Source organism: Paenibacillus sp. 10L310 (assembly GCF_056395745.1).
Window position 1 is genome coordinate 461,371 of the sequence record NZ_JBFTKC010000002.1, and the last position, 57,671, is coordinate 519,041.

Consider the following 57,671-nt stretch of genomic DNA (forward strand, 5'->3'; position numbering starts at 1 on the left):
GTCCCTGCCTCAATCTCTCCGGTCCGAATACGATCTGCAATATCTTCATATATCCGGATAAATTTATTATTCATTATTCATCACCATTGTTCATTACCCTTTTTTTATCATATTGGCAACCATTATAGCATTAAAAACCAATCAAGCGGTAATGTCGTTACTGCCGATGATTGCAGTATCACATGTAAGAATCAATTCAATCTAGATATGACGATCAAACGCTGACGCTTTCTCCACTTGATCTGTACGGTTCTCATCCATAACTTGAATCAGCTTATTTAAACGGAAGATCAGCGCTGCAGCTTCGGATCTGCTTAAGTGCTGCATGGGACGGAAGCTGCCGTCTTCATATCCGGTAATCATGTACAAACCTGCAAGTTCCTGCACTTCTTCTTTGGCCCAATCAGATACATCAGTCTGGTCGGTAAACGCTCTTGGGGAAGTCAGCGGTTCCGGTCTGATTTTACGAACAACATTTGCTATAATCTTGGATGCCTGTTCCCGTGTCACCAGCGCATGTGGAGCGAATTTGCCGTTCCCCATGCCTTGAACCATCTCATGATGAACGGCTGCCTTAATCTCAGGAGCAAACCAATCCTCATCGTTCACATCCTGAAATCCATGTTGTTCATTAACCGTTGTGTCCACACCCATCAGACGCACGATTAATGCAGTGAACTCCGCACGGGTGATCGGACGGCGTGGCTCGAAGCGAGTTTCACTTACACCTTGAATGATATTTTGTTCCGCCAGCCAGGTGATCTGATCTTTATTGAATGTTTGGCTGATATCAATAAATTTGATAATTTTTTTCACAGGTACATCAGGCTGCTCAGACGGTTCTGGTTGTGAACTCACCTCATCGGCTTGTTCCGATGTACCGTTTGGACTCGGGGTTGCACCGCCACCGCTCCAGGAGGATGGTGGATACGGAAAAGTCATGGCTGTTGCCCGTTTTCTTTCACTTTTTTCACCTGCTGAATTCTCCGTCCATACTTCCACCTCATAATGCTGCTCGGCATTCAGTCCTGTCCATACATGACTGCGCTGCGTGCCACGGTAGATCTCACGATCTTTATGGGTGATCACAATCACCTCATTTATTGAATCCAGTTCCCAAGTTAGCTTAATCGCACTTGTGCCTTGCGCTACGGCTGCAACTGTCAGATCCTCGGAAGGCAACGTCTCGAATTCCGGAACCTGGAGCGCCTCACCCTCACCTGCCTCATTAAATGGAACGATTGCAAAGTCAGTATAACGCTCGGCACTGTTTAATTCAGACACATGTATGGATGTCTCCGTTGTTGTTCCCACAAGCTCTTCGTTTCGATAAACTCGATAACCCCCAGCACCAGGAATCAGTTCCCATACAATGTCTGCACCATACATGGAACGCCCCTCTACTACAGGAGATGAAGCAGCACTACCAGGCAAAGTCATTGCATGAAGGTAATAACCACCATCACTACTGCCGGAGGCATTCATGGCCTTCACTGTATAGATATAGTTCACGCCCGGTTCGAGTTCCTTGTCGTCATAGAACAGTTCGTCTGCAGGAACACGAGCAATCTCTACACCGTCACGCTCAATGATAAACTGCTCGGCACCTTCGACCCGGCTCTGTTCCAATAGAAGACGAATGTGGTCCTTCGCCGAATGATACTCCACTTTGACCGGAGCTGCTGGCTTGGTCAGGACAGAATACGCCAGCTTCTCCGATGCATCTCCTTGATCATTCTCTGTGTAGATTTCAATCGAGTACTGTTTGCCTGCATCCAGTTGATCAACAATAAACTCTTTTTGTTTGCCTCGGTATACTTCTGTACCATCCAGTAATATAACGAAAGTTTCGTTCCCATAAGGGAAGTCCCATTCCAGTTTGGCGTGATCTGTCTCCGGATATATCTTCATTTCCAGTGAATCCACATGAGGCAAGGTGTAAAAAGGAGTCACGATCATTGGACTTCCTGAACCAGCCGTATTATAAGGAATAATCTGTATCTGATCATATCGGGTTGCACTCTCCAGATGAGTTAATCTCACCTCTGTGATATCCCCTTCTTCAATCGTGGTGAACATCTGATCTCCGATACGTACGGTATATCCCTCCGCACCTTGTACCTTTGGCCAAGAGATCAATCCCTCTTTTTCCCCAATCTTGCTTGCATGTAAAGGTTCATGAATGATCGCAGGCAACGTTCGCAAGTGAACTTCGAAACCGGAATCACTCTCTCCCGTTGCATTGGATGTTTTGATGGTATACGTGTAATGCTCTCCTGGTGTCAGTCCAAGATCTTCAAATGAAGCTTGATCCGCTGGAACCTTAGCGACTTCAACACCATCCCGCATAATGATGAATTGCTCTGCTCCCCGTGTTGAGCTTCCAGTCAGGTCCAATACCGCAGTCTTATCTGTGATGTGTGTTATGCCTGCCGTCTGAGGTGATATGGGTTTCGTTAAAACTTGAATCTGAATAGACTCTGACCGATGCCCATCTTCATTAATCGTAACAAGTTCGAATTCATACGCCGTGCCATCCAGGATACTATTGAGATGTACAGACGGTTCAGACACGCTCTGCACATCTCCCGTTACCCGATTACGAATCTCATATGCTACTGCTCCCTGAACAACATCCCAAGCCAGATCCACCACATGTGTTCCGGCTTTCACTGTTATACTTTCTGCAACCAATGGCAACGTTTGAGTCATTACACTGAAAGTAAGCGGCGCACTCGTTCCACTCGTATTGACTGCCCGAATCACATAAGTGTATTTCGTTCCTGGCAACAGATCCTTGTCTACGAAATGGGTTTCACTTAAATCCATCTGAGTGATCTCTCTTCCATCCCTTTCAATGACATAATGATCTGCCCCTTGGACACCAGTGTTACTGAAATCCAGACCCAGGCTGTTTTTTGCCACATCATATAACGCAATCTTAACGGGTTTCTCAGGCAAAGTCAGCAGAGATACATCCGTCGCTTCAGAACGAGTTCCCTGTCTGTTGACCGCCCATAGTTGATAGCGATGCCATGTTCCATCCTTGAGTCCTGTAATCGTTGCTTCATTCTCCATTCCTCTATAGATCTCCTTACCATTCTGCTCAATCACGTATTCAGCGGCACCTTCCACGACAGACCAGGAAACTTTTGCATGATGTACTCCTGAATCAACAAGTACTTCGGCAGGCGACACAGGTTTGGACAATCGGATGAGCTGAGCTGTTTCACCTGATCCAGAAGCATTCACAGCCTGAACTTCCAAAGCGTACTCTGTACCTGGCAACAATCCCTCAAGCATGTAGGCCAGTTCTGATGTTCTGCCCATTTCTGTTCCATTGATTTTCACAATATAGAGATTCGCCGTATCTACAGCTTGCCATGCAAGTCCCATACTTGTCTCACCAGTCGATGTGACATTAAGTCCTTCCGGCCTGCTAGGTAGCGTAAGAATTGTACTACTAGTAGATACACCGTACCCGGCAGCATTGCCCGCCTGTACTTCATAGGTATACTCATGACTGCTTGACAGGTGGTGAACTGCGAGTTGTGTATCTGATATCTCATGGCTCTGTCCATCGATGACCACCCGATATTTCGTTGCCCCAGCTACAGGCTCCCAGCTCAAGATTGCTCCCTGTTCAGTTACTTGAACAACGTGAAGTCCCGACGGGTTCTCCGGTAGTGTTGTTCCTGATACCGAACTGCGTATCCCCTGTCCACTTCCGTTCACTGCTTGTACATCCAGTTGATAAGATGTTCCTGAACTCAGTCCCGCATAGACCCATTCTTGGGTTCCGGCAGAAACCGTTCCCGACATCTCTCCATTCAACCATAACTCATAACGATCGGCTCCTCGTACTGCTTCCCAATTCAGACGAAGGCTCGCTGTGGAAGCATCGGATACCTGTAAGCCGGACACTTGCCCAGGTAAAGTCTTGAGCAGAGGTAATCCTGCCAACGGTCCTGTTCCTGTCTCATTTCCGGCAATTAACGTATAGCTGTACTCCGTTCCGCTATCCAGACCCGAGTCCAGATACTCCGTCTGCTCTCCTTCATATATGGCTGCTCCATCACGTGAAAGACCATAATACGTTGCAGAAGTCACTGTCTGCCATTCTAATGAAATATCATGCTCCTGAATTTGAACGGCCATAAATTCTCCGGGCATTGCCGGCAGTGTGAGAAATCCGGTTCTACTGCTACCACCTGCTCCACTTTCATTCATTGCCGTTACCGAAATGTTATGAATGGTTCCTGGAACGAGGTTGCTAACATAGGGAAGGCTGCCAGGATCAGATACCGTCTGATCAAATACGGTGGCACCGTCCGAAGTAGTCGCGATGATGCGGTAAGCATCTGCTCCTCGTACTGAATCAAAATGAATTTCGGCCAAATTGGGCTGTGAATCTACTTTTCTAACGTGCAACGTTCCGGGAGCTGCCGGGGTAGTTAATACTTGAACACTTACTGCATCACTTACTCCGGTATGGTTTCTCACTCTAACTTCATATTCATAGACCTGACCACCGCTTAGGGAGTTATCGATTATACTGTGGTTAGGATAATCCAGTGTCCATGACTGTCCTGTCGTTTTATTCGTTATCTCATACTGATATCCATCGGTATACCTTTCCCCAGTTGGCAAATCCACTGTAAGTTCAGCTGAAGTCTCAGCGATCTGTGTCGTTTTCACATGAGTCGGTTGCTGGGGCTTGCGTTGAATAAGGTAAGGTGATGATGTTGTCTCATATGTATTCCCTGCTCTGTCCATGGTTTTCGCATGGATGTACCATATACCTTCCGATTCGATGGATATTTTATGCTGGTCAGAGCGAGCTTCAAGCCAATGCTCCGGTGATTCTGCACTGTTCGTAACTTGATAGAATCGTTCCCGTTCCTGAATGCCTGAGTGGTCATCGGCATACTGAATGGTAGTGGATATATCTATATCCGTCCAAGCATGTCCGTTCGGTGCAAATGTAATCGTTGGAGCCATCTGATCCACATAGGCGATTCGACTCACTTCCTTGCTTACATTGCCAACAGTATCCCTTGCTCTAGCCCGAATGGTGGTAGCGCCGTTTGTGCTTACTGTACCCGTATTGCCTGCAATATAAGGAGCATCGTTCATGCTGTATTCATAGGATATCGCTTGTTCATCCACACTTCCAGCGATAGTGAATTGCACATGTTCTTTACTCCATCCAGAAGGGCTTAAACTAATCACCGGCTCGGTTGGAGCTGTCGTGTCAATTCGAACTGTAGCCTGAGCGGACGTGCTTATATTGCCTACACGGTCAAGTGAGCGTGCATATACGATCGTTTCTCCCTCATCGGTAACCGTCACTTCGCCCGTGTAATCGATCCAGGGACCTTCTTTGTTAAGTCGATATTGGCTCTTGGCAAGCCCACTGCCCGCATCTTCACCACTGTTTATTGCAAAAGTTACATCCTCATTCGTCCAATCCTCTTCACTTAACGCAATCGTTGGTTGCTCAGGCCCAGTCTTGTCGATTCTGGCTGTTGCCGAAGTGGAAGCACTGACATTGGCGGCCCGATCAACACTTCGTGCGTAAATCTCAGTTATCCCTTCTTCACTTAGTGTAAGAGGAGCCTTATAGTCGATCCATTCTCCCTCACTTCCCAGCTTATATTGTGTCAGACCAATGCCACTCGCTTCGTCCGTACCCTCCGTTAATGTCACGATTACCGCCGCTTTTGTCCAATCGGGCGGATTCAGCGAGATGACAGGTGGCGTTGGTGCCGTCCGATCTACTCTGGCTGTCACAGCCGTTTCCTGTCCTGTATTACCAAACGCATCAATACTGCGTGCCATAACAGTTGTGTTGCCTTCACTGTTTACGGTAAACGGATCGCTATATTCACGCCATTCTCCTGCCGGACCAACTTTAACTTCAGTCTTCTGAGTTCCGCTCAAGGCATCCTTTCCTTCTTCAACCGTGATGAGAACATCTTCCTTGGTCCATGAGGATGGAGTGACTGTAACGGAAGGAGCAGTTGGACCCGTTGTATCTTTAATCATCTCTCCAGCGGATATAAACGGGGTCTGTATCCCTTCACCATTCAGTGCCGCCACAAGAACTTCATATTTACCATCCGCGAGTCCGGTCAGGGCAAATTCTGTACGTGTGGAAGTTGTTGTTCCCGTTGCGAGGACTTGCCCACCTGGACTGCGTATTTCCGTTTTGTAATGAGTGCCCGCAGGATTGCTATTATTATTCCAACTCGCTGTAACAGAGTTGCCTGATTGTGTCACAGCCGCAGCAGCGGGTGGATTCGCCAATGTATATTTGGTGGATGGACTGGAGTACCCCGTGAAGGAACCACTTGAATTTTTGGCACGTACAGCAAAAGAATAACTGGTATTCGGAGTGAGCCCTGTCACCTGCCGACTGTTTGACGCACCTGTATCCACGATCTGATTCGTGGTCATATTCTTCAGCTCATATGTAACAGAGGCGTCATTGGCCTTCTTATCCCAGTTGACCGTCAAGTTATTAGGGTTAACCAGTGTATAAGTCGGCGTTCCAGGCACAACAAAACTTCTAACCGTAAAGTTAACGGTTCCTGCTGAGGACACTCCACCTTTGTCATCCATGACCCATACTTGCAATGTGTGCGTACCATCTGGCAGGGTGTCAGGCAATGTGTAGTTAGTGTTGAAAGACTGATTTGAACCCGTCGCGGTCATCTGGGTCAAAATGTTCTCAGACCCACCATCAATGGACCATTTCACGGTCAATAGGTCTCCTACATCCGTATCTCGCGTTGTACCAGAGATCTGAAGTTGCTCGCCTTTGTAATACGTTTGCCCCGAAGAAGGAGCCGTTAGTGTAAATGAAGGCGGAACGTTCTGAGGGCCGATTCCCACGATCGTTGAAAATTTGCGTGAAGCCTGATTCGCTGTTGCTTTGGCATTCCACCAGAATTGCGCAGCTGTATCACTCGCCGTAACGGTCTGCCCTGTAGTGAATGACGAAGGTGAAGAACCCCCTGTTAGCTGCGCATTGTCCGGACCGCTGTACTGTCCCATGTATATGCGATCTGCATTCACAACATTGTACGTATTCGCATAAAAAGCCGTGACCTGAACGCCGCCGCTGTAATTGCGCCATCCATTCTCGATGACTTCAAACGGAGATGCATCATTGCCATTCACCATCGTATCCCAATAAAATGTTCCACCCAAATTCAGTGCCGATCCACTGCGGTTGATGGCTTCCAGTTCAACCTTCATGTATCCACCTTGTGAGGTAGCATTAACGATAGATACACGCAAAATATATTCGACATTGTCCTTTTGCCGGGACATTTCAATCACATTATTGTTAATTCGGTAATAATTAAGCGGCAATGTTTTGAAGTTCACGGGTGATCCATTATGGTCGATAATGGTGGATACATTCCCTGTATCACCACCGTAAAATACATTTGTGTTTGGTAGTAATACAATTCTGTATTTACCATCACTGTTCATCTCCACTTTCACCTTGGAGGACTGTACAGCCTTCATGCTGGACGTATCGGATACAATCCCGATCGTTTCAACCGTTTCAGCCATTACCGTCGTTGCGCCCCATTCAAGCAACAGGGCTTGAGGTGATAATAACGCAAATGCCAATACCACTTTGGTTAACTGTTCCGCTTGTTTCTTCACACGTTTTCCTGATTTCTTCAACGTCTACTCTCCTTTTTGGCACACAAAAAAAAGGAGGCACCCCAACAAAGGAACGATGTCCTAAGTTGGGGTGCCTCCCCTAACAAGTGTCATTTTTTCTTGATTATAACGATTAAGCGCATGAATGTAAACACTTGATCATGAACGCCTTACTTCTCATTTCTCATCTCTGATCTTTAATAACGCTTCGTCTAGTGCGCCAACGACCTTGTCACACCATACATCAAATTCCGGATCTTCGGTCTGTAATTCAGGATGCGCCAGAATGTGCTCAATCGTACGTCGAATGCCCTGATCAGCTCTTGTCGTTGCTACAAATTCCGGAACAAGCCGCTTCAGCTTGCTGTTATCAAAGACAACGGTATTGGCTTTGTCACCCAGCAATCCGCCGCGAAGATCCTGATCACTGCATGCGGCCAAGAACTCAGAGGGTACATGCACCGCATGAAGCTTAACGCCCAACACACCAGCTATAATCTCATGAATCTGATTCCAGGTGACGGATTCATCCGAGGTGATATGTACCGATTCACCAATGGCATGGATATTTCCCATAAGCCCAATAAACCCTTTGGCAAAATCAGTATTGTGCGTAATGGTCCACAGTGAGGTGCCATCTCCGTGGATGATAACGGGTTTTCCTTCACGGATACGCTTGAGAACCTGCCAGCTGCCTTGAGCACCATGAACACCGAGAGGTACCGATTTGTCGCCATACGTATGGCTCGGACGCACGATGGTAACAGGAAACCCATGCTCGCGGTATTGTTTCATCAGATAGTCTTCACAGGCAATCTTGTTGCGAGAATACTCCCAGTATGGATTCGATAAGGGCGTACCTTCCGTGATCCGGTAATCGGCCAGAGGAGTCTGATACGCTGATGCTGAACTTATAAATATAAACTGCTTGGTTTTATCCTTGAACAAACGGTAATCTCGCTCCAATTGAGACGGTACAAAAGCGATAAAGTCTGCCACAACATCAAATTCCAGATCAGCAATCAGTTCCGCTACACGTGCCTCGTCATTAATATCGGCTTGAAGTACGTTGACCTCACTAGGTAAGTCATCGTTATGATTGCCACGATTAATTAAATAATGTTCACAGCCTTGCTGTGCAAGCATCTCCGTAATGGCCGTACTGATGGTGCCTGTCCCTCCAATAAATAGCGCTTTCATTTCGCCACCTCCTGATCGATTTTACCCACTTTCTCATGATATCACGCACCAAAAAAAGGAGCAAAGCTCGGTGACCCGAAACCTTGCTCCTTCTGCTTATACGACCTTAATCGTTGCATATATCATGTACATGCCGCAATGGATCTCATATTCTCCCTTGGGCAGATCTTTGTCGACCGTATAATAATTAGGTCCCTTTTGCATGTATAGATCCATGCCAAGCTTTTGTGATCCCACTGATTTCACATGTGTCACCGACCGGGTCAGAATAAAGTTGATTTTGGTCGGTACGCCAGCTTTAACCTCGATAACGTCTGGTCCAAAACCATCGTTGCTCACGTCCACATCAATGACTTCATATCCCTTCAAATCCTCCGGAGTCTCAGCTTGTGCTGTTACCGCACTTCCCGATCCGGGGGATACGTCTTTGCCCATAAAATAAACCAAAAATGATCCAAGCAGTACAACAACGGTCAGACCCAGCGTTAACCAAGGCCATGTTTTTCCAAACCAGCTTTTCATATAAACACTCCTCATTCGATGTCCCATCAATATTCAATCAACAGACGGATGTATTCATTAAGCATACCTGATTCGCATGACAATGAAAATGACCCCTCTGGGCTATTGCGATTGAGCAAAAATATTTCAATAGAAAAAGCCTGATTTCTCAGGCTTATCTACGGGTATTCCCGTTCATGCTTCGCAATATCCCTTTTTGTATAACTCAGGAATAGATCGGTGTATTCCGACTTCGTCTCATGCGTAATTTATACAACTCTGGCAGGGCTACACCAATAAGTACAATAATAACTCCGAACCATTGCAATCCGCTGACATGCTCATGGAGCACGATTGAGGATAACAAAACTGCAATTGGAAGCTCCACTGCACCCAAGATTCCGGCCATGTCACCACCAATATGCGGAACGCCGATAGCGAACAGTACTGGTGGAATGAATGCCCCGAAGAATCCAAGCAGCAATCCAAATACAAGCAACTGGCTCCAGATCAATCCGTTAAAGAGGAATGTCGGCGGGAACAAAATGCACAGCAGGATCAATCCGCCCGTAACCATCCACGCACTGCGGAAGGCTGGATGCGCTGAAGGAACCGCTTTGCCGCTGAACAAGACAAACAGGGAATAACTTACGGCTGCCATTAGTCCAAGAGCAATACCCAGACCGTTGAACTCACCCAGTCCCTGTTCCAGGAAACCGGCTGCCAGCAAAGTTCCACCAAACAGAATGATCAACGTCAGGAATGTGACTTTGTCTGGACGTTGACGTTTGCTTATCGCCTGAATCAATACACTAATCCAAGTGAACTGGAACAACAGGATAATGGCAAGTGAAGCCGGAATGTAACGCAAAGACTGATAATACACGAGACCTGTAATTACCGTTGGTGTTCCAGCAGCCATCAATATCAGACGTTGTTTCCACGTCAACCGCTTGAATACCTGTGCCACGGCTCCTGATGCTTTGCCATTTGCCTGTGACTTACGTTTTGTTCTAAATTTTGTGTATAGCGCCAGCATCCAGGATAGAAGAAAACCCGTGATCAGCTGTGCTCCCACAACCTCTCCAAGTTTATATCCTTCGCCGTACGCCAGAACCACAATCGTGGATAATATGCCATAGCTCATCGCTCCCGCGAGAACGGACAGATAATATTTCATTGTGAATAAACCTCCTGATGATAAGAAAAATACGCCTGCATGTTGGTTCATGCCAAGGTCACAGACACCATCTAAATGCAAAAAATCCTAACTACGAGCAAGGAATACATTGATTCCTTGGCATCGTAGTTAGGAAGTATAGGCTTCCCGTAGAGACCCTCGCCCTGTGTACACTTTCGGCCTGCGAGGTTATACGAAATGATATATGCAATTTGATGTAATTCGTGTGTGACGACTTTTCATATATTACATGGGAGGTGAGATGGTGTCAACCCTATTCCGTATAAAAAGTTGAACTAAATTATTACACCGAGTCGCTTCGATCGCTGTACCATTCTTCGAGCACTCTAATTACGTAAAAACGTCATGTCCGATTGGAGCCTGAGGAGTCACACTCCAATGTTTGTTGTAAACCTGCCTTCAATCCATCCAGATCCAGCCCATCTACGGCAAAAGCCTCACGGATCAAAGGCGGCGCGACAAATTCATCATACTTGCCCAGATAAGGTGCTTCATCTGCAGCCAGTAACGCAGATGCGTCTTCAGCCGCCCGACACTCACTCATAATCTCGGCTAACAATGTTCGTTCATCGACCTTGCCCGACACTACAAAATAATATGGCTCCATGGGTACAACTGAACGCAAGGCAAGTTTCTTGGACAGATTATGCTTCATCAGGCGCTCCAATGTACGGAATGATTTACTTCCAACCCAAGGAAGAACATACATCGAATCTCCCCCTGCCGGAATCACGACTTGCTTCAACAGTCCACTTTCACGAGCTAGGCGGCGTGCCCGTTCAAGTCGATTGACGGCTTGCGGTGACAAGTAGGGATAGATGGTCGAGTCGGACAACACTTCACGCATTTTCTGTACTACCGACGTATGAATATCTCCTCCCGCTCCAAGCCATAACGTATCTACCTTACCTTTTGCAGACTTCACATATACAGCCTTGTGCTTGTGATCGACCTCTTCCACTTTCCACAGTTTGCCTGCGAGCGAGAAGCAATAGCCAGGTGGGGGCACGGTTGTAATCGAACCAATCTCTTCCGAGCCGTTCAGTACTTTATGTTCCTCATCGTCTTTAAACACGGCGTAGAAGCGATAATTATTCACAATTTTCTCACCTGTCAGACCGATGATCAATGTTCGATCCTCTGTCCATTGCAGATGATCCGTCTCAATGAGGTAATTCAGGAAAACCTGATATTGTTCAGGTCTAATCAACGCAAATGGGGCCAGCGAAAGGATGGCTTCTGCAAGATCTCTCGGCTCCGCCTCCCCCATACTTTTCAACATGCTCATCGTCTGATGGTAGAGCACACCTATGGGCATTTTGCGAGCTTCAAGAGGTTCGACCCACTTGGTTTTTACATAGAGCTCAATGACAGCAATCGCACGCATCAACGTCCACGGCATACGTGCTGGCAATTGCGCTTCCTCATCCTCTTCCTCCGGACATACAAAAAGCATCTCCGATGCCATGTCCTCTCGTCTCCCTGAACGTCCCAGACGCTGTACAAAGCTAGACGCACTATACGGTGCACCGAGCTGAACCACACGTTCCAGTTCGCCCAGATCGATGCCCAGTTCAAGCGTGACCGTTGCCGCAGCAACCGCAGGCCCCGATCCAGTGCGTAGGGCAGCTTCCGTCTCTTCCCTCAGCATAGCCGAGATACTTCCATGATGCACATGGAATACATCACGCTCTTGCCTGCGAGCCGCGACTCGCCGCATCTCAAGAATGGTGACTTCAGCATCCGTTCGGCTGTTGGTGAAGATCAGCGCTTTTTTACGATGTGTACTCTCATAGATGAAGTCGTAGTAGGCTTTGCGTGCGTTATGAAGTTGCTCCGCCTGCTCCTCGTCCTGTGCATCTGGAAAAGAGAAATGTTCCACCCGCAGTCGCAGCTTGCGACCCCCCGGTGAAGAGACCACATCCACCCCCTGCTGCGTTCCGGCAGCAAGCCAAGATGTAGCCGCATCATAGTCACTAAGTGTAGCGGACAAGCCCACTCTTCGCGGTGCGCAGCCAGCCATACGCTCTATTCTGGCAAGTTCGCTGAGTACTTGAATGCCCCGATCCGCTCCCATGAAAGCATGTACCTCATCGATGATGATATATCGCAAGTCATGAAACAGCGCCGGGATTGCATTCGGTCGATTCATGAGCAGACCTTCCAGCGATTCTGGCGTTATCTGGAGCACACCGGACGGATTTTTCATCAGTTTTGTTTTCTCCGCCTGAGGTACGTCCCCGTGCCAATGCCAAACCGGAATATTTCCTTCGGATAACAGATCCTTAAGACGTTCGAATTGATCATTAATCAGGGCTTTCAGAGGTCCAATGTACAAAATGCCAACCGACTTGGAAGGCCGTTCATACAGCTCGGTTAATGCAGGAAAAAAAGCCGCCTCCGTCTTGCCGGAGGCCGTTCCCGCCGCAATCAGCATATGATGCGGGGTATGAAAACAGATATTGCAGGCCTCAATCTGAGCAGGACGAAGCGACTCCCATCTTTTTTTATATATAAATTCCTGAACAAACGGAGCCAGCCGATAGAACGGATTATCACTCATAATTCAAACTCCGCCAGAAAGTCGTCCAGATCATCTGTATTCGCGGAAGCATCTGTCCCTTTACCCGTTTCCTGAGGTTTGGCAACCCGCTCGCCAAGTAATTGAGTATAAGTCACTTCAGGATTCTGGTGTAACGTATGCAGAACATCCATAAAGTCTCGTACCACTTCACGCGTGGTCAGCAATTCATCCGCACCCAGCCGGTTCACCGCCGTTTGCATAAAATCAACCAATTGTTCATCCGTCAGACTTGCGCTGTATCCAAAATGCAGGGCATGAATCTGCCGCAGCTTCTGAAGTAAAATCAGAATCTCTTCATGCGATAACATCGCCAGCTTCAGGATCGGACCTGTGTAATTCGCATACGCTTTGGCTGCATAACGACCATCAATAAGCCTGGAGCGAAGCGCTTCATAGCTGTATAATCCGCGCCGTTCATCCTCCACAAATTGCGGCGTACCACCTACAAATATGCCCAGGTGCTCCGCCTTGCCCTGCATCGTATCATTGAACATGGTCAGCAATTTCTCATAGTTGCTTTGACGGGAGACACTGTTTGTAATTTTGTACAGATTCACCGCTTCATCAATGAACAACAACAATCCTTTGTAACCAATGCGCGCTGTGAATTCAGACCACAATTTGAAGTAGTCATACCAGTTATCATCGTCAATAATGACCCCAACAGCGAGTTCTTTTTTCGCTTCCGTTTTGGTTGCAAATTCTCCTCGAAGCCAGCGAAGCGCCGCCTGTTTGCGATCATCATCAGCCAGCTTGTACCCGTTCCAGTACGACGCCAGTACTTTGGCAAAATCAAAGCCGTGAACCAGATTCTGCATCTCCCCCGTCACCGCATAGATCTGCTTCTCTACTTCCAGCGGCAGAGCGGGATCATCCGGGCGCAAGTTCTGACTCTGCATCGTGGACTGTTGCAACCCTGCGATCCATTTTTGCAAAATCGGCTCCAACGCTCCCCCATCCGGGCGTGTGCGTGTAGACAGACGAGTCATCAGTTCGCGATATGTCGCAAGTCCCTGCCCTTTGGTTCCCACCAATCGACGCTCAGGTGACAGATCCGCATCCGCAACAACGAAGTCACGATCCATCGCATAGTTACGAATCATTTGCAAAAGAAAGCTTTTACCGCTGCCGTAACGACCCGTAATGAGTTTAAACGCAGCGCCTCCCTCGGCGATATTATCCATATCCCGCAAGATGGCTTCCACTTCCGGTTTCCGACCAACAGCAATCTGCTCCAGTCCTATGCGCGGGACAACACCAGCTGTCAATGAATTTACAAGCGCGGTGGTCAGCCGCTTTGGTATTTTAAGTTCTGTCACTGCGTATCACCTCCTCACATGTTCGAACACATCTATATAATCAGGAACAATCCGTTCACCATCAATCAGAAGATCACCGATCGTTTCCATAGCCACATCATTAATTTCATCCAGCAGAAGCGTAGGCATCGTTCCATATTGCTCAGCCAGACGCATCAGCTCCGTATCTGGACTTGCGCCAAGTAGGACATGAATCGTTTGCACCTGCTGGGGGGAGAGTTCATTGGCAAAGAGCAGCCATTCTTCATCCAGATCAGCCTCAGCAGACTCGTCCCACTGCAACCTAATCGATTCTACTTCCGCTCCTGTTGCAATCTCTACTGCAGATGGCTCCGACTCCATGGAACCTTCAGTTGGAGTGATCTCATTCCTTGCTTCCAGTACATCGAATGGATTACTTGTAACATTTGCGCTATTAACCTCTTCATCCTTCACTTCAGAAGGGTGATCATCCTCAATTGTAAGCGCCAATCGCACGTACTCACTTTCCTGCTGTAAAGACGCCAGTTTCTCTGAATCAATACGAATCATCGGTTGTTCCACGGACTTCGCCTGTTCGATCGCGTATGTTTTGTCCAGGTATCGCTCAATCAGATTTGCAAGTTCGGGTTCAAGAGTCTGTCCTCGCAATCTGCCTCTGAATCCGAGCAGTTCACGAAGTTTATTTTCAGTACATCGATAGATCCGCGTAACCATCTGCACAAAATCAGACTGCTCGCCTATGGGCATATATCTGAATGATACCGATCTTCCATAGATCGAATCATCATAGACTGCTTTGCGAAACAGGATGCGCTCCACCGTACGTTCATCGTTGGATTCAAACTCAGGCAACATTCCAACTTGTCGCGTACGTTCCAGATACGAATCAACCAAGGCCATGACGCGCGGGATGTACTGCTCCATCACTTCTTTGCCGCCATCTCTGTAGAACTTACTAAGTGTAATATCGTAATCATAGTATCTTTGCAGCATATTCAGCGAGATATCCGATACTTTATCCTGTAAAATACGTTGCAGCTCCATATCCAGCATCTCTGCTGGCAGATATCCGCCCGAAAGGCCCATGACCTCGGATAAGGACATTTCCATCTGATGGACCAGCACATAATCGACCATCCACTCTTGCATATATATATTTAATTGAGGGAGCCGTTCACGGTAGTTCACCCATAGCTGCTTCAATTGATCATAACCATCCTCAGGATTCTGCCAGCCAATGCCGTTAATTAACTCGTAGATATGAACAAATAGATAGGACAGATCGGTATCCGGGTATCTCCCCTGACGTACTTCCTTCCTCCAAAACATATACCACTTGCGCTGGGCTTCATTCATCACGCCATACGTTGGCCAGTAACTCATAAAGGGAACCCACGGGGATACATCCCCCTCCATCTCTGCCCACTGCTTTGCTTCCTCTACAAAACGTTTCTCTGAGGACAATATGCCTCCACGATGCTGAATCGTATCATGTGCAGACTGCACAATGGTTGAACGATCAGGAACCGGAACCGCTGCTGTTTCAGGTTCTTCACTCAGATCTATCTCCATAAATTCCAATTGTCTTGAGTTGTCTTTCATAGAACGTTATCTCACCCTCCTCCAAGACAGAATACGAACAAGTGTATCCATAGGGATCATTATATCACTTGTCCTGTGTCTGCGGTGACGAAATTTAGACATTCCTGGACACAAAAAAGAAGGCATTTCTGCCCTCTTTTCATCATGTCTATTTAACTTTTTTCTGTCCTCTCCGTTATGTGTAAATGTATTGTTTCAACTTATATAGGTTCCTTTTAATATATGAAAAAAGTCCGCCCTACGTATTAATCCATTGATCTAATAGTCGGAATGTCTCTGATGCACTGTGTACCATGTTGTCATGATCTTCTGGAGTGCTGATGGACTGCTGCAGCAAACCTGTAAACTCGCTCCATCTTGTTCTTGTCTCTGAGCCGTAAGCATTGAAATATTCCAATCCACGATCAGCTTCAATGGTCAGGAACTGCGACAAACGCTTGGTCATGATCTGTCCACCGTTCGTGGACCCCTCAATTACATACAGATATCCGAACAAACGGGCAGGTGTTGAAATATCCGGCAGTTCTTCACAGAGCGGAAGTTGGCTGATTTCCTCTTCACTGGCACCCAGATTTCGTAAATCTTTTTCCAACAGTCCAGCCTTGCCTCTAATCTCAATATCCAGTCCCGTACTTTCCCAGAAAGGCTGTTGTACAGCCTGATCCTCCAGCGGTTTCAGGAATCCATAAAATTTCTCTAAATATGTTCTATATTCTTCTATAGTCACAGTTTGATTCATAATGGCTTTTGCATAAGGGTTCTGTTCTACTTGTCTGTGATAATGAGCTGTCTCGCTCTTCAGACGTTCCATAATAGTTGTTGCTGTCATCCCTAGTTATCCCCTTTCACAATCTGTTTTATTGTTGCAAATGAATGCTTATCCTCAATTAATTCTCATTGTGCCTTAAAATAGAACTACTTGCGCTGCACTCAGCTCCATTTGATACAAACATAGACTCTATGTAAGTATACTTATTCTTGTTTGAGAAAACTATATGAATCCGTCATTGTTTCACGTTAGATTATTTCCCGCATTGTTATGATAACTAGTTATAATTCATAGGATAAAAAAATAAAAAACGACCCCTGACGTCATGTTTGTCAGGAATCGTTTGATATAAAGATGATTTATTTGTTTATTTGTTTATGGGATCGGACCCCGAACCCCAGTTTTTTAACTTGTGTAATAGACTGATTAGAGCCGGAAGCAAGATTGGAAGCATGACAAAACTTAGCAAAACCAATCCGATGATGACAGAAATAGCTACTTCAATCAGTGTAACAACACCGGAAGGAATTAGTGCGGCGAAGGTACCTCCCAATATTACTGCCGCGGAGATCACGACCCCTCCTATATTACGGGAAGCTTCCTTAATTTTATGAATTGGATCTCCTTCAATCTCACGATATTTCATCATGAGGAAGATACTGTAGTCCACACCAAGTGTAACAATCATGATCAGACTGAAGAAAGGAACGTTCCAGCTCAGATAGTCAACGCCAAGCGGGCCAACCATCAGCAATTCATTCAGACCAAGGGCCACATAATACGTCAGGAATAACGCACCTATAATGATTACAGTCTGCCAAAACGAACGAATAATGAACAAAAGTATCAATCCAATTCCAATCAGCATGATCATGGATGTCCGATTCAGATCACCTCCGGATAATTCTTTCATATCCAGGTTCTGTGACGGTATGCCGCCCAGTGCCACTTTCGCCTCACTCAAATCCGTGCCAACCAAAGCCGTTTCCAACTGCTTGTTAAGATTTTGAACAACATCCATCGCTTCTTTCGAATATGGATTATCGGTCAAAATGATGGAGATTTCCGCTGTCTTCCGATCCGAAGACATATACATGTCGAGCGAACTTAGAAACTCTTCTCCTTTTAATACCTCTTCTGGAATGTAGAAGCTTTTCGCAGCATCAGACTGGCCAAGATGACCCAAATAATCTTCGGCATCACCAAGACCCTTCGACACATCTGAGAGTCCTTTTGTACTTTCGGTCAATCCGGATTTCAACTCACCCATTTTGTCCTGCAAATCGTTCAGACCGCTTAACAACTGACTCTGTCCTTCATTAATCTGACCCAGCCCATCTTTCACTTCCAATGTTTTACCCGCTATCTGCTTGGTTCCATTGGCTCCAGTCGCCAAACCTTTGGATAGCTCGCCAGCACCGTCTTCAAGCTGACCGACACCTACAGCAACCTGAGTCAGACCGCCACTAATTTGAGCCATTGACTCGTTGGCTTCCTTGAAAGAAACCATAGCCCCATTGTACTGCTGCATCAACGGGTCCAACTGTGTGTATAACGCGTTCAGTTCAGTTTGAGCCGCTTGAGAAATATTAATCACTTGTACGGCATCTTCTTCTTGTTGTAACTCAGGATGAGTCGCAATTAGACGGGTCATGCTGCCTTCGATCTGAGTATAGGCATCAAGCGCTCCCTTAATGGCTGTCTTGATGCTTGTGAAAGTACCACTAAAGGAACCAAATCCCTGTTCAAGTTGCCTATACCCTTTTTGCAGATCATTGGCACCTTTAGACAGGACTCCAACCTTTTCTTTAAGGGTAGTAAGTCCGTTTTTCAACGTCTCTGCCCCTTCTTCCCCATTATTCAGACCATCAGATACCTGATTCATGGCGTCTCCCAATGCATTTACTCCAACTTGCAACCGGCTTGTCCCATCAATCAACAGCTGTACGTTACTTAAATCATTTGAAGATTGAAGCTGTCCAGCTGCAGAGGACAAACCTTCGTTAATTTCGCTTACACCATCGTTTGCTTTACCAATACCCTGATTAAGCTCCTCTGCTTGATCGTTAATATACAACTCTTTAATTTGGACTCCAGTTGGTCGAGTGACACTGTAAATCTCAGAGACACCTTCCACCTTGGACATCTTATCCGTCAGATCATCCAGTGCCTTCAGCAATGTCTGATTGTCCATTGCCTGCTCGGATTGCACAACCAATGTTGTTGGCGCTGAGAATCCTGGTGCATAATGCTCCATAATCAGATTAATCCCCTGTTTGGAATTGTAGTCATTATTGACTTCAAACAGATCATTATAACTTAGTCGATTACTGTAACTGAATAATAAAGGAACACTAATCACCGCAACCAGAATGATCGCCAGGAAAGGTCTTCGTACCGATTGGCGGGATAAAAATCCCCACAGTCGGCTGTCCGCATGGCCTTCGAATTTTTTCGATGGCCAGAACATTTTTTTGCCCATGACAACCATGAAGAACGGGTTCAACGTATTGAGGACGATAATGAGAACCGCTACTGCGATCGCCACCGCTGAGGTTGCCTGATATAACTGAAACTTGGCAAGCATGAGTGCAAGAAACCCGATGAATACAGCGATGCCGCTATACAATACGGTTCTGCCTGCTGTTTTAAATGTCGTTTTGGTCGCAAGAATCACATCGCCATCTTGTCTACTTAGTTCCTCCTTGAATCTGGTATATAACAGGATATTATAATCCGTCCCAATACCAAAGAGGATAACGACCATAAATATCTGAGTAAAGTTCGAGAACGGAAAGTTAAACCAATCTACAAGATATCCCACAATAGCTAATGAAACAACGTAAGATATACCTACCGTGAGCAGTGAAATAACAGGTATGATCGGCGATCTAAAAATAATAATCAGGATAACGAGGATGAAAATGATCGCGATAATTTCTGTTTTCTGCACACCGTCTTCAATCGATTTACCAAAATCATCATCGATCAGGTCAGCTCCCGTCAGATATGTATCCACATCAGGGATGGTTGTAGATTCTTTTAACAGACTAATCACTTCCGAAAGAGGAATATTCTCATCTATAGTGACGGTGATTTGAGTCAGGATCGTGGTTTGGTCCTCGGATATAAGCCGATCGGCTTGCTCTTCACCATCCAGATGGCTTGTGATCGTCTCAATATTCAGTTGCTTTTTCTGATTTTTCAGGTTGGATAAAACGGATTCGATCTCCGTCTTTTGCTGGTTCGTTAATGCTTGTGTATCTTCTCCACTATTAAATACAGCAATGATGGAATAAGTATTCCCGCTATCCTTATCCATATCTTTCAACATAGTCGCAGCAACCTGGCTTTGTGCCGTTTCAGGAATTGAAATCTGTCCTTTTTCTTTTACCAGTTGACCAAAATCAGGCATCGCCACTACAGATACGAGAGTAATGAGTATCCAAAAAATCAGGGAAATCGTTCTGGGATTCCTAAGTTTATTCATGATTTATCTTCACACACCTTATGTCTAGTATCGGAATGAATATTCATTCCGTTTATGTTGTAAAAAAGGCCAATAGAATCAATGGACTCTAATGGCATTCCACAGGCACTCCTCAAGCTGGTTCATTAGCTCCGGCGTCGCTTCCAGGAGACCTTTGTTAAAGTGTTCAAACAAATGTATGAAAGCACCGTAAACTATATTCATTAAAGCTTCTGTAGGCAGTATAAGAATGGCTCCTTGCTGCTGCCCCTTATGTATGCATTCATTCAGAAACCCCATAAATTCATTGACACTTTCCTTGCTTTCATCGTGAAAATGCAATGCATTACCCGTAGAATTAATAAACTTTAGGCGATCCGGGTCGGACTCTGCGAACTTGAACAATCCACGAAAAATATGATGAAACTGGTCTCGTACAGGTATCGGCTCATTCGGAAATCCCTGTTTTAAGGCATCAAGAAACTCCCTGATACTTTTCTGAAAAAGTTCATTCAACAATACTTCCTTGTTCGTAAAATAACGGTAAATAGTGCCTGCCCCCACCTGAGCCGAATCAGCAATCATCGGCATGGTTGTTGCATCGAATCCCCGCTGGGCAAAAAGCGTTAAAGCAGCTGCAAAAATATCATCTTTTTTGCTGCTTTTAGCCATGTGGCTATCCCTCCTTTATATAGGAATGAACGTTCATTCCGTTATGTTTGATCAGTATAACTCCTTTTGTCACTTCAAGCAAGACCTTTCTATTCTACTGTTTATTCTTCAAAATGATACAATAACAATAAAATCTATTATTTTGGAGGACTTATGTTCATGAATATAACCATTCAAGACATTATACAGTATCTCACAGCCCATGTAGAGTTACCGGAGAACACGGTAGATCGGCTGATTACTGGCTCGTCCGACCAAACGGTCACAGGTGTGTTTGTTACTTTTATGCCCACTCAACATGTCATTGAACATGCCGTACAACGTGGGGCCAATCTAATTATCGCTCATGAATCCCCCTTCTACAACCATCACAGTCATACCGATTGGTTAGCCAATGATCCAGTTTATGAAACTAAAAAAAGCTTGATCACCGAAGCAGGCATTTCCATCTATCGATGTCATGATATCATCCACCGCTTCCAACCGGATGGCATTACCGAAGGACTGATTCAGGCCTTGGGGTGGTCCTCTTATGTAGAGCAACGACTACCGGAAGCAGACGTCCTTTCTTTTCCGGAAGGAAGCACCGTTGAAGCTATTGCTCACCATGTGAAAAGTTCCCTAGGCATCGATTATGTACGCGTTGCAGGTAATGCGGAAATAGTCTGTAGACGCGCAGCGGTACTGGTGGGTTTTCGTGGTAATGGACATGTGACGATTCCCTTGATTCAGAATGAGCAATTGGATCTCATCATTGCAGGAGAAGGATTCGAATGGGAGACACCGGAATATATCCGTGATGCTGTGCAACAAGGCAAGTCCAAGGCACTGATCATGATAGGGCATGCAGAGAGCGAGGCTTCGGGAATGAAGCTATTGGCAGAAAGGTTGGCAGAACGTTTTCCCAAATTGTCTGTTCGTTTTGTAAACGAGAAGCCTGTGTACACCGTGATCTAATAGGATCATTGGATTTGTATGGAGAGGATCTTCTAGCTGATTGCTTCTAATCTCATTGCCTTTCCTACCCCGGAGCTTTGGCTACTTTCTATGCTCCGGGGTACGCTGGGCAGACTCTCGTTTCATTTCTTGGACAGCTACCGAACCTGACACACTCTATTTAGCGAATATTTGCCGATTTTCAAAAGTAATGAATCGTTGACACCCTATGCCTCCATTCCCCCCTGTTTTACCGCCCATTTCTACCCAACATAGCCCATTTAACGTCGCTGAGATTTGTTAGATTTCTCAATTCAATCGAATCAGTACAACAAGGTGTCACTAGTTCGTTAGATTATGATGAAAAATGAGTACTGAGCACATATGCCACGCATCTTTTCATGCCCCCCATCTGGATTTCCCGAGTTCTTTATTGTACTCTAAATGCTGTGACTTCAAAGCTCAGGACATTTGTCCTTGGCGTTCAGAGTCAATTTATCATTTAATAATAGAAGTCGAAGTGATTGAATAAGGAGCGTACATATGAGAGGAATTATTTTTGCATTACTGGGCGGCGCGTGTATCACGCTCCAAGGGGTTGCCAATACTCGGATTAGCACCGACATGAGCACATGGCAGGCCGCTACGATTACACAACTGACAGGATTCATCTTAGCTGCGCTGATCCTAATGTTTGTTAGAGACACCAACCTTCAAGGACTCAAACAAGTAAAACCCATGTACTTGGCTGGAGGTGCTTTTGGCGCCGTCATTATTTTCAGCGAAGTGACGGCCATTCAGCAAATTGGGGTTACGTTCACGATCTCGGCCCTGCTCATTGCTCAGCTGTTCCTGACTTTTCTGGTAGATAGTAACGGATGGTTCGGCGTGGTGAAACAAAAGATGAAACTGCCGCAATTTCTAGGTATTGCCTTAATGGTGACTGGTGTCATTATTATGAAACTATAGTTTTTGGAGAAGGATTGAAACATATCGTCGGGGGTGAATCACAGCGTGCAAGAGATCCATAACGAGCAACAATTAATACAATATCTGAAGCAATATCAACTCGAAACTGTATTTCACGAGTCCCTGCGTACACATATGACGTTATGTCACTTTGAGAAGTGTGAACTGATCTGTCGTGAAGGGGAAACTTCCGAATATTTGTACGTACTGGTCGAGGGTAAAATCAAGATTTTCACCACCTCCGCTCAGGACAAAACGCTGGTGCTTTGTTTCAAAACACCGCTTGAAGTTGTCGGTGACATAGAGTATGTCCGTGAAAGCGATATTGTTAATACGGTTCAGGCCGTGTCACCTGTGGTGATGCTTCGCATTCATTATCAATGGCTCGCTGAGCTTGCCAGCGATTATGCACCTTTACTTAAATTTTTGCTCAAAATCATCTCTCACAAATTCTACATTGACTCGAACTTTTCCAATTTCAACCTGATGTATCCCGTTGAGGTTCGTCTAGTCAGCTACCTGCTCTCCATCTCAACAGAAGAAGCGGGCAACGTCGTTCATGAAGAGCTGGACGCGTTCAATCTGACCGACATCGCGAATCTGATCGGTACCAGTTACCGACACCTGAACCGGGTCATCCAGAAGCTCTGTGCAGACGGGTTAATTGAACGACATCAGGGATTGATTATGATCAAGGATCGAGTGGGTCTAAGGGAAATAGCAGGTCACAACATTTATGAATAAGGAGTTTGACAACCATGTTAATCACAGGTATTTCGCTTGCACTACTGGCAGGTGCACTTGTCAGTCTGCAAACGATTTTTAATAGCAAAGTCAATGAACGCACCGGTTCATGGTCCACAACAACGATGGTGCTTTTCACCGGATTCATTGCATCTTTCCTAATCTCTCTGCTGGTAGAGGGCAAGAATACATTCAGCTTTCAGCATATGCAGCCCTGGTACTGGCTCAGCGGAGCCATCGGCGTTGGCGTGGTCTTCTGTCTCGTGCAAGGGATGAAGCTGCTTGGTCCCACATATGCCATCTCGATCGTACTGACGTCCCAATTGAGTTTTGCGCTACTATTTGATTCCATGGGTTGGCTCGGTCTGGAGCAAATTCCTTTTTCATGGAATCAGCTGCTTGGTGTACTTGTCATTGTTGGCGGAATTGTGTTGTTCAAGTTCGGTGGAAGTAAATCGGAAAAATCAGATCAGTCCCCTGGATCGTTGCAGTCTGAATCGTAAACGAACAAAAAAGAGTGTCCGTCCAATCCCGCAGATTGGTCAGACACTCTTTTTATACAATCAAACCACATATCGTTTCGTTCTCTTATACGAACTCTACGTTATGGTAAACTTGCTGAACATCTTCAAGGTCCTCAAGCGCATCGATCAGTTTCTCGAACTGAGCTTGTGCATCCTCTGGAAGTTCAATATGGTTTTGCGCAAGCATGGTCAGCTCGGCTACTGTGAACTCAGTAATACCCGCAGCTTTGAATGCTTCTTGTACAGCGTGGAACTGATCCGGTTCTGCATATACAATTACAGCATCGTCTTCGTCCACGATATCACGTACATCCACATCTGCTTCAAGCAAAAGTTCCAGTACTTCCTCGGAGTTTTTGCCTTCTATACCAATAACCGCTGTTGGATCAAACATGTAAGCAACAGAACCACTGACACCCATGTTGCCAGCGTTTTTGTTAAACGCAGAGCGCACTTCAGGCGCTGTACGATTCACATTGTTAGTGAGTGCATCAACGATGACCATCGCACCATTCGGTCCGAAGCCTTCATAACGCAACTCTTCATAGTTCTCATCCCCGCTACCTTTTGCTTTTTCCATCGCACGATCAATGATGGCTTTGGGTACATTATACGTTTTGGCACGTTCCAGCACGACTTTCAGTGCACGGTTCGCTTCCGGGTCCGGTTCGCCCTTCTTGGCAGCTACATAGATCTCAACGCCGAATTTAGCGTAGACCCGGCTCGTGTTTGCATCTTTTGAAGCTTTCTTTTCCTTGATATTATTCCACTTACGACCCATATCGTTTCCGCTCACTTTCAACATTTAATCTGCTTTCTACTATGCCATTATATCTTGTTGAGCGTACTTCAACAAGTTAATACACACGAAATAATGGGAATAACTGCGGTGATTATCCATCTCCATTTGAAGATTAGCTTCAGTTTATCCTCTCATAAATCTCTCAGCAGCAACTAACGTTACCTCTATTCACTCCATATATAGCAGACAAGAAGCACCCCATAAAGGAATGCTTCCGCCCTAAATCAGTCCTAATTTCAGTTATCTTACTCGGTCAATTAAGCGTGAAATTGTCGACCATCCAACACTTCAGGAACATAACCCGCACGAATGACAAAGTCTCCGAAATGTTCCCCTTCATTGCGCTCCTTGGCATACTGATTCACCATTGGAGTTAACGTGTCCAGAATCTCAGTTTCACCAATGTTTTCTTTGTACAGCTTATTCAAGCGATGTCCAGTGAAGCTGCCACCGAGATACATATTGTATTTACCTGGTGCTTTACCGATAAATGAAATCTCTGCCAGCATCGGTCTTGCGCATCCGTTCGGGCAGCCGGTCATCCGAATGACAATTTCTTCGTCTCTCAGCCCGGCTTCGTCGAGTACAGGCTCCAGTTTGTCGATCAGGGACGGCAAGTAACGTTCGGACTCAGCCATCGCAAGGCCGCAGGTCGGAAACGCAACACAAGCCATTGAACTTCTGCGCAGCGCTGAGTAATGTGCACCATCAGTCAGGTTATATTGCTGAATGAGTGCTTCAATCTTTTTCTTTTTCTGGCTGCTAATATTACCGATGATTAGATTTTGGTTCGCAGTCAGACGGAAATCACCCGTATGCACTTTGGCAATTTCACGTAAACCCGTCATGAGCGGATAACCATCAACATCCTTTACACGACCATTCTGAATGAACAGCGTGTAGTGCCATCTGCCATTATTACCTTTTACCCAACCATATCGATCTCCGTTAGTCTCAAAATGATATGGACGTGCCGCATCCAGTTTCCATCCCAGACGGGTGGTCAGCTCTTCGACAAACCACTCCACACCACGATCATCCAGCGTATATTTGAAACGAGCATGTTTACGAACTGCACGATCTCCATAATCACGCTGAATCATAACTGTTTTCTCTGCAACATCAATCATTTGCTCCGGCGTACAGAAACCAATGACTTTGGACACCTGAGGATAGGTTTTGGCATCACCATGAGACATCCCCATGCCGCCTCCTACGGAAACGTTGAAGCCTTGCAACTTGCCGTTCTCCACAATAGCAATAAAACCAATATCCTGTGAATAGACGTCCACATCATTGGATGGTGGTACAGCAATACCGATTTTGAACTTCCGTGGCAAATACACTTTGCCATAGATTGGTTCAACTTCTTCGTCCGAGTCCTGGGAATCAACCACTTTCTCTCCGTCCAGCCACAGCTCATGATAAGCCCGGGTCCGAGGGTCCAAATGATTGCTCACCTGACATGCCCACTCATACACTTCAGCATGCACATCAGATTGATTCGGATTCGGGTTACACATCACGTTACGGTTTACGTCACCACATGCAGCCAGTGTGCTTAACAACGAATCGTTCACTTCGCGAATGGTGTTTTTAAGATCCCACTTCAGTACGCCATGCAGTTGGAAAGACTGACGTGTAGTCAGACGAATCGTCTCATTCGCATATTTATGCGCTACCCGATCCATCATCAACCACTGCTCCGGGGTTACAATCCCACCGGAAGCACGCACACGTAACATGAATTGGTATGCAGGCTCCAGCTTGGATTTGTGACGCTCGTTACGCAGGTCACGGTCATCCTGCATATAACTACCGTGGTGTTTCATCAGACGGTTGTCGTCCTCTGGAATAGCCCCCGTGATACGATCAGCCAACGTTTCGGTCAGACTTCCGCGCAAGTAATCACTTTTGATCTTTATATCTTCCACATCGCTATTCGTGCGCTGTGGGTTAAGTAAGTTATTATAAACCATGCTGCTTTCTCCTCTCGTCTCTGCGGGATGGTGCAATCCGGCTGGGCCGGTGATTAATAGACGTCCCGCTGATAACGTTTCTCCTGCTGTAACCGTGTCAGATATTCCGATGCCTGCTCAGGCGATAAACCGCCTTCTTGTTCAAGAATCGTGGTGAGCGCAGCATGCACATCATGTGCCATTTTTTTCTCGTCACCACAGATATATACGCTTGCACCTTCCTGAAGCCACTGGTACAGTTCTTTGCTGTGTTCCAGCATGCGATGTTGTACATACACTTTCTGTTCCGTATCACGTGAAAAGGCTACATCCATCTTCGTGAGCACACCATCTTTGAGCCAACGTTGCCATTCCGTCTGGTACAAGAAGTCCGTGGCGAAATGCTGATCTCCGTAGAACAGCCATGTCTTGCCCTCTGCTCCTGTCTCTTCACGCTCACCAAGGAAAGATCTGAACGGCGCCACACCTGTACCTGGGCCAACCATGATGATCGGTGTATCCGGGTTCTCAGGCAGCTTAAAATTCGGGTTATGCTGTATATATACAGGCAAGGTGTCGCCAGCTTCGATTCGTTCAGCCAGATGTACCGAGCATACACCGTAACGTTCTCTGCCACGTGCTTCATAACGTACCGAACGAACAGTAAGATGAACTTCATCCGGGAAAGACTTCGAACTACTCGCTATGGAGTATAGACGTGCCGGAATTTTGCGAAGAGCAGCTACAAATTCTCCGGCAGGAATCCCTTTCAGATTATAATCATGAACCAGATCCAGCAGATCACAGCTATTCATGACCGTGCGGAATTCGGAATCATCTGCGAGTAACGCTGTCAGGCCACTCCCAGGATTCAGTTTCGCAAGTTGTTCCACGACCGGTTTCGTCACAGCTGTAATTTCAAAATAACGCAGCAACGCTTCTTGCACAGATGCCTGATCGCCATTTTTATTCACGGTCACGCGTTCATCGGCATTCCATCCCATGGCTGCAATCAATTCATCTACAAGGCGCGGATGATTCTCAGGGAATACCCCAAGGCTGTCACCTGGCTCGTAATCCAGGCTGGAACCTTCCAAAGACAACTCAATGTGGCGTGTTTCACGGTCCGATCCTCTGCCATTCAGATTGAGATTCTCCAACACTTCAGCCTTGAATGGATTCGTGCGATCATATTCGGATTCCCCGCCGCTCACCGCAGCTGTAACAGCCTCCGTGGTTACCGTACTCGCAGCAGCAGATGTACTGCTTAAGGATGCCAGTACTTCATTCATCCACTCCGCAGCTGCTTCATCAAAATCAACATCACAGTCCACACGCGGTACAAGGGCTGTACCACCTAATTCCTGCAATCGTTTATCGAAGTCCTTACCTGTCTGACAAAAGAACTCATAGGAGGTATCTCCCAGAGCCAACACCGAGTAACGAAGTCCTTCAAGCTTTGGAGCCCGTTTGCTGTTCAGGAATTCATGCAGCGGAATCGCATTATCTGGTGGTTCGCCTTCGCCATGCGTACTGACGATAATGAGGAGATTTTCAATTTTCTTGAGTCCGTTCGGTTTGAAATCCCCCATCGATGACAACGTTACCTGAAGACCTTGCTCTTCAAGTTTCTTGGCCAGCTTTTTCGATAGGCCACTGGAATTCCCGGTTTGTGAACCAAAAAGCACGGTAACTTCCCGGGATACTGGCGGAGCACTGACAGGTGCAATACCTGTAGCTGGTGCAGCCTGTACCAGGTTAGCTGGAGCTGTTATTGTCGCGCTTGCCTGAATTGCTGCAATATATCCGCTCAACCAAGTACGTTGTCCATCGGTCAATGTAGGAATAAGACGATTAAGCAGTTCAACTTGTTCTTGATTAAAAGGGCTGTTTGTCACTTGAAGTTCCACTGTTTGCCACCTCGCGCATTGCTTCGATTTTAATTCCGACTAAAATCATCACATTAATTTAATTTCTTCTCTCTAAAACCTAACACACCGGGTGTTGAGGGTCAATTTCAATGATTTTATAGCATTTATCAGTTTCGCTGATAAAGGACAAAAAACAACAAAAACCCTCCTTTTCAAATCAAGGACGGTTTTTGTTTTAATTTTAATTTGGCGGCCAGCTCAAGTTGAAGTTGAAAGTGGAATATAGTCACTAAAATGATCTCCAAGCACTCTGCTTTTATCTCCGTATACTCTGTCCAAGTGATTCTCTCCCCATAGACATATGCGGTCAATGATGTCCTGTAGTGTCAAGCCGTACTCTGTCAGCTCATACTCTACCTTGGGCGGAATCTGAGGATGAATGATCCGATGGATGATTTCATTCTTTTCCAGTTCACGCAGCTGCTGGGTTAAGACCTTCTGGGTAATGCCAGGAATGGCTCTGCGAAGTTCGCTTGTTCGTTTTTTACCTGATATCAGCTGATGCAGAATAAGAATCCTCCATTTTCCACCGACCAGTTCCAGCATCGCCTGCACACCACTCTCATATTTTTTCATTTCTTGTTCCACTTGTACTCCCCCATAATTCACATATATGTATATCCGTTATTAAAAGTAACCGAAGAACCCCAAAGTATCTACAGCACTCTCAGGTGCGTACTTCTCAAGAAGATGTCATGAAACTTATAATAACATTGGTCAGAATGTTTAACCAAAATAAAAAGAAAAAAGGATGGTTACTCCTACATGAAAGTTAAACTGGTCGTTACTCACCCAAGACAGGATTCCCTAACATTTGCCGTGATGAATCGTTTTATAGAAGGTATGCAGGAGAATTCCCATGAAATCGATATCCTCGATCTATATCATGACGGATTCGATCCCCTATATCGTGTAGAAGATGAGCGAGACTGGCAAAATCCCGATAAACAGCATGCCCCTGTGATTCGCAAAGAGCTGGATCGTGTGCTTGCGGCTGATGCCATTGTATTTGTTTTCCCGGTCTGGTGGTACAACGTTCCCTCCATGCTCAAAGCTTATCTGGACAAGGTATGGAACATGGGGCTGCTGAACAAGGCAAACTCCAAAAAGGCACTGTGGATTGCACTAGCTGGGGGGACGGAGGCTTCATTCCATAAATACGACTATTACAACATGATTTCGAATTATCTGAATAACGGTATCGCGGGTTATGCAAGAATGCAGGAATCACGAGTCGAATTCCTCTATGAAACCATTTCAGAATCCAAAGAACATATTGAAAGCTTGCTGGAGCAAGCATACCAAATCGGCAAACATTACAATTAACAATTCGCAGAAATTACAGATAACATTCGTAGACATTACAGATAACAACTGTAAAACGACATGAAGATACATGTTCGTTGAGTAAATTACTTTTCGCCCATGGCTGGCTTATAATTAAGAAGGCTTACTCCAACCTGGGCTCCAGGTCAAAGTAAGCCTTCTTTTTCACGCGCTACGATTCTGGTGTATCATCATTTCTTCCATACCAGTTTGCTCATCATCGCATATAACAACGTAGCCGATTCGGCTCGGGTTGCTTCGGCAAGTGGTTTCACCTCACCGTTGTACCCGTGGGCGATGCCCAGATCCACAAGTAATGCCACACTATCCCGGGCATAAGAGCGAATCTCGGAAGCGTCGCGGAAACGAGTAAGGTTATCTGTTCCAGCCTTCTCGGAGTCAACCAGTCCAGCCGTTGCAAGTGCGCGAACTGTTAATGTCATCATCTCTTGACGAGTGATCGTGGACTCTGGCAAGAAGCGCCCGTCACCTGTACCACTGGTGATACCTAGCGAACGCGCAGCTGTAACGGCTTGGTAATATGGAGCCTTTTCGTTTACATCAGAGAACGCATTCCCGGAAGAAGCATTCAAGCCCAGCGCAGTCATCAACCACTGCATGTATTGGCCGCGGGTCATCTCCTGTTTTGGATGTAACTGCGTGGAATCACCACTTGCCTCAGCATCAATTACACCTCTAACAGCCAAAGCCTCCATTGCTTTCTTGGCCCACTGCACTTCTGCAAGATCTGCGAATGTCTGCTCAACAGGCACAACAGCATAATTTCCTGTGAGTGATGTTACGGAAAATACAAGTTGCCCGCTGTTTGGATCGTAGTAACTTTGCGGTAATGGAGTTGCCACACCGTTCGCGCCGATAGCAAATGCTACAATCCGATCCTGCTGAGCATTTTGTGAGGATTGGAAAGGCAGACGAAGTATCAATTCGCTTTCCGATGGCCATGGTTGACCATCCAGTTGAAGTTCAAGCTGGACTCCATATTGCGTGCCGAGCTGATCTGCGACTGTTTTTGCCAACTCTGTTCTGACCAATCGGATTGATGCAATCCCATCACCAACGATATCCTTCATTAACAGTGTCGCAGGAAGCTCCAACATTCCCAGCTCTGTAACAATGTTGAACACATGTGACTCACCCTGACCTATCAACACAGAGGCAGGCAGAGACAATTCATATGCCGTTGCTCCCGAAACCGGCTTCAGCCGAAGTTCGACCAAGCGCTGGCCCGCATCTGTTGAGGGGGCAACTTTAAAAGCATCTTTAATCGTTGAAACATCCACGTTGGACTGCACTACACCCTTCTGATCTGACTGTCCCTGCAACTCCAGAACAGAACGGTCCTTCTCCGGTTTAGGTTGTGGTACCGCATTCTCTGCACTTGGGTTACCACTTCCTGATTGTCCACCATTGCTGGATGAACCAGAACCATTTCCTGGATTTCCACCGGAATTGCCGCCTGGATTACCGCCCGAACCAGGGTTGCTTCCGGGGGAAGGCACAGATGGCAACACCTTCACCGTCAACGGTATAGTCAGGGCTCTACTGTCGTCAGAAGTTCGAGTAATTTCCAACTGCAGGGTTACTGTTGTTTCCTTAGATGGTGGGATAATCGTTCCATCAGTTTGAATGACCGACGGTACCGAACTGGAAGCGATCTTCACCGTGAAACCTTGCGGCACGGAAGGGAACTTCAGTTTTTTTGCACCTGCGGAAGGCTGTTCCAACGCTGTAATGCTTGTGGCTACATCAGCAGCGCTCTGCTGAGCCGTGTGCACCTGATAAGCGGAAGATACACCTCGCACCGATTGCCCCGTGGCATCCAAAGCCTCTACTTTGTAATAATATTCCGTGCCGGGGTTCAGTTCACTGTCCGTGTACTCCCGTCCATTGCCGCTGTAGACCATCTTATACTCACCTTGCTCACGATCTGAGCGGTAGAGCTTGTAGCTTGCTGCACCAAGATGAGCATCCCAGCGAAGCGTTGCGCTCGTTGAATCCAACGTATCAGCATTAAGGCCAGCACTATCATTTACAGGTGGCGCGGCGTCAGGTTTAACGATCATAATCCAGCTAATCATCGGGTCCTGCGATGCCGTATTGCGCACGGTCAACTCCAGCTTGTTGTCCGACACACTGATGCCTTTGTTGGCTCTAACGCTGGCAGGCGTAAAAGTAACTGCTCCGGTATTGGTGCCATTGATGATGAAATTCGCTCTGCGCGATGTATTGCTCCACGGATCGTTGAATCCGGCGTAGACATCGTATGTCCCGTTTGGCACATCAAATCTATAGGTTAAGTCCGTGCCTTTAGGAGAATTGCTGACATTTCCACCGTTCAGATAACGTACGGTCGAGAATATATCCCCGCCATTCGAACCGGATGCCAGTGCATCTGCGCTGACATAACCCCAATTACGTCCCTCAGCCGGAGCGTACATCTGATCGGGCGTTCCCGGGTTGGCAAGCGTTCCTTTCATATAAGCACCCATGAGACTGTAATCAGCCGTTTCGTAACCTCCGCTATTCACGAAATATAGTGTATTCTCCGGAATGACATTTACGCGAACTGCCTGCTTTTTGTTGTTATATTCCGGTGTCGTTACCTGTAATGTGAGCGGTCCTGGCTTAGCAAAATCTTCTGCCGTCATCTCCCGGTTATCAATCGTCCATACTGCTGGCGTTGATACCAGTGCTCCACCGTCGCGCACATTCAATGTTGTTGGCAGGGATGGTACTTTGCCTAACGCCACGGCTTCTGGCAACGGATCAGCAATATCTACCTTTCCCATCGAATTCAGCAGATCAGGTGTCCAACTGTTATACCACTTGATCGCGATGTCGGAGCCTATTCCAAACTCAATTGGCAAGAACACGTATTTTGCAGCGTCATTCGAGAAATTGCCACCATTCCACGTATCCCCCACGTAAATGAACTTGCCTTTTTCCGGATCGACCGGAATGACGGATGTGGTCTGTGTGCCAAATGCCTTGCCTGGATCCGGATCGGTTGGCAATGTACGCACGAACGGATTGGTCTGCGTTGACCATGGGCCAAAAATGTTATCCGCCACCGTCACTTTGTTTTCGTTAGGGGCCCAACCGGAAGCTCCGGAAGTCAAAATATAATATTTCCCCTGATACTTGAACATCGCCGGTGCTTCACGTTGCCCTCCCGGGAACACACGCACGTAATCTACGCCGTATTCCGCCTGATAGGTGGAATCACGTACCGGATTGCCTTTGTCATCCGTTCGTCCTTCCTTATGCCACCCTGTTACGTCACTGTAGTCTTCATTCAGTTTGGAGATATAGAGCGTCAGGTTTTCTTCGCTGGAGTAGATCAGATAACCGGTACCGTCATCGTCCTTGAACAACGTCATATCACGTGCCATCCCCCGGTCGCTTGGGAAGTAATCTTTCTCTCCTTCGGGGGTTCTGTCCATCCGGTAACTCTTCTGATACACAAAAGGCCCTGTTGGAGAGTCGCTGATAGCGTAGCCAGCCCGTGCTTTACCGTAGTTCGCATTATTGTTGTACGGGTCCTTGTCTCCGTCCATATGAGCCCACATCACGTATTTCTTCGTTTTGTCGTTATAGATGACCTTAGGCCGCTCAATGATCCGTCCTTTGCGGATATCTGCCCAGATATCCACGCGGTCCTCACGCCCCGCATACAATTCGGAGATCAACGGGTCATTGTCAAAATCATCCATGGATTGAAGTGTCGTTAGAGCCATGCCTCGGTCCGTCCAGTTCATCAGATCCTTGGATGAATACACACGCACACCAACAGCTGGCCAGCCGCCCTTATGATATTCGCCATACCAGTAATAGGTCTCCGTCTGTTCATCATAGAAAAAGCCAGCCCCATGAGCATCAATCGGCTTCCCGTCCAGATCTGGCCACAATTGCCCTGGTGTAATGCTTGTGCGAACTGTGGCAACACCCAGCGGTGCGGATGCTGGAGAAGTTACGCCGTCCACGGTCGCCTGAATGATGTAAAAATATCCTGTGCCCATCGTCAGACCGCTATCGTTAAACGTGTTTTCATTGCCACTATAGACCTGCTGATACGTACCCGTAGCACTGGTTGAACGGGACACGATATACGTTACATCAGATCCAGGCAAGACATTCCACCCCAGAGAGATTGATGTGTCCGTCACAGCTGTGGCAGCGAACTCTGCTGGAGAGTCAATGGAGTATGTCGTGGCTTCTGCAACAGTGAATGCTGACTCACCAGCTGCGTTATAGGCTGTTACGCGATAGCTGTAGCTGGTGCCCGGCTCAAGTGCATTATCCGTGAATGTGAGCCCTTTCCCTTCGTATATCTGCTCGTATTGCTCACTGCCAGATTCGGCCCGAACCACGCGATAACCAGTTGACTTGTCCACGGCGGGCCAAGATAGCTTCACACTCGTGGCATTGAGTGCTTCGGCCTTTAATTCGCCCGGAGCCTGTGGTGCTGCGGCTGTCGTCCGAACTTCCAGCGGAGCAGTCCATAATGATTCGGTTAGGCCTCCGTATTCATAAGCGAGCCTGTAATAATACACCGTATCCCCGCTCAATCCTTCATCCATGTGTTCCAAAGTTCCGGTACTGGTTACCAGAGAATAACCGCCTTCAGGCGTAGAGGAACGGTACAAGCGATAGGCTGATGCTCCCGCGATTTCAGACCATTGCAGTGAAACCGAAGAAGCCGTCTGCTCAGCAATAGAGAGCTGAATATCGTTCCCAGGCGGTTGCTCGGCAATGGTCACGTCATCTGCATGTACCGACTGCCACTTATTCCGAATGCCCACAGTACCTGACCCGTATGTAGGATCGACCAGATCAAATACCAACCGATCGGAGCCGTTTTCCGCGATATACCCGCGAATGGTGGTACCTGATAACACCACTTTGAGCGTGTACCATGTATCTTTGGCAAAAGCATAGTCCACCGTTTTCAAAGTTGTGTCTGATCCGTTCACCCGTTTGGAGAAAACGAGTTTATTATTGGGAACCTGCATTTGAAAATAGTAAAAGTTGCTCTTATCCTGAAACCGCGGCAATATTCCCGGATACCCCTGACCGGCTCCCGTGTAAAAGCGCATGGACACGGTCATGTCCGACATGGAGTCTCCAGTAGAGATGATGCCTTCATTGGTATCGCTCTGGAAAAGCGTAAAGTTGGACGCATCTGTCGGGTCAGCGAACACTTCCCAGTTGCCTGAGCTTACGTTCCACGCGGGTGATTCCGTGAAATTCCCATCCGAAAAATCGTCCTGCAACAACGTGGCGGGTATACTGCTCAGATCGGCATACGCCTTACTCGGTAGCATCAACGGTCCCGAAGACAGCGCAAGTGTTGCTGATAACATAAATATCATGGGTTTCCTGAGTTTATCCAATGTTCATTCTCTCCTTTGGCATGAAAGATGAAAGCATGGTTCATGTATGCGCGGTGTTGTTGTTCAGCCTATCCTCAGCAACCAGTGGTCAGTAACGAGCTTTTGTCCACCCCTTATTTTAATGAAACCGGTTTCATTGGAGTGCAAAAAAAAGACCCGTCTTCCCTTCTAAGTGCAATGATACCCATACGGAATACCGTGTTTTCTTTGCCCCTATGCAGTGAAACAGGTTTTTAATATATAAATGTAATCGCTTTCCTGAATTATATTATTGCCTTATTCAAGCTGTCAACTGTGAATTGGGCTCAAACATTTTTCGTTAAAACCACGCAAAAAAGACGCGAGTTCTGCCTGTTTTGCAAGCAAAATTCGCGCCTTTTCTCACGCTTCTAGCTTGTTCGCAAGCTCGCACGTGATTCGTAATCAAAAGCGGACTTTTTGAACAACCTCTATTTAGAATACTTTTGTTGTCCACGACTCACAGTTCCACGTCTCCGTAACGACATCACGGTAGAATTCCGGTTCGTGGGAAATCAGAAGAATACTGCCTTTGTAAGCCTTGAGCGCACGTTTCAACTCTTCCTTGGCATCAACGTCCAGATGGTTCGTCGGCTCATCGAGCACAAGCAGGTTGGTTTCATTATTGATCAGCTTACAGAGACGCACTTTAGCTTTCTCGCCACCACTCAGTACAGCTACCTTGCTCTCAATGTGTTTTGTAGTCAAACCACATTTTGCAAGTGCAGCGCGCACCTCGAATTGGGTATAGGAAGGGAACTCCTGCCAGATCTCTTCAATACATGTATTGTAGTTGGCATCCTTCATCTCTTGCTGGAAGTAACCAATCTCCAGATGTTCACCACGTTGAACGATTCCTTCCAGAGCTTGAATTTCACCCAGAATACTGCGCATCAGCGTTGTTTTACCGATTCCGTTCGCACCAACAAGGGCAATCTTCTGTCCGCGCTCCATACGCAGATCCAGTGGTCTGGACAACGGTTCGTTGTATCCAATTACAAGACCTTTGGTTTCGAAAATGAGCTTGCCGGATGTTCTTGCATCACGGAAGTTGAACTGCGGTTTCGGTTTCTCCTTGGCGATCTCGATGACATCCATCTTGTCGAGTTTCTTCTGTCTGGACATCGCCATATTACGTGTAGCAACACTTGCTTTGTTCCGCGCTACAAAATCCTTGAGGTCAGCAATCTCTTGTTGTTGGCGTTTGTACGCCGACTCCAGCTGCTGTTTTCTCATCTCATGCACTTCCTGGAAGTGATCATAATCGCCCACATAACGAGTTAGATTCTGGTTCTCCATGTGATAGATCAAGTTGATAACACTGTTCAGGAACGGAATATCGTGAGAGATCAGAATAAAAGCATTCTCATATTCCTGCAAATAACGTTTCAGCCATTCGATATGCAATTCATCCAGATAGTTCGTAGGCTCATCCAGGAGCAAAATATCGGGTTTTTCCAGCAGCAGCTTGGCAAGCAGTACTTTGGTACGTTGTCCACCACTCAGGTCATTGACGTCTTTATCCAGACCGATATCCGTCAGGCCCAGACCACGTGCAGTTTCATCCACTTTGGCATCAATCATGTAGAAATCCTGGTTTGTCAGCGTATCCTGAATCGTACCTACGTCTTCAAGCAGTTGTTCAAGCTCCTCCGGGGTAACATCGCCCATTTTGCCATACATATCATTCATTTCCTGTTCCATGTCAAACAAATACTGGAACGCGCCGCGAAGTACGTCACGGATCGATTGGCCTTTATTCAATACAGCATGCTGGTCCAGATAACCAACCCGCATCCGTTTGGACCACTCCACCTTGCCTTCATCCGGCTGAAGTTTTCCTGTAATAATGTTCATGAAGGTGGATTTACCTTCACCATTGGCCCCGATCAGACCAATATGTTCGCCCTTCAACAGGCGGAATGAAACGTCGTTAAAGATAGCACGGTCACCAAAACCGTGACTTAATTTTTCTACATTTAATATGCTCATTCATGACACCTTTTCTATATAGACTTAATTCTTTGTATATTATAAGCGTTATATCCTGCACAACTCAACGCCATATTAAAAATTATTCCACCTTTTTGTCTGAAATTTGCCTTATATGAAAGTATGGGTTAAAATTTTGCCTTAACGAATTACTATTATATAGAACGGAGCTCTTCGAAGAGCATCAGGTGAAGATTATGATTGAAGTGAAACAATCCAAGTTGGGTGATGGTGGTGAGTTTAACCGCGGGGTATTTGCTACCGTTGATATTGCCAAAGGAACGCTTATCCATCAGGCACCCGTTGTGCCTTACCCAAATGAAGATCATGAGCATGTCGAAAAAACGATTCTGGAAGATTACGTGTTCGAATATGGGGCGAATCATACCGCAATTCTGCTCGGTTACGGCAGTCTGATCAACCACTCCTATGAACCTAACGCTACTTATGATATCAATTTTGATAACCACACCTTTGACTTCTACGCGTATACAGACATCAAAGCTGGCGACGAAATCGTAATCAATTACAACGGTGAGGAAGACAGCATGGACCCGTTATGGTTCCTGGACGATTACGAGGAGCGTATGCTGGAGTTCAATAAGTCCAATGATGATGAGGGTGAAAAAGAGACTGAACCCCATTCCCTGGATACGGACACGAGTAAATAAACGTTAAACTCAAGTAAAGTTCGCAAGCACTCTGTTGTATGTGCGAAAAGAACTCACTGTACCCGGTGAATGATGAAATGAGTAACTGGAGACTTTTCACAGTCCAAAGTTTAAACACACAAATAAGCAAGTCCTCCGTTAATGGAAGACTTGCTTATTTGTGTTGTCTTGCTTTCTAAGCCAGATACACCTGTTCATGTTTTATTGTTTATCGTGCATCTTAACTTGTTTTAATCTGTAATCGGCGGATCTGTATGCAAGTCTTGATCGGGTGTCGTGGATCTCCACTTGGTAAAGGCTACCTCGAACCCTGCACGCTTTGGTGAACACAGAAATGGACCTGCATGTTTGTTCGTTGGATAGGCAAACCGTGCAACCCGAATCGTACGCCAAGGATGCTCATCTGTGCGTGCACGAATGACAACAGCCTCATTACTGTAGGAGGCTCTGATTGTTACGATTCGTCCACCCCACTCTGGCACAGGAGAGAGTGACCAATCCGAATATGTATCCGTCACGACGGCTCCAACATGTGCCACACCATCATTGACCTCAACTCCGGCCTTGATCCATTGGTCTTCTCCGTACCATAACATTAATCCCGCTTGATCATATAATTCGGTGAATGAGCTTAGATCAAACGATACCTCAATCGCTTCCGTTCCGTCCCATGGAGCAAGCATGGCGTGTCCATCCCGATGACAGAACCCGTAGAATGTGTTCTCCCAAAAGTCACTGCCTTCCCGAGCTTCCACAACGAAACGATCCCCATCCATCCGTGCAGCAACGGGTTCCTTAGTCCACTTGCCTTCATGAAGCCCAATAAAATCCGATGACATCGTTATTTTCATCCTTTCTTCCGTCCCAAAGGGGGGTCCATCCTCACTTCATCACTTCTAAATTAAAGAACCCAGATCCGATGCAGCAGTAGGATATGCAAAATTCATGGTGTTTAACTGATCGATAGTCAGATTGAACTGAATCGCCATTGCAAAAAGGTTAATCAATTCTTCTGTTTTGCTCCCGAGCACATGCGCGCCCAGAATACGCCCGGTTGATTTATCGATCACCACTTTGGCCATGGCAAATTTTTCATGAGTTCGCTTGTAAGTATACCATTTCGACATATCATTTACCTGCACCTCGTAGCCCTCTTTTTTGGCTTGTTCCGTGCTCATACCTACAGCTCCAAGGGCAGGGACAGTAAACACAATGGAAGGCATCACCTTATAATTAGGTTTGTGTTGATTTCCCTCCAACAAATTGAACGATACAGCCCGGGATTCCTGACCTGCTAACGGGGTTAAAGGCAACCCTTTAGTATCCGTTACATCGCCAGCAGCATACACTCTCGGATTACTTTCACTTTGCAAGTACTCGTTCACCGTAATCCCCTTTTTGCTGTAGCTGACGTTGGCTTTCTCCAATTCCAGCCCATCCACATTAGGAACACGCCCGGCTCCATGAACGACAAGTCCGCACTGCCACTGGTGATCTGCACCATTACGTGTGCCATGAACGACATAGGCGTTCCCCTCTTGCCGTATGGACTTCACCTCCGCGTTCAAGTGAACATGAATGCCGATCTCTTTTGATTTTTGCAACAAAGATTCTACAAGCTCCACATCAAACGACTTCAGAGGCTGTTCACTCCGATGCAGGATATGGACTTCCGTCCCGGCTCTGGCCGCAATATGCGCAAACTCAAATGCAATGTATCCGCCGCCTACCAGAACTAAACGATCCGGCAACTGTTCCAGATCCAGAAAGTCATCACTATATATAAGATGCTCCGAGCCCTCAATCTCAAGTGGCGCAGGTCTTGCACCGGTAGCAATCAGAATGTGTTTCCCATGGAGAACTTCTTCACCAACTCGAATATGATTTTCATCGACAAATGAAGCTTTACCATGGAACGTATCCATTCCGGCCTGTTTGAATTGATCTTCACTTGCTCTAGGTATGCTCTCGGTAAAGGTGCGTTTAAAGGCCATAAGTTCAGACCAGTTGATGGTCGCCTGTCCCTGAATTCCTTTCCCTTGCATCCGTTCATTCCAGTCAATCAGCTCAGCCGCTCCAGCCAGCACTTTCTTGGGATCACAGCCACGCAGTGCACACGTTCCGCCGAACTCACGTTCATCAATTACAGCAACTCTCCAGCCAGCTTCAGCGCAACGGGTGATAACAGAGCTTGCCGCGCTTCCTGTTCCAATTGCAATCAAGTCATACGTTTCTTGTGTCATCATGGTTCCTCCTCATCCTTTTGGTGCATCTATTGCAGGGATGCCTGAAGTTACAGCAATCCAGCCTGTTTAAGGTACTCTGCTGCAACCTGTTCAGGATTCTCTCCCTCTACGTTCACGTCATAGTTCATCTGACGCATCTCATCATCCGTAATTTTCCCAGCAAGCTGATTCAGCACCTCAACCAGTTGTGGATATTGATCTGCCGTTTCTTGACGAAGCATCGGCGCGCCTTGATACGGTGGAAATAACTCCTGATCATCCTCCAGCACAACGAGTTCATATTGTCTCAACTCACTGTCGGTGGAGTAAGCATCAACGAGATTAATATCTCCGCGCTGAAGAGCACCATAGCGAAGCTTGGGTTCCATTGTTGCAACGTTCGGGAATTCAATCCCATACTTTTTCTGTATGCCAAGGTATCCGTCTTCCCGATCCGAGAATTCAAGTGTGAATCCTGCTTTGATCTGCTGTTCAACCGGTTTGAGATCCGAAATGGTCTTGAGATTGTATTGATCTGCGATGTTCTTTGGAACGGCCAACGTATACGTATTGTTGTAATCCATTGGGTTCAGCAGCACCATGTTGAACTGGCTTAACATTCCGTCTCTTGCTTGTTCGTAGACCTCTGTTCGATCCGTACTCACAGCCGTTTCCTTCATGAATTCGGAGATCGCTGTCCCCGTGAATTCGGGATAGATGTCAATATCACCCGACTTGAGTGCATTGAAAAGGAATGGCGTTTTGCCCAATCCGGGTTTTAGTTCAACGGTCAGGTCTGTGTCTTTTTCGATTAACAATTTGTACATATTAATGAGAATTTCGGGTTCCGCCCCCAATTTCCCGGAAATGACGAGATCCTTCTGACCACCACGTGCCACGAAGGGAATGGTAATCACAAGTATCGCGATTATTGCCAGCGAACCAAGGGTAACCAATGTTTTCTTAAAGGATAACCGCTGGAACTGACGCAATAGTGCATCAAACAAAATAGCCAGCAAGGCAGCCGGAATGGCTCCAAGAATGATCAGTTCCGTATCGTTCCGATCAATGCCCAGCAAGATTAATGCACCCAAACCTCCTGCGCCGATCAAGGCAGCAAGTGTCGCCGTTCCTACAATAAGCACCATCGCGGTCCGAATTCCGGCCATAATGACAGGCATTGCCAGTGGCAGTTCCACTTTGATTAGACGTTGCCAACTATTCATGCCCATCGCATTCGCCGCTTCGACCATGGAAGGATCAACTTCGGATATGCTTGTGTACGTGTTGCGGAGTACCGGAAGCAGCGCATACACCACCAGTGCAATGATTGCAGGAAGTGTGCCTATGCCGAATAACGGGATGAGCAATCCGAGAAGCGCCAAGGAAGGTATCGTCTGCAACACAGCCGTAACCCCGATAATTGGTTCAGCCACTCTTGGTTTGCGTGTAAGGTATATACCAAGCGGAATAGCGATGAGGACAGCAAAGAACAATGCGATAAATGAGATCTGAACATGTTCCAGCAGAGCAGACAACAACTGACCTTTGCGCTCACTGAACACCTCCGTGAATCTATTCATGTCCTTCACCTCGTTCCTGTAACTGACCAGACCAGTATTTCATCAGATCAACTCGACTGATCTCGCCAATAATCTGGCGGTTACGTTCAACCAGCAGATGGTCATGGGAAGCCATGATATCAACTAATTCCGTTAACGTAATGGATACAGGAACGGCAGTTTTGGCTGATTTTGGCACATGACCCGGTGAGAGTGGTGACATGATGGATTCGAGATCAAAATCAGATTGTGAACTCGTATCGGTGTTAGGACTTCCAACAAATTCACGTACGAAGTCATTAGCTGGCTGTCGGATCAGTTCTTCCGGGGTGCCTACCTGCAAAACCTGTCCATCCTTCATAATGCAGATGCGATCCCCCAGCTTCATCGCTTCCTGAATATCATGGGTGACAAACACAATTGTTTTTTTCATCTGACGCTGGATATCCAGAATATCGTCCTGTAATTTCTCCCGACTCATTGGATCGAGTGCACTGAACGGTTCATCCATCAAAACTATCTCGGGATCGGCAGCGAGTGCACGCAACACACCAATTCTCTGCTGTTGTCCTCCGGATAACTCGGACGGTTTACGCTCACTGTATGTATCTCCGTGCAAACCAACCATGTCCAGTAACGTATGTACACGCACCTTGATTTGATCTGACTTCCACTTTCGCAGTTCAGGAACAACTGCGATATTTTCGGCAATTGTCATATGCGGGAATAGTGCAATCTGTTGCAGCACATATCCGATATTCCAGCGCAACTCGTGAATGTTGTATTCATCGATTGGGCGTTCATTAATACGCACTGTTCCATCTGTTCGCTCAATCAGGCGATTGATCATTTTGAGCATGGTGGTTTTGCCACATCCACTCGGACCAATCATGACAAACAGTTCTCCCTTGTTAATGTTGAGGTTAACCTGACGCAAAGCCGTTGTTCCATCAGGATATTGTTTTGATACATTTTCGAACTGAATCATTCGCTCTCTTCGCCCCTTTATCTAGGGCGTGTTTCAGACACGCCCTAACATTCATCTTCATCTATTTCCCCAAAAGTGTGTTCGTATAATCACTGCTTTCCTTAGTGTCCCTTGTTAGGGAGAGATCCATATTCGAATCAACGATGTCAACATGCTGGTAGACATGCAAAAAGACGGGCACTAGGCACCGTCTTCTCATAATATGAAAATGTTTCTTCCATTATTTCCATACTTCCATATGATTCTGAATAAATTGCTCGAATGAAATCGGGTTATTCCCCGTTAATTTTTTCACCGTATCCGTCGTTTGATCTTCTCTCCCCTCCTCCCGGATAGGCACATCCAGGCCTGCGAGGGCAGCAGCGTATTCTTCTGACATTCCTGCGCGAATCATGCTGTTCCTCAATTCATCATCGGACAAAGATTCATGCTGAATGGACTGACCCAGTACACGGCTCAAGACGTCTGCAACCTGTCCATAGGACAACGTCTCCGGCCCTGTAATGATGTGCTCCGTATTATGAGGAACAATATCCGTCAGAGCATGGAACGCAACTGCCGCGATATCATCTGCACTAACAAATCCAATTTTCCCGTCACCCGTAGCACTGTATATTTTCCCGAGTTGTTTCATCGTCCCCCTATGCGGTCCCTCCGTAAAGTTCTCCATAAAATAGGAAGGCTGTAATACAGCCCACTCAGGAGCATGGGCTTTTATATACTGATGTACTTTGCCAAATATAGGACCCTCTTCATCAATTGAAGCACTGCCAAGTAAAACGAATCGCTTAACGCCGTTCCACAATGCTTCCTTGATGAACGGAATGATGACGTCTTCTGGGTTCATATCCATGACTGGCATGACAAGGTACACCTGATTCACATTTTTCAGCGCCAGCGCATATGTCTCGGAATCATACCAATCAAAATAGACATAATTATCGGCAGAACCAGAAAGAGATGGTTTAGTTCTTCCTGCCAAACGCACCGGATAATGATGCTTTTGAAGTATGGCCCCAACACGGCTTCCTGTCTTTCCATTAGCTCCGGTAATAAGTGTCAACAGTTTATCATTGATCATGCTTGTTTCCTCCTAAGTCCGATTCAAGTACGACCATCGGATTCCAATAGTCTTTATAATGTGTAATTTTTCCATTAGAGTGGCTCACTACAGAGATGTACGTTTGGTTGTATAGCTTGCCTGTAACTAATGAACGCCCTTTACAAGTAAATTCAGCCACAAACTGTTGTTTCGTGGAATCAGCCAAGATCACCGGTTCAGAAAACTGCTGAATTTCAATCATCCCCAGTAGATTATGAAGATGATTCGTAATTGCGGCTTTGCCTTCCAGTTTCTGAGGATATCCTGCTGGTGCATATGGGAATTCGAAAATAGCGTCAGATGTATATAGCTCCAACCATTGTTCTAGTTTTCCCTCCAGTAGCAATTGAGTAAATCCATGCATGATCCAATACGGTATACTATTGCCCGCTTCCAACTGCTGAGATTGTGTCATCCTTATTTCCTCCTTCAGTTTGTTTCGTGTTCTTTTTCCAGACCAATCGGTCTATAATAGTCAAAAAATAAACGCCTTAAGCGTCCATTTTCAAGAAAACGTAAAGAATTCTTACTCAAATCATGTAAAACGTTAATCCAAAGCCCTTAGGGTCATCTGTACAAAATCTCGTAGCGCTTCTGCGCTTGCACCGCTCTTCGCTGTAAAGGTCAATGAGAGTCGGGAATAATTCAGAAAACGGGCAAGCCCGGGCAATTCTTCCTTTGCATGCCTCAATTCGCCACTCCTCTGGCCTCGTAACAGCGCAGTATGGAAAACATCTTCCATTTGTTGGTTAGTGGTTTGAATAAAGGCCGCGATTTCGTGATTTTGTGGTGCCTGTTCAACCGCGCTATTAATGATGAAACATTCATTACGACGATCGTTGTCTGTCAACACGTTAACCGCTTCGTTGAACAACTCCGTCACGCCTTGCCTCACATTTGTACATTCATTTAATAGTCTGATCCCCGCCTCTGTCTTCTGCTGAATATAGAATTTAAGAGCAGAGACAAATAAATCATGTTTAGTTCCGTAGGTGTCATACAGGCTTTGCCGCGCAATGCCAAGTTCACTCAGCAGTAAGCTCAAAGATGTACCTTCATAACCGTACGCTCCAAATACAGACGTTGCTTTTCTTAGAACGCTCTCCGTGTCGAACTCCTTGGCTCTTCCCAATTTAAGACCTCACCTCCCTATTCATTAACTAAAGAATACCTTTTCCAGACTGATCAGTCAAGAAAATAAATGCTTTGATTTTTGCCAAAGTGGTATAATGGGAATAGAAGCTGAATGAATTCTTTTACTATTTACCAACCATGACCACATATAAAGGAGTGTACCTATATGTATATTCAAATTACAGATTTGGCTGCAAAACGATTGACGGAAAGCCTGAATGACCAACCTGGATATTTCAAAGTGATCTATGACTTGGAAGGTTGCGGATGTAACGGAGTTATCGCTATTATCATTGTTGATGAACTTGCGACTCTCGACGCACAGATTGAAACCAATCTGGTTCCGTTCTATGTTGATCCGAAGCAGCAGCTGAACCTAGAGCAACACATGAAGCTGGATACAGAAGAGAATTATCCTTCTTTCAAACTAAGCAGTGATTCTGGTGTGCTCAGCGCCAACGTTCGCGTTCGTGACACCCGTGCAGTAACTGCGGGAAGCTCCGGTGGATCCGACGCCTGCATGCTATAACACAGTCTCCAGCATACTTGAAGTAATCTAGCATTATCTCTCTTTACAACAAAAAGCCGTTGCATTAGATGCAACGGCTTTTTTACCGTTCTTTTCCTTATATGCCTCTATCAGAGTTGCAAAAAAGACTCTATAAAAGATGAACTAAACATTTACACGAAACGGAGAGGACAGAAAAAACCTGAAGAAACGAAAGTGTTCGCCTAAAAGCTTTCTGAAAGAAAGCTGCATCGGAAGCATACGCTATCCCCGGATTTCCCCCTATAAGGGGAATTCAAAAAATCTGGGGATAACAGCGATCGGAAGGTTGTTCTGTCATCGTAGTGTCCAGTTTAAATATCTTTGGTTCAACTTATATAGCAAACTTTGTTTACAACTCGGAAACAATTGGAGAACCTATGGATATAATCCTCTAGTATACTCGGTATATAGATTCATATATTTCGAGGAGGAACACACATCATGAAATCTTTTACTCGTAAATCCATCATATCTACAATTCTCGTAGGCTCTGTTGTAGCAGGTTCTGCCTTTACTACGTTTCCCATCACTTCTAGCCTGAATCCCGTCGCGTCTGCGGCAAGCTCCAGCTTCACTCAATTTCTGCATGATAATGCACCTGGTCGTACGATCAAAACGATTAAAAATGTGGCAACTGTGACCAATGTGTCCAGTACAGTTGTGCTTGTCAATAAAAAGAGAAATCTGCCTTCAACTTATGCACCTCAAGATTTGGTTGTACCTAATATTCCTTTTAGCTTCTCAGGTTCCAGTCCGAAGAAACAAATGCGTAAAGTAGCTGCAACAGCGCTAGAGAAACTATTTGCGGCTGCCAAAAAAGACGGCATCGATATCAAAGCGGTGTCTGGCTATCGCTCTTATGCGACCCAGAAATCAATCTTTGACCGTAATGCCAGCATCAAAGGTGAAGCTGTTGCCAATAAAACAAGTGCTCGGCCAGGACAAAGCGAACATCAGACCGGTCTAGCTATGGATATCTCCAGCGCTTCGGCTGGTTATGATCTTCAGCAAAGCTTTGGCAACACCAAAGAAGGCAAATGGCTGAAAGCCAATGCCCACAAGTACGGTTTCATCATCCGTTATGGCAAAGATCAGGAGAAATTGACTGGTTACTCCTATGAGCCATGGCATGTACGTTATGTAGGGGTATATATTGCTGGTGAGATTACCAACCAGAAACTTACGCTAGAGCAGTATTTGGAACGTGCCAAATAAGGCAGGTTTGAACCCAAAGCGTAGACAGTTATGTGATTAGATAAAAGAAGAGTGACTATAGATAACATGACTGAAGGAGAAGATGGGGCCGCAACTGGCCCTCTTCTGCTTCAATTTTTCATTTACACACTTCATCATGTCCCAACGATTTTTCTAAAGACCAGTGGCAGTCTCTTCAGACCTTCTGTTCCAGCCCAAGAGCCTACTCCAGCAAGTATTACATTATGGCACAAATAAAGTGCGACATTGTACACGATAGGGCCTAGAATAATCTCCACGACTACAAAACGTTTTAACGTCGAAGATTGGATCACATATACCCGAAATTCATGAGGGTCATGTCCTCCCATATACCTTGCGATCAATGCTTTCATGAATCACCTCTAGTGTTTTATTTTAGCGTATGGCAGACAATCCTTGTCTTATTCTAAAATAATACTTACATAAAGTAACTAAGTGTGTTATAGTCAGTTTATAAATCATACATAAGCGAGGGAAACTACCATGAGTTCGTTGGAGAATCTAGTCAAAAACCGTAGATCGGCCGTTATTTTTGAAGAAGGAATTGAAATTTCGGATTCGGAACTGCAAGAAATGTTTGCCCTGAATAAATTTGCACCATCTGCCTTTAACCTACAACACACGCACTATCTTGTAATTAAAGACGAGGAACAGAAAGAGAAAGTCTATGAAGCTTCCCAGCAATATAAGGTAAAAACAGCTTCTGCGGTCATCGTGGTATTGGGCGACGTCAATGCGCATCATCATATCCGTACTATTAACGAAGGCCTGCTGAACCTGGGCGCTCTTACTCCGTTCCAATACGAGCAGGAATCCCAAAGTGTCACCGAGTTTTACGAATCTCGTGGCAGATTCTTCCAACGTGAGGATGCGATTCGCAATGCCAGCCTGTCTGCCATGCAATTGATGCTGATCGCTCAGGATCGCGGTTGGGACACTTGTCCAATGATTGGTTTTGACTCGGAAGAACTGCAACGGAGTCTGGAAATCCCTAACCATTACGTACCCGTTATGCTGATCACCATCGGCAAAAAGTCGGAAGCCAAACAGCGCCCACGCGGTTACCGTAAACCGATTAACGAATATGTTAGCTTTAACAAAATGCACGCTGAATAACATATAATATAACAAATTATATAAGTTGAACTAACATTTACACGATAACGGAGAGGACAGAAAAAACCTGAAAAAGCGAAGCGTTCGCCTAAAAGCTTTCTGAAAGAAAGCTGCATCGGAAGCAAACGCTATCCCCGGATTTTCCCCTTTAGAAAAGGAATGGAATTAAAATCTGGGATAACAGCGATTGGAAGGTTGTTCTGTCATCGTAGTGTCAGTGTAAATAATCTTTAGTTCAACACAACAAAAAAGCCACGATCTCGTGGCTTTAATACGTTTCATAGATCAACGTATCCAACATGTGAAATTCATCGTCAAACTCCGCATATATGTACAGTCGACCAGCAGGTGTATCCCCCGCATCATAACCCAATCGGAAATATTGATCTCCTTGAAATTCTGCATCAGCCAAAATCAATGTATTGATATCTTCGTCCGGATGAGCCTCGGCAATGGTTTTAAGTGCCTGCTCACCAAGCATGTCCCACCGTTTCCACGTCTCTTCCATATATGAGGATAAGGCTTCCATCTCTGTCTTGGTTGAAACCTGTGCAGTGACTACCAGTTCTTTATCCTGAATAAGTAAGCTCATCTGATAGTTGGACATCGAGACGTCATACTGAAACAACCCCATACCGGGAACTTCATGATTGGATTCAAACATTAGATTATCTGCATACTGCAGTCTTTCCAGCTTGGGATTAGCGCTATAATCCAACTCGTTTAATTTGTTCTCGGAACAGTACAACTCTCTCAGTTGTACGTTATGGCGAATATCCAGCTTGCTAATATGGTTGTTAAAACAACGGACACTCTCTAAAACTATATTTGAACGAAAATCCAACTGTTTGATATGGTTGTGGTTACAACGAAGTTCAATCAAGTTTGGACAACTTGTTACATCAAGTTCCAACATGTAATTGTTGGCGCAATCAAGTCGCCGCAGTTGTTTATTGTGTTCAAGTTCAAGTGAGAAAAGAGCGTTATAACTGCAACTAAGTTCCTCCAACTGCTCAAGGGGCTCCGAAGCCAGCTCCGACAACATATTCCAATGACACTCCACCGTTATAAGTTTGGAATTATGAGAAAGATCCAATTTGCGAAGTCGATTAAAACTGCAATCCAGCACCTGCAATTCCGAATTGGAGCGGAGGTCCAGTGTAAGAAGCTGATTCTCTCTGCAACGTAATATCCTCAGCTTGTGATTCTGAGCTAGATCCAAACCGGTCAATTGATTATAGGCACAATCCAGCTCTTGAAGACCCCTGAAATACTCGATTCCATCAAGATTGCTAATATTGTGATTTGAGAGTTCTAATATCTCAACCTCACAAACGTCACTCTCCTGGATGAAATCCCGCTGCTCACAAAAACGATCCAACACAACTTTCCTGAAATGTTCATCCGTGAAGGCATAAGTAATATCCATGTCTAACGCCTCCCCCTCTATTTTCGCTCTATTGGAACAGTCTTCCAACATATTATCACTATTCTATGAGTTTCGTCGCCGTGATTCAACAATTACCTAAGCAAATTCTTTTATACCATGTTAGCATCCAATATGTAAGAGAAATCGTACAGAGAGGAAGATTTTCATGGAAATGGTTATCGAAAACCTCCCATCGTATCGTATCGCCTATGTTCGACAAGTCGGTCCTTATGGTCCAGCCAATGCTCAAGCGATGAATACGCTGAAACAATGGGCAGACAAAAAACAACTGCTTCATGAATCAGCAATTTTATTCGGTATTCCACAAAATGACCCAACTACCACACCTCCTCAGAACTGCAGATATGATGCTTGTATTGTTATCACTGAATCTGAACGTCTGGAAGATGAGTTTGTTGAGATTGGCGAGTTATTAGGCGGAGATTATCTCATCTGCAAGGTGAGACATACGGCAGAAGCTATTCAGCAGGCATGGAATCTGATCATCCCTCATTTACAAACAAGTGGTTATCGGATGGATAACAAGCCGGTTATAGAACGATATCGTTGGGAACTGCTTAATCAGCATTATTGCGAAATATGTGTGCCTGTAAAACTCGTGTAATTCATGTTACGAGGAAACAAAAAAAGTGACTTCAGGTTGAAGTCACTTTTTTTGTTAACGACTGTTACTACTAGCTAGTTAAGACTTGTTAAGATATTAAAATGCCCAGTTGCCTTTACGGAATACCGGCTCGATTGTACCGTCTTGTAACTCACCATCGATATCCAGTTCAGCGGAACCGATCATGAAATCAACGTGAGTCAAGCTCACATTGCACTCATGCTTCAGTAACTCTTCATTTGACATGGTTGTGCCATCTTTCATATTGAATGGATACGCACTTCCCACAGCCAAGTGGCAAGATGCATTCTCATCAATACCCGTATTGTAGAAAATACGATTCAGGTTGGAGATTGGGGAGTCATGTGGTACGAGTGCGACCTCTCCCAGATAACGTGCACCTTCATCGGTGGCAAACAGGTTCTTCAAATGCTCTTCACCGGATGCTGCCGTAAACGCTACAACCTGTCCATCCTTGAATGTGATTCTCATCTGGTCTACCAGTTGCCCGTTCAGGTTCAAAGGCATTGTGCTGCTGACATACCCATTCACTCCACTGCGCTTAGGCATGGTGAATACTTCTTCTGTCGGCATGTTGGCAACCGTGTATACGCCTTGTTTATTTTCGCTACCACCGCCACCCCAGATGTGGTTGTGGACCAATTCAATTTTCAAGTCTGTACCTGGCGCACGGTAATGCAGGCTCTTATAGTTCTTTTTGTTCAGAAGATCACTCATATTATTCAAGGTATCCAGATGTTCTCTCCAATTTTGTACGGCGTCTCCGCCATCTACACGGTTCATTTTGAAGATGGTTTCCCACATCACGTTGATTCGGTCTTCTTCCGGGATGTCGGCAAATACTTTGTTCGCCCAAGCCTTGGTCGGGGCCTTGATCAGACACCAGCTAATTTCATGGTTGCGTGTGTATTTGGCATATCCGCGACGTGCGTGTGCAGCTGCCTTGGTAGCACGGGAAACGCTGTCGGAGTCAATTCCGTTATACAGTTCAGGATCTGGAACTTTAATCGTCAGGGTAGCGCCGCCTGCTTCTGCAAACTTCTCCATCATATCCGCTTTCCAGGCTGGATAGTAGTCAAAGCTGTCATTGGAACCATGCTCAAAACGACTGCGGGTAATGTTGTCGTCATCGAAGTCCACTTGTACATAGTTGGCACCAGCCGCATAGGCTTTTTGCACAATGAGACGTGTGAATTCAAGCGTTTCGATCGGTGCAGTGACGAGCAGATCCTGTCCTTTTTGAATATTCACGCCAACTTTAACAACTAGTTCTGCGTATTGTTCCAATGACTTTTCAAAGGTCTGTTCAAATTGACTCATGGTTGTGTTCACTCCTGTTTCATATATTATGGCATGGTTTGCATACTTGGGATCTGTTGAGTGGCCTTTACAGCGAAGGATCGTTCTTTAGATCGTCGTTGTCTCCAAATTTTCTTCATCGTATTTTTCAAAGGTTAATATTCGGAGACAAATACGACCGCTATCGCTTCTGCAGAATCGACTCCTTCTCTTTCGCTACGCAGGCACAATATCTAAAATTTCATCTATACAAAATGATCTAACCATTACGTTTTTCTTGTTCACGTAACTCGATCCGGCGGATTTTACCAGAGTTGGTCTTTGGCAGATCCGTAACAAATTCGATCTTACGTGGATATTTATAAGGTGCTGTGATTTCCTTGACGTGGTGTTGTAGTTCACGCATCAGTTCCGGTGAAGCCAGTGAATCGTCTCTCAACACAACAAAAGCTTTGACAATATTGCCACGGATTTCATCCGGACTTGCAACCACCGCACATTCCTTCACACTGGCGTGTTTCATGAGTGCTTCTTCCACTTCAAATGGTCCAATCGTGTAACCCGAACTGATGATAATGTCGTCACTGCGACCTTCAAACCAGAAGTATCCTTCTTCGTCTTTGCGCGCACGGTCCCCTGTTACAAAATAATCGCCACGCTGACTCGCTTCCTTCCGTCCCTCATCCTGATAATAGGACCGGAACAAAGCTGGCATCTCTTTGTGTACCGCGATATCTCCTACTTCACCCGGAGGCACAGGTTGTCCCTCATCGTCAATAATTTCAATCAACCCAGGTGTAATCGACTGACCCATCGAGCCAATACGTACAGGCGCATCTTTGAGACTGCCGATTAACAACGTGCTCTCGGTCTGTCCATATCCGTCCCGAATAGTCAGGTCAAAGTGACGCTGGAAGATTTCAATGACTTCCTGATTGAGCGGTTCACCCGCTGAAACAGCACTGCGCAGATGAGACAGGTCATAATGTCCAAGATCATCGGCTTTGGCCATCAACCGATATTCCGTTGGTGTACAGCAAAGGACATTAATCTGATGTTCCTGCATCAGTTCCAGATAACGCTTGGGCTGGAATGATCCATTGTAGACCAGTCCAGTCGCGCCTCTTCCGAGTACCGACAGGAACGGGCTCCAGATCCATTTTTGCCAGCCAGGTGCAGCCGTTGCCCATACGGTATCTGAAGGTTGAATATCCAACCATAACGAAGAAGCGATCCGCAGGTGGGCATATCCCCAACCGTGGCTATGTACAACTCCTTTGGGATTACCTGTTGTGCCCGAAGTATAAGCAAGGATAGCCGTATCATCACGATGAGTCTCCACCGCAACCATCTCTTCGGGTTGATTCTGCATTAACTGATGCACATTGACCCAACCTTCAGCAGGTACGCCAACTTCACCATTCGGTGATGCCACGATGCGATGTGCCAGTGACGGCAGATCCGCGTCCATCTTTTGTACTTCTGAAGTCGTCTCGGACCATACAATAACAGCCCGCGCCTCAGAGTGACGCAGACGATATTCCAGATCTTTTGCCCGTAACATCTCGGAGGAAGGAATAACGGCAATCCCCAGTTTCAGACAAGCAATATAAATGACATAGGCAATAATACGGCGTGGTACCATGACCAACACCCGATCACCCTTCTCTAGTCCAAGTTCACGCAGACCTCCAGCAAGACGATTCGCCTGCTTAAATAAATCACCATACGTGATCTCTTCCACCTCTCGTTGATCGCTGAGCCATCTAAGTGCAATCCGCTCTGATGGATGATTCTCCATCTCGGATGTCAGGTTATAGCTTTCAGGCGAAATCCACTGTTCAAAGTTCAAATGGAGCCTCTCCTTCGTAGTTCAATTGTAAAGCTTCTATATATTATACCCTAAATCCTAGGACCAGGTGCTATGAACTAGGTTCATTCTGAAAAAATAAACATAGGTCAATTAATGAACTATTATAATAGATCTTATCCTATAATGAAAATGACATATACAAAATGGCGCCTTCCTGATTGATCAGGTAGGCGCCATTTTCATTCTTCATTTATATTACATTAATTTTACCTAACTATAATTTTCACACAGCTGTACTGTGTATGTTACCACGGATAATTACCCATTCCGTCCAAAATGCTTTCGATCTCATTCAACTCTTCCGTTGTCAGATCCGGTGCGCTGAGCGCAGCTACATTTTCTTCAATCTGGGACACACGGCTTGCCCCAATCAATGCAGAAGTTACACGGTTACCACGCAAAATCCAGTTCAGAGCCAGTTGGGAGATCGTTTGACCTCTTCGCTCCGCAACCGCCTGAAGTGCATCGAACTTGGCAATCCGTTCGTCCGTATATGCTTCTTTTTTCAAATTGCCTGTTGGATTGGCTCGTTCTTCCTTGATCTTGTCGACATATTTATTCGTCAACTGACCGCGGCCGAGTGGACAGAACGCAATGGAACCTACGCCCTGCTCATCCAGTACGTCTTGCAGACCGTCTTCAATCCAGCGATTCAGCATCGAGTAGTTTGGCTGATGAACCAGACATGGCGTACCCAGACGACGAAGAATGGTTACCGCTTCTTGTGTCTGTTCTGCATTATAATTGGACAAGCCCACATACAGAGCTTTACCTTGCCGCACGATATGATCCAGCGCCGTCATCGTTTCTTCTAATGGCGTGTCCGGATCTGGACGGTGATGATAGAAAATGTCTACATAATCCAGTCCCATCCGACCAAGACTTTGATCGAGACTGGCAATCAGGTTTTTGCGGGAGCCCCACTCGCCGTAAGGTCCATTCCACATATGGTAGCCTGCCTTCGATGAGATAAGCAGTTCATCCCGGTAAGGACGAAGATGTTTTTTGTAAATCACGCCAAAGTTCTCTTCCGCTGATCCTGGAGGTGGACCATAGTTATTCGCCAGATCGAAATGGTTAATTCCGAGGTCAAAGGCACGCAAAATCATTTCTTCCTGAATATCCAATGTACGGTTGCCACCAAAGTTCTGCCATAGACCCAGCGCAATTTGCGGAAGTCTGATTCCGGATTTGCCGGAACGTACATATTTCATTTCATCATATCGTTGTTCACTCGCAGTATAGGGCATCGTTATTCTCACTTTCCTGTAAGGTTTGTTGAATTCCTTTTCATCTTAGACATTTTCCTGGATAAACGATATGGCATTTCACTTTGAACATATGGAATAATGATTGTTATCTATATATACTAATGTTAAATAATTAATCTTTTTATCTATTTAGTATGTTAAAATGCAAGATGAGACAAAATCGTACAGGAGTGAATACCCTTGATTACGTATATGTTCAAAAACAATCATTTTCAGGAGCTTCAGCTCCTTCATTATGGAACCGAAGCCTGTACGCCAGGTCACCACTTTGGCCCTGCCATGCGAGACTATTATAAAATTCATTATATTTTGAATGGCAAAGGCACCTTCGAAGTTGGTGGCAAAACGTATACACTGCACAAAGGGCAAGGATTTCTGATCGTTCCGCACTCTGTTGTTCATTACGAAGCAGATCAGGATGACCCTTGGGAATACAGCTGGGTTGCTTTCCAAGGCAGCAATAGTTCTTCCTTTTTACAGCAAGCATGTCTGTCCGAGCATCACCCGATTTTTGAGTTGGGTAATGAGGATGACGAGATGCGATCCTGCCTGCACCGAATGATCAATTCCCGCAATACCCACAAAGGCTGGGAGATTAGCATGACTGGTTTGTTGTATCAATTCTTCTCTATTTTGATTGATCAGGCTAATTCAGAGCATCTTCAACCCATGCCTGATTATTCGAAGGAAACGTACGTTACGCAGGTAATGGACTTCATTGAAATGAACTATGCCAATGCCATTACCGTTCAGTCCATCGCGGCCCATGTCGGTTTGCAGCGCAGTTACCTGTGCTCTCTCTTCAAGGACCAGATGGGAAGCAGCATCCAGTCGTATCTGGTTCATTACCGGATGCGCAGGGCTACCGAATTGACCCTTGATCCCGGCCTGACCATTGGTGATATTGCCCGTTCTGTGGGCTATACGGATCAATTGCTTTTCTCCAAAATGTTCAAAAAAGTGATGGGTGAAGCGCCCACCTACTACCGCAAACATAAAACAGCACCCTCCCAGTTAAGTTGTTAATTGGGAAGGTGCTGTTTGTGCCAATCGTTTATCCTTACAGTCGTGATTCCTTACATTCTATACGTTGGTTTATACCGTCTCCGGCATGGATATGCCAACAACTTGCACTTTGATTTCATCGACCATAACGCCGGCTAATTGTTCTACAGCCTGTTGAACATTATGTTGAAGTTCACGGCAGACCTCGTGCATCTTGTTGCCATATTGAATATTGATGCGCAGCTGGATGGTTGCCTGATCGTCTTTGACGTGTACGTCAATCCCTTTTTGCAGGCTCTTGCCGCTGATACTCTTGGCAATCCCTTCAGTCAGTCCAACGGACATGGAGGATACACCAGCCGTTGATTGAGCGGCCATTCCCACGATCTTGGATAACACATCGTTCGAGATGTGAATGGTACCCATTTGAACAGATTGAGGTGCGATATATTCAGGTTCATTGTATTGTTTTTCGATAATTTCAGACATGTGCTCCACTCCTTCGAATAATTAAATTCTATGCATTCTGCCATTTGTCCTTAAAGAACATGTTATAGATTCGAACCAAAAGAATTTTAACGATCATATAAACCGGGATAATAATCAGGATGGCAATAATTCCACCTAGATCGCCTGCACCCAACACCAGAATGATGGTCGTGAGCGGGTGAATATCCAGCTTTTTGCCGAATACGTACGGTGCAACCAGGTTGTCCTGAATCTGCTGAGCGACAAGAATAATAATCAGAGACCAGATGGCAACCGATGGTGATACCACGAGACCCATGATCACAATAGGTACGGACGACACAATCGCTCCGATAAACGGAACAAAGTTCATGATGACCGCAATTACCGTGAGCAGTAATGCGTACGGCAGTCCAATGATCAAGAAACCGATATACATCAGTACACCCAGCGCCAGATTGACCAAAACTCTTCCCACGATAAAACCACTCAACGCCTGATCAATCTCAATTACAACATCACGGCTGTCATTTTGGAAACGTTTTGGAGCAATATGTGCCAATTTACGACCAAATTTCTCGCCTTGTAACAGCATATAGAACAAAAGGATCGGTAGTGTAAACAAGATGATCGCAAAACTGGAAACAAGTGAGAAAAATCCACTTACATAGTTGGTTACAAAGTTAAATCCTTTGTTGATATACTCCGTGATCTGGGAGAAAGGTGTCGAGCCCTCAGGGAACAAGGCCTGAATGGCACCATTTTGCTCCAGCTCTCTGAGCTGGTCACTTAATGAATTAATTAAACTTGGTGCGTTATCGACCAGATTGAACAGTTGCTCACGTAACGATGGCCATAAACCAATGATGAAGAACACTCCCAGAATAGCAATAACCAGATAGATTAGCAAAATACTTAGCGTGCGATTTATTTTCTTTTTCTCCATATAATTCACAAGCGGCCTTAGCAGATAATAAAAGAACACCGACAACATCATCGGCACGGTAATGACCGTGATCATGGTGACGAGCGGCTGAAAGATGAAGCTTACACGTGATAATAAATAGATATTAACCAATATCAGCGCCAGTGCAATACTGAACCGGACAAACGTATTTACTTTGAACAAAATATTTCCCCCCACATGGACATTTCTTCTCTTATTTAATTTGGAATCTCAATGCTAAACACGGTGGTTTCTCGCCCACGCCGGGAAAGGATCAGCCGTCCGCCCATTTTCTCCGTATTACGTCGTGCGATGGACAAACCAAGTCCGGTGCCTCCGGTCGCTGTCCGCGCCTCATCCCCTCGTACAAACGGGTCAAAGATCGTTGACCATAGTTCTTGAGGTATGCCCACTCCGTTATCTGCCACCTCTATCACCACATGGGTATGAAGCGGAATGAGTTCGACGCGTAGTTCGGTCCCGATTGGATTATAAGACAGAGCATTGGTAATCAGATTCTGGATGACTCTGGATAACAGCTCCGGATCGTACCT

Annotated in this window: 43 protein-coding genes and 1 riboswitch (2 of these 44 only partly in view); of the genes, 11 read left to right on the top strand and 32 right to left on the bottom strand. The window is 45.9% G+C overall.

Annotation, left to right across the window (positions count from 1 at the left end):
* The 11 genes from treR to AC1DE7_RS07590 form a co-directional block, all read right to left on the bottom strand.
* Nucleotides 1-74 carry the beginning of a trehalose operon repressor gene (gene treR, locus AC1DE7_RS07540; RefSeq protein WP_076214823.1) on the bottom strand. The gene continues 637 nt to the left of window position 1, outside the view, so only the first 74 of its 711 coding nucleotides appear in the window; it begins with the start codon at nucleotides 72-74; its stop codon lies off the left edge, out of view.
* Between the two features lie 127 nt (nucleotides 75-201).
* Nucleotides 202-7,704 (bottom strand): fibronectin type III domain-containing protein, encoded by a 7,503-nt coding sequence (locus tag AC1DE7_RS07545; RefSeq protein WP_477534056.1) that lies wholly within the window; start codon nucleotides 7,702-7,704, stop codon nucleotides 202-204.
* 156 nt (nucleotides 7,705-7,860) lie between these two features.
* A complete protein-coding gene (locus AC1DE7_RS07550; protein ID WP_477534057.1) occupies nucleotides 7,861-8,883 on the bottom strand; it encodes an SDR family oxidoreductase in 1,023 nt (340 codons plus the stop codon).
* A 96-nt stretch (nucleotides 8,884-8,979) separates the two neighbouring features.
* Nucleotides 8,980-9,405: a cupredoxin domain-containing protein gene (locus AC1DE7_RS07555; RefSeq protein WP_017688751.1), complete on the bottom strand. Its 426-nt coding sequence runs from the start codon at nucleotides 9,403-9,405 to the stop codon at nucleotides 8,980-8,982.
* A 205-nt stretch (nucleotides 9,406-9,610) separates the two neighbouring features.
* Nucleotides 9,611-10,564 (bottom strand): EamA family transporter, encoded by a 954-nt coding sequence (locus tag AC1DE7_RS07560; RefSeq protein WP_017688752.1) that lies wholly within the window; start codon nucleotides 10,562-10,564, stop codon nucleotides 9,611-9,613.
* Between the two features lie 106 nt (nucleotides 10,565-10,670).
* Nucleotides 10,671-10,781: riboswitch (purine riboswitch) on the bottom strand.
* Nucleotides 10,782-10,928: 147 nt separating this feature from the next.
* On the bottom strand, nucleotides 10,929-13,148 hold the full coding sequence (locus AC1DE7_RS07565; RefSeq protein WP_477534058.1) for a DEAD/DEAH box helicase: 2,220 nt from the start codon (nucleotides 13,146-13,148) through the stop codon (nucleotides 10,929-10,931).
* Nucleotides 13,145-14,488, bottom strand: a complete 1,344-nt coding sequence (locus tag AC1DE7_RS07570) for an ATP-binding protein (protein ID WP_047842754.1) — start codon at nucleotides 14,486-14,488, stop codon at nucleotides 13,145-13,147. The genes AC1DE7_RS07565 and AC1DE7_RS07570 overlap by 4 nt, the downstream gene beginning before the upstream one ends.
* 6 nt (nucleotides 14,489-14,494) lie before the next feature.
* The gene (locus tag AC1DE7_RS07575) at nucleotides 14,495-16,072 is read right to left on the bottom strand and encodes a TerB N-terminal domain-containing protein (RefSeq protein ID WP_477534059.1); all 1,578 of its coding nucleotides are present in this window, start codon (nucleotides 16,070-16,072) and stop codon (nucleotides 14,495-14,497) included.
* 238 nt (nucleotides 16,073-16,310) lie between these two features.
* Nucleotides 16,311-16,901 carry a biliverdin-producing heme oxygenase gene (locus tag AC1DE7_RS07580; RefSeq protein ID WP_315372717.1) on the bottom strand — a complete coding sequence of 197 codons (591 nt, stop codon included), beginning with the start codon at nucleotides 16,899-16,901 and terminating at the stop codon, nucleotides 16,311-16,313.
* A gap of 307 nt (nucleotides 16,902-17,208) precedes the next feature.
* Nucleotides 17,209-20,331: an MMPL family transporter gene (locus AC1DE7_RS07585; RefSeq protein ID WP_477534060.1), complete on the bottom strand. Its 3,123-nt coding sequence runs from the start codon at nucleotides 20,329-20,331 to the stop codon at nucleotides 17,209-17,211.
* A gap of 78 nt (nucleotides 20,332-20,409) precedes the next feature.
* Nucleotides 20,410-20,982 (bottom strand): TetR/AcrR family transcriptional regulator, encoded by a 573-nt coding sequence (locus tag AC1DE7_RS07590; protein WP_017688759.1) that lies wholly within the window; start codon nucleotides 20,980-20,982, stop codon nucleotides 20,410-20,412.
* A 159-nt stretch (nucleotides 20,983-21,141) separates the two neighbouring features.
* Between AC1DE7_RS07590 and AC1DE7_RS07595 the strand changes: the two genes are divergently transcribed.
* The 4 genes from AC1DE7_RS07595 to AC1DE7_RS07610 all read left to right on the top strand — a co-directional run bounded on the left by AC1DE7_RS07595 (nucleotide 21,142) and on the right by AC1DE7_RS07610 (nucleotide 24,134).
* Nucleotides 21,142-21,939, top strand: a complete 798-nt coding sequence (locus tag AC1DE7_RS07595; protein ID WP_477534061.1) for a Nif3-like dinuclear metal center hexameric protein — start codon at nucleotides 21,142-21,144, stop codon at nucleotides 21,937-21,939.
* 522 nt (nucleotides 21,940-22,461) lie between these two features.
* Nucleotides 22,462-22,887, top strand: coding sequence for a DMT family transporter (locus AC1DE7_RS07600; protein WP_477534062.1), 426 nt, complete (start codon nucleotides 22,462-22,464; stop codon nucleotides 22,885-22,887).
* Nucleotides 22,888-22,932: 45 nt separating this feature from the next.
* The gene (locus AC1DE7_RS07605; RefSeq protein WP_477534175.1) at nucleotides 22,933-23,631 is read left to right on the top strand and encodes a Crp/Fnr family transcriptional regulator; all 699 of its coding nucleotides are present in this window, start codon (nucleotides 22,933-22,935) and stop codon (nucleotides 23,629-23,631) included.
* A 14-nt stretch (nucleotides 23,632-23,645) separates the two neighbouring features.
* A complete protein-coding gene (locus tag AC1DE7_RS07610) occupies nucleotides 23,646-24,134 on the top strand; it encodes a DMT family transporter (protein WP_340032852.1) in 489 nt (162 codons plus the stop codon).
* Between the two features lie 85 nt (nucleotides 24,135-24,219).
* On the opposite strand, the gene AC1DE7_RS07615 is transcribed toward AC1DE7_RS07610, so the two are convergent.
* From AC1DE7_RS07615 to AC1DE7_RS07630, 4 genes are all read right to left on the bottom strand, one after another.
* A complete protein-coding gene (locus tag AC1DE7_RS07615) occupies nucleotides 24,220-24,936 on the bottom strand; it encodes a YebC/PmpR family DNA-binding transcriptional regulator (RefSeq protein ID WP_036608916.1) in 717 nt (238 codons plus the stop codon).
* A gap of 278 nt (nucleotides 24,937-25,214) precedes the next feature.
* Entirely contained in the window at nucleotides 25,215-26,936 is a 1,722-nt protein-coding gene (gene cysI / locus AC1DE7_RS07620) for an assimilatory sulfite reductase (NADPH) hemoprotein subunit (RefSeq protein ID WP_477534063.1), read from the bottom strand.
* 53 nt (nucleotides 26,937-26,989) lie between these two features.
* Nucleotides 26,990-28,825, bottom strand: a complete 1,836-nt coding sequence (locus tag AC1DE7_RS07625) for an assimilatory sulfite reductase (NADPH) flavoprotein subunit (RefSeq protein WP_477534064.1) — start codon at nucleotides 28,823-28,825, stop codon at nucleotides 26,990-26,992.
* A 219-nt stretch (nucleotides 28,826-29,044) separates the two neighbouring features.
* Nucleotides 29,045-29,434, bottom strand: coding sequence for a winged helix-turn-helix transcriptional regulator (locus AC1DE7_RS07630; RefSeq protein ID WP_280523071.1), 390 nt, complete (start codon nucleotides 29,432-29,434; stop codon nucleotides 29,045-29,047).
* A gap of 177 nt (nucleotides 29,435-29,611) precedes the next feature.
* Between AC1DE7_RS07630 and AC1DE7_RS07635 the strand changes: the two genes are divergently transcribed.
* Nucleotides 29,612-30,172 carry an NAD(P)H oxidoreductase gene (locus tag AC1DE7_RS07635; protein ID WP_282321617.1) on the top strand — a complete coding sequence of 187 codons (561 nt, stop codon included), beginning with the start codon at nucleotides 29,612-29,614 and terminating at the stop codon, nucleotides 30,170-30,172.
* A 191-nt stretch (nucleotides 30,173-30,363) separates the two neighbouring features.
* Here AC1DE7_RS07635 and AC1DE7_RS07640 read toward each other — a convergent pair whose 3' ends face one another.
* Complete coding sequence (locus tag AC1DE7_RS07640) at nucleotides 30,364-35,565, bottom strand: S-layer homology domain-containing protein (protein ID WP_477534065.1); 5,202 nt, start codon at nucleotides 35,563-35,565, stop codon at nucleotides 30,364-30,366.
* 474 nt (nucleotides 35,566-36,039) lie between these two features.
* Nucleotides 36,040-37,596, bottom strand: a complete 1,557-nt coding sequence (locus tag AC1DE7_RS07645) for an ABC-F family ATP-binding cassette domain-containing protein (protein ID WP_282321619.1) — start codon at nucleotides 37,594-37,596, stop codon at nucleotides 36,040-36,042.
* Between the two features lie 197 nt (nucleotides 37,597-37,793).
* Here AC1DE7_RS07645 and AC1DE7_RS07650 point away from each other — a divergent pair, with 197 nt between their 5' ends.
* Nucleotides 37,794-38,267 (top strand): SET domain-containing protein, encoded by a 474-nt coding sequence (locus AC1DE7_RS07650; RefSeq protein WP_100528913.1) that lies wholly within the window; start codon nucleotides 37,794-37,796, stop codon nucleotides 38,265-38,267.
* A 230-nt stretch (nucleotides 38,268-38,497) separates the two neighbouring features.
* On the opposite strand, the gene AC1DE7_RS07655 is transcribed toward AC1DE7_RS07650, so the two are convergent.
* The 7 genes from AC1DE7_RS07655 to AC1DE7_RS07685 form a co-directional block, all read right to left on the bottom strand.
* Nucleotides 38,498-39,106: a DUF1349 domain-containing protein gene (locus tag AC1DE7_RS07655; RefSeq protein WP_036608539.1), complete on the bottom strand. Its 609-nt coding sequence runs from the start codon at nucleotides 39,104-39,106 to the stop codon at nucleotides 38,498-38,500.
* 57 nt (nucleotides 39,107-39,163) lie between these two features.
* Nucleotides 39,164-40,510 (bottom strand): dihydrolipoyl dehydrogenase family protein, encoded by a 1,347-nt coding sequence (locus tag AC1DE7_RS07660; protein ID WP_477534066.1) that lies wholly within the window; start codon nucleotides 40,508-40,510, stop codon nucleotides 39,164-39,166.
* A 50-nt stretch (nucleotides 40,511-40,560) separates the two neighbouring features.
* The gene (gene opuFB, locus AC1DE7_RS07665) at nucleotides 40,561-42,075 is read right to left on the bottom strand and encodes an osmoprotectant update ABC transporter permease/substrate-binding subunit OpuFB (protein ID WP_477534067.1); all 1,515 of its coding nucleotides are present in this window, start codon (nucleotides 42,073-42,075) and stop codon (nucleotides 40,561-40,563) included.
* Nucleotides 42,068-43,042, bottom strand: coding sequence for an ABC transporter ATP-binding protein (locus AC1DE7_RS07670; protein WP_477534068.1), 975 nt, complete (start codon nucleotides 43,040-43,042; stop codon nucleotides 42,068-42,070). Before AC1DE7_RS07670 ends, opuFB begins: the two co-directional genes overlap by 8 nt.
* A gap of 220 nt (nucleotides 43,043-43,262) precedes the next feature.
* Entirely contained in the window at nucleotides 43,263-44,123 is an 861-nt protein-coding gene (locus AC1DE7_RS07675) for an ergot alkaloid biosynthesis protein (protein WP_477534069.1), read from the bottom strand.
* Entirely contained in the window at nucleotides 44,113-44,559 is a 447-nt protein-coding gene (locus tag AC1DE7_RS07680) for a nuclear transport factor 2 family protein (RefSeq protein WP_477534070.1), read from the bottom strand. Before AC1DE7_RS07680 ends, AC1DE7_RS07675 begins: the two co-directional genes overlap by 11 nt.
* A gap of 132 nt (nucleotides 44,560-44,691) precedes the next feature.
* Complete coding sequence (locus tag AC1DE7_RS07685) at nucleotides 44,692-45,276, bottom strand: TetR/AcrR family transcriptional regulator (protein ID WP_477534071.1); 585 nt, start codon at nucleotides 45,274-45,276, stop codon at nucleotides 44,692-44,694.
* Between the two features lie 168 nt (nucleotides 45,277-45,444).
* Here AC1DE7_RS07685 and AC1DE7_RS07690 point away from each other — a divergent pair, with 168 nt between their 5' ends.
* Nucleotides 45,445-45,807 (top strand): iron-sulfur cluster biosynthesis family protein, encoded by a 363-nt coding sequence (locus tag AC1DE7_RS07690; RefSeq protein ID WP_336759844.1) that lies wholly within the window; start codon nucleotides 45,445-45,447, stop codon nucleotides 45,805-45,807.
* Nucleotides 45,808-46,269: 462 nt separating this feature from the next.
* Nucleotides 46,270-47,043: a M15 family metallopeptidase gene (locus AC1DE7_RS07695; protein ID WP_340967278.1), complete on the top strand. Its 774-nt coding sequence runs from the start codon at nucleotides 46,270-46,272 to the stop codon at nucleotides 47,041-47,043.
* A gap of 134 nt (nucleotides 47,044-47,177) precedes the next feature.
* Here AC1DE7_RS07695 and AC1DE7_RS07700 read toward each other — a convergent pair whose 3' ends face one another.
* The gene (locus AC1DE7_RS07700) at nucleotides 47,178-47,417 is read right to left on the bottom strand and encodes a hypothetical protein (RefSeq protein WP_235193803.1); all 240 of its coding nucleotides are present in this window, start codon (nucleotides 47,415-47,417) and stop codon (nucleotides 47,178-47,180) included.
* Between the two features lie 130 nt (nucleotides 47,418-47,547).
* Here AC1DE7_RS07700 and AC1DE7_RS07705 point away from each other — a divergent pair, with 130 nt between their 5' ends.
* Nucleotides 47,548-48,180 (top strand): nitroreductase family protein, encoded by a 633-nt coding sequence (locus AC1DE7_RS07705; RefSeq protein ID WP_477534072.1) that lies wholly within the window; start codon nucleotides 47,548-47,550, stop codon nucleotides 48,178-48,180.
* Between the two features lie 268 nt (nucleotides 48,181-48,448).
* Here AC1DE7_RS07705 and AC1DE7_RS07710 read toward each other — a convergent pair whose 3' ends face one another.
* Nucleotides 48,449-49,609, bottom strand: coding sequence for a leucine-rich repeat domain-containing protein (locus AC1DE7_RS07710; protein WP_477534073.1), 1,161 nt, complete (start codon nucleotides 49,607-49,609; stop codon nucleotides 48,449-48,451).
* 166 nt (nucleotides 49,610-49,775) lie between these two features.
* Between AC1DE7_RS07710 and AC1DE7_RS07715 the strand changes: the two genes are divergently transcribed.
* Nucleotides 49,776-50,234, top strand: coding sequence for an AraC family transcriptional regulator (locus AC1DE7_RS07715; protein WP_477534074.1), 459 nt, complete (start codon nucleotides 49,776-49,778; stop codon nucleotides 50,232-50,234).
* A gap of 96 nt (nucleotides 50,235-50,330) precedes the next feature.
* On the opposite strand, the gene AC1DE7_RS07720 is transcribed toward AC1DE7_RS07715, so the two are convergent.
* The 3 genes from AC1DE7_RS07720 to AC1DE7_RS07730 all read right to left on the bottom strand — a co-directional run bounded on the left by AC1DE7_RS07720 (nucleotide 50,331) and on the right by AC1DE7_RS07730 (nucleotide 54,677).
* The gene (locus tag AC1DE7_RS07720) at nucleotides 50,331-51,575 is read right to left on the bottom strand and encodes an aminopeptidase (RefSeq protein ID WP_477534075.1); all 1,245 of its coding nucleotides are present in this window, start codon (nucleotides 51,573-51,575) and stop codon (nucleotides 50,331-50,333) included.
* A gap of 238 nt (nucleotides 51,576-51,813) precedes the next feature.
* Nucleotides 51,814-53,406, bottom strand: coding sequence for an acyl-CoA synthetase MbcS (gene mbcS / locus AC1DE7_RS07725; RefSeq protein ID WP_477534076.1), 1,593 nt, complete (start codon nucleotides 53,404-53,406; stop codon nucleotides 51,814-51,816).
* A 266-nt stretch (nucleotides 53,407-53,672) separates the two neighbouring features.
* Nucleotides 53,673-54,677: an aldo/keto reductase gene (locus AC1DE7_RS07730; protein ID WP_074094841.1), complete on the bottom strand. Its 1,005-nt coding sequence runs from the start codon at nucleotides 54,675-54,677 to the stop codon at nucleotides 53,673-53,675.
* A gap of 201 nt (nucleotides 54,678-54,878) precedes the next feature.
* Between AC1DE7_RS07730 and AC1DE7_RS07735 the strand changes: the two genes are divergently transcribed.
* Nucleotides 54,879-55,724 (top strand): AraC family ligand binding domain-containing protein, encoded by an 846-nt coding sequence (locus AC1DE7_RS07735; RefSeq protein WP_477534077.1) that lies wholly within the window; start codon nucleotides 54,879-54,881, stop codon nucleotides 55,722-55,724.
* A gap of 69 nt (nucleotides 55,725-55,793) precedes the next feature.
* Here AC1DE7_RS07735 and AC1DE7_RS07740 read toward each other — a convergent pair whose 3' ends face one another.
* The 3 genes in view from AC1DE7_RS07740 to AC1DE7_RS07750 are tightly spaced (at most 35 nt apart) and all read right to left on the bottom strand, a layout consistent with a single transcriptional unit that may run on beyond the window.
* On the bottom strand, nucleotides 55,794-56,192 hold the full coding sequence (locus AC1DE7_RS07740; RefSeq protein ID WP_047842725.1) for an Asp23/Gls24 family envelope stress response protein: 399 nt from the start codon (nucleotides 56,190-56,192) through the stop codon (nucleotides 55,794-55,796).
* 28 nt (nucleotides 56,193-56,220) lie between these two features.
* Nucleotides 56,221-57,300, bottom strand: coding sequence for an AI-2E family transporter (locus tag AC1DE7_RS07745; RefSeq protein WP_076318067.1), 1,080 nt, complete (start codon nucleotides 57,298-57,300; stop codon nucleotides 56,221-56,223).
* Between the two features lie 35 nt (nucleotides 57,301-57,335).
* A protein-coding gene (locus AC1DE7_RS07750) for a sensor histidine kinase (protein ID WP_477534078.1) crosses the window boundary here: on the bottom strand, nucleotides 57,336-57,671 show its final stretch. Its footprint extends 1,122 nt past the window's final position; the window shows 336 of its 1,458 coding nt (coding positions 1,123-1,458); its start codon lies off the right edge, out of view — the gene reads right to left on this strand; its stop codon occupies nucleotides 57,336-57,338.

Excerpts from the sequence above, each read along its gene's own strand:
- AC1DE7_RS07700 (WP_235193803.1), bottom strand. The coding sequence starts at position 47,417 with ATGAAAGCATTGATCGCAAGGTATATGGGAGGACATGACCCTCATGAA.
- AC1DE7_RS07715 (WP_477534074.1), top strand. The coding sequence starts at position 49,776 with ATGGAAATGGTTATCGAAAACCTCCCATCGTATCGTATCGCCTATGTT.
- AC1DE7_RS07590 (WP_017688759.1), bottom strand. The coding sequence starts at position 20,982 with ATGGCTAAAAGCAGCAAAAAAGATGATATTTTTGCAGCTGCTTTAACG.
- AC1DE7_RS07615 (WP_036608916.1), bottom strand. The coding sequence starts at position 24,936 with ATGGGTCGTAAGTGGAATAATATCAAGGAAAAGAAAGCTTCAAAAGAT.
- AC1DE7_RS07640 (WP_477534065.1), bottom strand. The coding sequence starts at position 35,565 with ATGATATTTATGTTATCAGCAACACTTGCGCTGTCTTCGGGACCGTTG.
- AC1DE7_RS07600 (WP_477534062.1), top strand. The coding sequence starts at position 22,462 with ATGAGAGGAATTATTTTTGCATTACTGGGCGGCGCGTGTATCACGCTC.
- AC1DE7_RS07610 (WP_340032852.1), top strand. The coding sequence starts at position 23,646 with ATGTTAATCACAGGTATTTCGCTTGCACTACTGGCAGGTGCACTTGTC.
- cysI (WP_477534063.1), bottom strand. The coding sequence starts at position 26,936 with ATGGTTTATAATAACTTACTTAACCCACAGCGCACGAATAGCGATGTG.
- AC1DE7_RS07655 (WP_036608539.1), bottom strand. The coding sequence starts at position 39,106 with ATGTCATCGGATTTTATTGGGCTTCATGAAGGCAAGTGGACTAAGGAA.
- AC1DE7_RS07675 (WP_477534069.1), bottom strand. The coding sequence starts at position 44,123 with ATGATCAATGATAAACTGTTGACACTTATTACCGGAGCTAATGGAAAG.
- AC1DE7_RS07555 (WP_017688751.1), bottom strand. The coding sequence starts at position 9,405 with ATGAAAAGCTGGTTTGGAAAAACATGGCCTTGGTTAACGCTGGGTCTG.
- AC1DE7_RS07690 (WP_336759844.1), top strand. The coding sequence starts at position 45,445 with ATGTATATTCAAATTACAGATTTGGCTGCAAAACGATTGACGGAAAGC.
- AC1DE7_RS07695 (WP_340967278.1), top strand. The coding sequence starts at position 46,270 with ATGAAATCTTTTACTCGTAAATCCATCATATCTACAATTCTCGTAGGC.
- AC1DE7_RS07660 (WP_477534066.1), bottom strand. The coding sequence starts at position 40,510 with ATGACACAAGAAACGTATGACTTGATTGCAATTGGAACAGGAAGCGCG.
- opuFB (WP_477534067.1), bottom strand. The coding sequence starts at position 42,075 with ATGAATAGATTCACGGAGGTGTTCAGTGAGCGCAAAGGTCAGTTGTTG.
- AC1DE7_RS07720 (WP_477534075.1), bottom strand. The coding sequence starts at position 51,575 with ATGAGTCAATTTGAACAGACCTTTGAAAAGTCATTGGAACAATACGCA.
- AC1DE7_RS07585 (WP_477534060.1), bottom strand. The coding sequence starts at position 20,331 with ATGAATAAACTTAGGAATCCCAGAACGATTTCCCTGATTTTTTGGATA.
- AC1DE7_RS07680 (WP_477534070.1), bottom strand. The coding sequence starts at position 44,559 with ATGACACAATCTCAGCAGTTGGAAGCGGGCAATAGTATACCGTATTGG.
- AC1DE7_RS07645 (WP_282321619.1), bottom strand. The coding sequence starts at position 37,596 with ATGAGCATATTAAATGTAGAAAAATTAAGTCACGGTTTTGGTGACCGT.
- AC1DE7_RS07710 (WP_477534073.1), bottom strand. The coding sequence starts at position 49,609 with ATGGATATTACTTATGCCTTCACGGATGAACATTTCAGGAAAGTTGTG.
- AC1DE7_RS07575 (WP_477534059.1), bottom strand. The coding sequence starts at position 16,072 with ATGAAAGACAACTCAAGACAATTGGAATTTATGGAGATAGATCTGAGT.
- AC1DE7_RS07560 (WP_017688752.1), bottom strand. The coding sequence starts at position 10,564 with ATGAAATATTATCTGTCCGTTCTCGCGGGAGCGATGAGCTATGGCATA.
- AC1DE7_RS07705 (WP_477534072.1), top strand. The coding sequence starts at position 47,548 with ATGAGTTCGTTGGAGAATCTAGTCAAAAACCGTAGATCGGCCGTTATT.
- AC1DE7_RS07550 (WP_477534057.1), bottom strand. The coding sequence starts at position 8,883 with ATGAAAGCGCTATTTATTGGAGGGACAGGCACCATCAGTACGGCCATT.
- AC1DE7_RS07650 (WP_100528913.1), top strand. The coding sequence starts at position 37,794 with ATGATTGAAGTGAAACAATCCAAGTTGGGTGATGGTGGTGAGTTTAAC.
- AC1DE7_RS07635 (WP_282321617.1), top strand. The coding sequence starts at position 29,612 with ATGAAAGTTAAACTGGTCGTTACTCACCCAAGACAGGATTCCCTAACA.
- AC1DE7_RS07670 (WP_477534068.1), bottom strand. The coding sequence starts at position 43,042 with ATGATTCAGTTCGAAAATGTATCAAAACAATATCCTGATGGAACAACG.
- AC1DE7_RS07740 (WP_047842725.1), bottom strand. The coding sequence starts at position 56,192 with ATGTCTGAAATTATCGAAAAACAATACAATGAACCTGAATATATCGCA.
- AC1DE7_RS07565 (WP_477534058.1), bottom strand. The coding sequence starts at position 13,148 with ATGAGTGATAATCCGTTCTATCGGCTGGCTCCGTTTGTTCAGGAATTT.
- AC1DE7_RS07595 (WP_477534061.1), top strand. The coding sequence starts at position 21,142 with ATGAATATAACCATTCAAGACATTATACAGTATCTCACAGCCCATGTA.
- AC1DE7_RS07580 (WP_315372717.1), bottom strand. The coding sequence starts at position 16,901 with ATGACAGCAACAACTATTATGGAACGTCTGAAGAGCGAGACAGCTCAT.
- AC1DE7_RS07730 (WP_074094841.1), bottom strand. The coding sequence starts at position 54,677 with ATGCCCTATACTGCGAGTGAACAACGATATGATGAAATGAAATATGTA.